The sequence below is a fragment of the Lewinella sp. IMCC34183 genome (assembly GCF_003390915.1).
In the GTDB taxonomy this organism is placed as follows: domain Bacteria; phylum Bacteroidota; class Bacteroidia; order Chitinophagales; family Saprospiraceae; genus Neolewinella.
On the sequence record NZ_QMEM01000003.1, the window covers coordinates 57672 to 115342 of the forward strand.

45 protein-coding genes (2 of these 45 cut by a window edge) are annotated in these 57671 nt (G+C 63.1%); 21 read left to right on the top strand and 24 right to left on the bottom strand.

The features are described 5' to 3' along the window. Positions 1–928 carry the 3' portion of a glycoside hydrolase family 15 protein gene (locus DQG19_RS07775; RefSeq protein WP_116125692.1) on the top strand. Its footprint begins 872 nt before the window's first position, so 928 of the gene's 1800 nt are visible here — the last part of the coding sequence; the start codon falls outside the window, past its left edge; it ends in the stop codon at positions 926–928. 385 nt (positions 929–1313) lie between these two features. Here DQG19_RS07775 and DQG19_RS07780 read toward each other — a convergent pair whose 3' ends face one another. The 3 genes from DQG19_RS07780 to lon all read right to left on the bottom strand — a co-directional run bounded on the left by DQG19_RS07780 (position 1314) and on the right by lon (position 6367). Continuing rightward, complete coding sequence (locus DQG19_RS07780) at positions 1314–3149, bottom strand: ABC transporter ATP-binding protein (RefSeq protein WP_116125693.1); 1836 nt, start codon at positions 3147–3149, stop codon at positions 1314–1316. Between the two features lie 72 nt (positions 3150–3221). After that, positions 3222–3869, bottom strand: a complete 648-nt coding sequence (locus DQG19_RS07785) for a carboxypeptidase-like regulatory domain-containing protein (protein WP_116125694.1) — start codon at positions 3867–3869, stop codon at positions 3222–3224. Between the two features lie 101 nt (positions 3870–3970). Beyond that, entirely contained in the window at positions 3971–6367 is a 2397-nt protein-coding gene (lon, locus tag DQG19_RS07790) for an endopeptidase La (protein ID WP_116125695.1), read from the bottom strand. A gap of 219 nt (positions 6368–6586) precedes the next feature. Here lon and DQG19_RS07795 point away from each other — a divergent pair, with 219 nt between their 5' ends. Next, the gene (locus DQG19_RS07795; RefSeq protein WP_116125696.1) at positions 6587–7354 is read left to right on the top strand and encodes an STAS/SEC14 domain-containing protein; all 768 of its coding nucleotides are present in this window, start codon (positions 6587–6589) and stop codon (positions 7352–7354) included. A gap of 65 nt (positions 7355–7419) precedes the next feature. On the opposite strand, the gene DQG19_RS07800 is transcribed toward DQG19_RS07795, so the two are convergent. Beyond that, positions 7420–8730, bottom strand: coding sequence for an NAD(P)/FAD-dependent oxidoreductase (locus DQG19_RS07800; RefSeq protein WP_116125697.1), 1311 nt, complete (start codon positions 8728–8730; stop codon positions 7420–7422). Positions 8731–8863: 133 nt separating this feature from the next. On the opposite strand from DQG19_RS07800, the gene DQG19_RS07805 reads away from it, so the two are divergent. After that, positions 8864–10279, top strand: a complete 1416-nt coding sequence (locus tag DQG19_RS07805) for a Gfo/Idh/MocA family protein (RefSeq protein ID WP_116125698.1) — start codon at positions 8864–8866, stop codon at positions 10277–10279. Between the two features lie 3 nt (positions 10280–10282). Here DQG19_RS07805 and aat read toward each other — a convergent pair whose 3' ends face one another. Genes aat through DQG19_RS07820 form a run of 3 tightly spaced genes read right to left on the bottom strand, consistent with a single transcriptional unit; the run spans position 10283 to position 11774 of the window. Beyond that, the gene (gene aat, locus DQG19_RS07810; RefSeq protein ID WP_116125699.1) at positions 10283–10975 is read right to left on the bottom strand and encodes a leucyl/phenylalanyl-tRNA--protein transferase; all 693 of its coding nucleotides are present in this window, start codon (positions 10973–10975) and stop codon (positions 10283–10285) included. A gap of 2 nt (positions 10976–10977) precedes the next feature. Further along, entirely contained in the window at positions 10978–11274 is a 297-nt protein-coding gene (locus DQG19_RS07815) for an ATP-dependent Clp protease adaptor ClpS (RefSeq protein ID WP_116125700.1), read from the bottom strand. A gap of 29 nt (positions 11275–11303) precedes the next feature. Then, positions 11304–11774, bottom strand: a complete 471-nt coding sequence (locus DQG19_RS07820; RefSeq protein ID WP_116125701.1) for a redoxin domain-containing protein — start codon at positions 11772–11774, stop codon at positions 11304–11306. A 254-nt stretch (positions 11775–12028) separates the two neighbouring features. Here DQG19_RS07820 and DQG19_RS07825 point away from each other — a divergent pair, with 254 nt between their 5' ends. Further along, positions 12029–13915 (top strand): ATP-binding protein, encoded by a 1887-nt coding sequence (locus DQG19_RS07825; RefSeq protein WP_198661684.1) that lies wholly within the window; start codon positions 12029–12031, stop codon positions 13913–13915. A gap of 9 nt (positions 13916–13924) precedes the next feature. Here the strand turns inward: DQG19_RS07825 and hscA are convergent, their stop codons facing one another. Then, positions 13925–15811: a Fe-S protein assembly chaperone HscA gene (gene hscA, locus DQG19_RS07830; RefSeq protein ID WP_116125703.1), complete on the bottom strand. Its 1887-nt coding sequence runs from the start codon at positions 15809–15811 to the stop codon at positions 13925–13927. Positions 15812–15928: 117 nt separating this feature from the next. On the opposite strand from hscA, the gene DQG19_RS07835 reads away from it, so the two are divergent. Further along, on the top strand, positions 15929–17167 hold the full coding sequence (locus DQG19_RS07835) for an ABC transporter permease (RefSeq protein WP_116125704.1): 1239 nt from the start codon (positions 15929–15931) through the stop codon (positions 17165–17167). A gap of 111 nt (positions 17168–17278) precedes the next feature. Then, entirely contained in the window at positions 17279–17890 is a 612-nt protein-coding gene (locus tag DQG19_RS07840) for an L-threonylcarbamoyladenylate synthase (protein WP_116125705.1), read from the top strand. Positions 17891–17894: 4 nt separating this feature from the next. Here DQG19_RS07840 and DQG19_RS07845 read toward each other — a convergent pair whose 3' ends face one another. Beyond that, positions 17895–18116, bottom strand: a complete 222-nt coding sequence (locus DQG19_RS07845; protein WP_116125706.1) for a hypothetical protein — start codon at positions 18114–18116, stop codon at positions 17895–17897. Positions 18117–18198: 82 nt separating this feature from the next. On the opposite strand from DQG19_RS07845, the gene DQG19_RS07850 reads away from it, so the two are divergent. Together DQG19_RS07850 and DQG19_RS07855 are read left to right on the top strand one after the other, a co-directional pair. Next, the gene (locus DQG19_RS07850) at positions 18199–19047 is read left to right on the top strand and encodes a hydroxymethylglutaryl-CoA lyase (protein ID WP_116125707.1); all 849 of its coding nucleotides are present in this window, start codon (positions 18199–18201) and stop codon (positions 19045–19047) included. Between the two features lie 80 nt (positions 19048–19127). After that, on the top strand, positions 19128–19739 hold the full coding sequence (locus tag DQG19_RS07855; RefSeq protein WP_116125708.1) for a DUF4294 domain-containing protein: 612 nt from the start codon (positions 19128–19130) through the stop codon (positions 19737–19739). An 88-nt stretch (positions 19740–19827) separates the two neighbouring features. Here DQG19_RS07855 and DQG19_RS07860 read toward each other — a convergent pair whose 3' ends face one another. Both DQG19_RS07860 and DQG19_RS07865 read right to left on the bottom strand, forming a co-directional pair. Then, positions 19828–20382, bottom strand: coding sequence for an FKBP-type peptidyl-prolyl cis-trans isomerase (locus DQG19_RS07860; RefSeq protein ID WP_157974387.1), 555 nt, complete (start codon positions 20380–20382; stop codon positions 19828–19830). Between the two features lie 17 nt (positions 20383–20399). Continuing rightward, entirely contained in the window at positions 20400–21122 is a 723-nt protein-coding gene (locus DQG19_RS07865) for a hypothetical protein (protein ID WP_116125710.1), read from the bottom strand. Positions 21123–21162: 40 nt separating this feature from the next. Between DQG19_RS07865 and DQG19_RS07870 the strand changes: the two genes are divergently transcribed. From DQG19_RS07870 to DQG19_RS07890, 5 genes are all read left to right on the top strand, one after another. Next, a complete protein-coding gene (locus DQG19_RS07870) occupies positions 21163–21822 on the top strand; it encodes a toxin-antitoxin system YwqK family antitoxin (protein ID WP_157974388.1) in 660 nt (219 codons plus the stop codon). A gap of 35 nt (positions 21823–21857) precedes the next feature. Further along, on the top strand, positions 21858–22895 hold the full coding sequence (gene porQ, locus DQG19_RS07875; RefSeq protein WP_116125712.1) for a type IX secretion system protein PorQ: 1038 nt from the start codon (positions 21858–21860) through the stop codon (positions 22893–22895). A gap of 64 nt (positions 22896–22959) precedes the next feature. Continuing rightward, entirely contained in the window at positions 22960–23958 is a 999-nt protein-coding gene (locus tag DQG19_RS07880) for a sugar nucleotidyltransferase (protein ID WP_116125713.1), read from the top strand. Between the two features lie 19 nt (positions 23959–23977). Continuing rightward, positions 23978–25243 (top strand): hemolysin family protein, encoded by a 1266-nt coding sequence (locus DQG19_RS07885; RefSeq protein WP_116125714.1) that lies wholly within the window; start codon positions 23978–23980, stop codon positions 25241–25243. A gap of 53 nt (positions 25244–25296) precedes the next feature. Further along, on the top strand, positions 25297–26451 hold the full coding sequence (locus tag DQG19_RS07890; protein WP_116125715.1) for a mechanosensitive ion channel family protein: 1155 nt from the start codon (positions 25297–25299) through the stop codon (positions 26449–26451). Here the strand turns inward: DQG19_RS07890 and DQG19_RS07895 are convergent. The 4 genes from DQG19_RS07895 to DQG19_RS07910 all read right to left on the bottom strand — a co-directional run bounded on the left by DQG19_RS07895 (position 26448) and on the right by DQG19_RS07910 (position 30918). Further along, entirely contained in the window at positions 26448–26942 is a 495-nt protein-coding gene (locus tag DQG19_RS07895; protein WP_116125716.1) for a hypothetical protein, read from the bottom strand. The two genes, DQG19_RS07890 and DQG19_RS07895, sit on opposite strands and share 4 nt — an antisense overlap. A gap of 105 nt (positions 26943–27047) precedes the next feature. Next, entirely contained in the window at positions 27048–27848 is an 801-nt protein-coding gene (locus DQG19_RS07900; protein WP_116125717.1) for an alpha/beta hydrolase, read from the bottom strand. 292 nt (positions 27849–28140) lie between these two features. Further along, positions 28141–28830 (bottom strand): hypothetical protein, encoded by a 690-nt coding sequence (locus DQG19_RS07905; RefSeq protein WP_116125718.1) that lies wholly within the window; start codon positions 28828–28830, stop codon positions 28141–28143. A 114-nt stretch (positions 28831–28944) separates the two neighbouring features. Further along, positions 28945–30918, bottom strand: coding sequence for a hypothetical protein (locus DQG19_RS07910; protein ID WP_198661685.1), 1974 nt, complete (start codon positions 30916–30918; stop codon positions 28945–28947). A gap of 1012 nt (positions 30919–31930) precedes the next feature. Between DQG19_RS07910 and DQG19_RS07915 the strand changes: the two genes are divergently transcribed. Beyond that, the gene (locus DQG19_RS07915; protein ID WP_116125720.1) at positions 31931–33439 is read left to right on the top strand and encodes a DASH family cryptochrome; all 1509 of its coding nucleotides are present in this window, start codon (positions 31931–31933) and stop codon (positions 33437–33439) included. On the opposite strand, the gene DQG19_RS07920 is transcribed toward DQG19_RS07915, so the two are convergent. Both DQG19_RS07920 and DQG19_RS07925 read right to left on the bottom strand, forming a co-directional pair. Then, a complete protein-coding gene (locus tag DQG19_RS07920) occupies positions 33436–34785 on the bottom strand; it encodes a hypothetical protein (RefSeq protein ID WP_157974389.1) in 1350 nt (449 codons plus the stop codon). The two genes, DQG19_RS07915 and DQG19_RS07920, sit on opposite strands and share 4 nt — an antisense overlap. 163 nt (positions 34786–34948) lie before the next feature. Then, positions 34949–36286 (bottom strand): hypothetical protein, encoded by a 1338-nt coding sequence (locus DQG19_RS07925; RefSeq protein WP_116125722.1) that lies wholly within the window; start codon positions 36284–36286, stop codon positions 34949–34951. Positions 36287–36491: 205 nt separating this feature from the next. Between DQG19_RS07925 and DQG19_RS07930 the strand changes: the two genes are divergently transcribed. Beyond that, positions 36492–38963 carry an FtsK/SpoIIIE family DNA translocase gene (locus DQG19_RS07930; RefSeq protein ID WP_116125723.1) on the top strand — a complete coding sequence of 824 codons (2472 nt, stop codon included), beginning with the start codon at positions 36492–36494 and terminating at the stop codon, positions 38961–38963. 18 nt (positions 38964–38981) lie between these two features. On the opposite strand, the gene DQG19_RS07935 is transcribed toward DQG19_RS07930, so the two are convergent. Genes DQG19_RS07935 through DQG19_RS07950 form a run of 4 tightly spaced genes read right to left on the bottom strand, consistent with a single transcriptional unit; the run spans position 38982 to position 41723 of the window. After that, positions 38982–39746, bottom strand: a complete 765-nt coding sequence (locus tag DQG19_RS07935) for a hypothetical protein (protein ID WP_116125724.1) — start codon at positions 39744–39746, stop codon at positions 38982–38984. An 11-nt stretch (positions 39747–39757) separates the two neighbouring features. Further along, positions 39758–40618, bottom strand: a complete 861-nt coding sequence (locus DQG19_RS07940) for a hypothetical protein (protein ID WP_157974390.1) — start codon at positions 40616–40618, stop codon at positions 39758–39760. After that, on the bottom strand, positions 40618–41163 hold the full coding sequence (locus tag DQG19_RS07945; RefSeq protein WP_116125726.1) for a hypothetical protein: 546 nt from the start codon (positions 41161–41163) through the stop codon (positions 40618–40620). The genes DQG19_RS07940 and DQG19_RS07945 overlap by 1 nt, the downstream gene beginning before the upstream one ends. After that, positions 41160–41723, bottom strand: coding sequence for an RNA polymerase sigma factor (locus DQG19_RS07950; protein ID WP_157974391.1), 564 nt, complete (start codon positions 41721–41723; stop codon positions 41160–41162). Before DQG19_RS07950 ends, DQG19_RS07945 begins: the two co-directional genes overlap by 4 nt. Before the next feature lie 325 nt (positions 41724–42048). Between DQG19_RS07950 and DQG19_RS07955 the strand changes: the two genes are divergently transcribed. Genes DQG19_RS07955 through DQG19_RS07965 form a run of 3 tightly spaced genes read left to right on the top strand, consistent with a single transcriptional unit; the run spans position 42049 to position 46830 of the window. Beyond that, positions 42049–44313, top strand: a complete 2265-nt coding sequence (locus tag DQG19_RS07955) for a T9SS type A sorting domain-containing protein (RefSeq protein WP_116125728.1) — start codon at positions 42049–42051, stop codon at positions 44311–44313. Between the two features lie 56 nt (positions 44314–44369). Beyond that, positions 44370–45020, top strand: coding sequence for a hypothetical protein (locus DQG19_RS07960; protein WP_157974392.1), 651 nt, complete (start codon positions 44370–44372; stop codon positions 45018–45020). A gap of 58 nt (positions 45021–45078) precedes the next feature. Continuing rightward, positions 45079–46830, top strand: a complete 1752-nt coding sequence (locus DQG19_RS07965) for a sulfatase (RefSeq protein WP_198661686.1) — start codon at positions 45079–45081, stop codon at positions 46828–46830. A gap of 180 nt (positions 46831–47010) precedes the next feature. On the opposite strand, the gene DQG19_RS07970 is transcribed toward DQG19_RS07965, so the two are convergent. After that, entirely contained in the window at positions 47011–48183 is a 1173-nt protein-coding gene (locus DQG19_RS07970; RefSeq protein WP_116125731.1) for a M16 family metallopeptidase, read from the bottom strand. Positions 48184–48519: 336 nt separating this feature from the next. Between DQG19_RS07970 and DQG19_RS07975 the strand changes: the two genes are divergently transcribed. After that, positions 48520–51774: a S41 family peptidase gene (locus DQG19_RS07975; RefSeq protein WP_116125732.1), complete on the top strand. Its 3255-nt coding sequence runs from the start codon at positions 48520–48522 to the stop codon at positions 51772–51774. A gap of 862 nt (positions 51775–52636) precedes the next feature. Here DQG19_RS07975 and dnaN read toward each other — a convergent pair. Beyond that, positions 52637–53755, bottom strand: a complete 1119-nt coding sequence (gene dnaN, locus DQG19_RS07980) for a DNA polymerase III subunit beta (protein ID WP_116125733.1) — start codon at positions 53753–53755, stop codon at positions 52637–52639. Between the two features lie 43 nt (positions 53756–53798). Beyond that, positions 53799–56423, bottom strand: coding sequence for a TonB-dependent receptor (locus tag DQG19_RS07985; RefSeq protein WP_116125734.1), 2625 nt, complete (start codon positions 56421–56423; stop codon positions 53799–53801). A gap of 72 nt (positions 56424–56495) precedes the next feature. Here DQG19_RS07985 and DQG19_RS07990 point away from each other — a divergent pair, with 72 nt between their 5' ends. Continuing rightward, positions 56496–57452 (top strand): NAD(P)-dependent oxidoreductase, encoded by a 957-nt coding sequence (locus DQG19_RS07990; protein WP_116125735.1) that lies wholly within the window; start codon positions 56496–56498, stop codon positions 57450–57452. Positions 57453–57470: 18 nt separating this feature from the next. Further along, a protein-coding gene (locus DQG19_RS07995) for a ComEA family DNA-binding protein (protein ID WP_157974393.1) crosses the window boundary here: on the top strand, positions 57471–57671 show its 5' portion. Its footprint extends 1839 nt past the window's final position; 201 of the gene's 2040 nt are visible here — the first part of the coding sequence; its start codon is at positions 57471–57473; its stop codon lies off the right edge, out of view.

Genomic DNA, 57671 nt, shown 5'->3' on the forward strand with positions numbered 1-57671 from the left:
CTACACTAAGGAGGCCGAGCAGTTTATGGACTGGATCCGCGACAAGTGCATGGACCACCTGCAGCTCATGTACGCGGTCGACGGGGAAACCGAACTGACGGAAACCGACCTGGACCACCTGGAAGGCTACCGCGGCAGCCGGCCGGTGCGCATCGGCAACGGTGCCCACGATCAGACGCAGATGGACATCTACGGCGAGCTGATCGACACCATCTACCTGTACAATAAGGCCGGGGGCAGCATCACTCACCGCTTCTGGCAATCCATCCGCACCCTGGTGGACTTCGTCGTCGAGAACTGGCAGCAAAAAGACCACGGCATCTGGGAGGTCCGCAGCGGCAAGCAGCGCTTCCTCCACTCGGCCGTCTGCTGCTGGGTGGCCATCGACCGCGCCATGAAGATCGCCGAGGACCGCAGCCTCCCCTGCCCCATGGGCGAATGGCGGAAGGTGCGCGACACGATCTACGAGGACATCTTCGAAAACTTCTGGAACGAGGAGCTGCAGTCGTACGTGCAGTACCAGGGCAGCAGTACGCTGGACGCCAGTGCGCTGCTGATGCCCCTGCTCCGCTTCGTAAGCAGCCAGGAGCCCCGCTGGCTCAGCACCTTTGCGGCCATCGAGGAGAAGCTCTCCGCCGACGTGCTCATCTTCCGCTACAAGCTGGAGCACGGCGCCGAAGACGGTCTGGACGGCGATGAGGGCGCCTTCGCGATCTGCTCCTTCTGGTACGTAGAGTGCCTGGCCCGCATCGGACAACTCGACAAGGCTACCGTCGTCTTCGAAAAGATGCTCGGGTACGCCAACCACCTCGGACTGATGAGCGAGGAGATCGGCATTCACGGCGAGCAACTGGGGAACTTCCCGCAGGCCTTTTCGCACCTGAGCCTGATTTCCGCTGCGTTTCAGATTGATAAGAAGAGGAGGTAGTTCTGTAGTTCTGTAGTTCTGTAGTTCTGTAGTTCTGTAGTTCTGTAGTTCTGTAGTTCTGTAGTTGGAATTTTGAAGCCCGTAGCAGGTTCACCCTTGACTAATAATCTACCAGCGAGCGCAGCGAGCGAGACTACAGAACCACCAGCGAGCGAGACTACAGAACTACCAGCGAGCGCAGCGAGCGAGACTACAGAACCACCAGCGAGCGAGACTACAGAACTACCAGCGAGCGAAGCGAGCGAGACTACAGAACTACCAGCGACCAAAGGGAGCGCAACTACAGAACTAAAGCGAGCGCAGCGAGCGACACTACAGAACTACAGAACTACCAGCGACCAAAGGGAGCGCAACTACAGAACTAAAGCGAGCGCAGCGAGCGACACTACCGATACCCAGCAGCCTGCAAATCAAACAACTCCGCGTAACGGCCGCCCAGGGCAATAAGTTCCTCGTGGCTGCCTTCTTCCACCAGCCCGCCGTACTCAAGGAAGAGGATGTGATCGGCCATGCGCACCGTGCTGAAGCGGTGGCTGATCAGCACGGCGGTCTTGCCGGCAATGAGCTCGGTGAAGCGCTGGAACACCTCGTACTCCGCGCGGGCGTCGAGGGCGCTGGTGGGCTCGTCGAGGATGAGCAGCTGGGCGTCGCGCATGTAGGCGCGGGCCAGGGCGATTTTCTGCCACTGTCCGCCGCTGAGGTCCACGGAGTTGGCGAAGCGGCGGCCGAGCAGCTGGTCGTAGCCATCGGGCAGGGCGGTCACCACGTCCTCGGCGAGGGACTTGCGCGCGCTGTCGAGGATGCGCGCCTCGTTCTCGCTTTCCTCCACGCGGCCGACCACGATGTTCTCGCGGGCGGTCATCTGGTAGCGGAAGAAGTCCTGGAAGATCACGCCCACGTTGTCGCGCAGGGTGGTGAGCTCGTAGTCGCGCAGGTCGCGGCCGTCCAGCAGGATGCGGCCTTCGGTGGGTTCGTAGAGGCGGGCCAGCAGCTTCACCAGCGTGGTCTTGCCGGCACCGTTCTCGCCCACCAGCGCCACCTTCTCGCCGGCGGGAAGCTTGAAGCTGAGGTTGCGGATGGCGTACTGCTCCGTATTCGGGTAGCGAAAGCTCACGTTCTCGAACTCCCACCCGATCCGCACCTCCCCGGGGAAGGGGATGGAACCTGCCCGGTCCGCGATGTTGGGGCGGATGGCGAAGAAGTCGAAGAGGTCCTGCAGGTACAGGGCGCTCTCCCCGATGGTGGCGAACCGCGACAGTACGGACTGTAGCCCCTGCTGCATCTGCCGGAACGCCCCCGACAGGAAGGTGAGGGACCCGACGGTGATCACGCCGTTGATGGTCTGAAAGATGATGAGTACGTAGGCCCCATAATAGGTCAGGGCGCTGATGGCGCTGAAGAACGCCCCCCAGCTGGCCCGCTTGATCGAGAGCTTGCGGTTGGCGTGGTAGTACTTGAGGGAAAGCACGCGGAAGCGCTCAGTGATGAAGTCGGCCAGGCCGAAGATCTTCACCTCCTTGGCCGTGGTGTCGCTGGCCCCGATGTAACGGAGGTAGTCCAACTCCCGCCGTTCGGGCGTCCAGCTGCGGGTCAGGCTGTAGACCTGCTGGTTGAAGTAGTTTTCCTGGATGAAGCTGGGGATCACCGCCACCACCAGCAGGAGGATCAGCCAGGGATTGAAAGCCGCCACGCTCACGCCGAGGAAGATCAGGGTCACCGTACTCTGGAACTGCGCGAGCAACTGGCTGATGAGGGTGGACCGGCTGGTGGTCTGCCGGCGCGCGCGCTCCATCTTGTCGTAGAATTCCGAGTCTTCGAAATGGTACAGGTCCAGGATGGCCGCGTGGCGCATCAGGTCCACGCTCGTCTGGTTGGTGTACAGGTCGGCCAGCAGGCTGTCGACGAGGTTAATACCGCGGCTTAGCAGGTCGGATACCAGGAAGAGCAACAACTCCAGCGCGACGAGCTCCCAGAGGTAGGTAGTGCTGCCGGAGACGTCGAGCAGGCGGATCACCTCATCGATGATCAGTTTGCCAACGTAAAGCTTGGCCGTAGGCAGCGCCGCCTGCAGGACGCGCAGGACAATGTTGGTCAGGGTAAGGGACGGACTGGTTTTCCAGATCAGCCGGAAGAAGGGCGGGAGGTTCCTGAGGGCGGAGAGCTGATCTCTCCAGGTGCGCGGCTCTTCGGCGGCCGCGCCGGTACGTCTTCCTGGTGGCATGGGGTACTAACACCCGCCCACCAAATCGGGTTGCCGGACATCGGATGTCTTGGACATCCGATGTCCGGCGCATCAGTCGTCCTGCCGCTTGAAGTCCCCCCGTTTCCAGCCGTCAAAGAATTGCTTCCAGGCTACCGGACTGAAAATGTTCATGGGCGGGCGCTGTCCGATGTAGTAGGTCTGCCGGGCCTGCTGCCGCAGGTAGTAGCTGCCGTTCTCGGCCCCGGAGCGCGGTACGGTCTCCTGCAGGCGTTCCAGCTTGTCGGCGGAGAGATTCTCCGAGGCGCGCGACTGCAGCTCGGGGGTCACGTCCATGGCCAGAAACTCCAGCTTGAAATGCTCACGGCTCGGCCACGGAAATACGACGGCCTCGGGCAGGTCGATCGCATTGTAGGTCATCAGTTGCACGAGGCTGTACTTATCGTCCTCCAGGTCGGGGTCGATCACGAACTCCACGTCGTCGTACCCGAGGGCGCTGAACAGGATGGTATCTCCCTTGTGAGCCACGATGCTGAAGAAGCCCTCCAGGTTGGCGTAGGTACCCCGCCCGTCGTCCTTGATGAGCACGGTGGCGTAGGGAATGGGCTGCAATTGGCTGGTGGTGCCGTCTAGTACCATACCCGAGAACTGTACGAGCGGCTCGCCGTACTGGTCCACTAACTGGGCGTGCGCCGCGGAGCCGACGCCGAAACAGAGTAGGAAAAGGAAGAGGTACTTCATAAGCGGGGAAAACGTGATCGCCTTAAGGACGCGCCGATCGCGTGCCGGGTTGGATGGTCCTGATTTGTTAACGAATTATTTGTCGCAGGGGTTGTCCTCCCCTACTCCACCGAACTCAGTGCCCGCTCCAGCACGTCGAGCATGTCTTCCACGTAGGTGACGGTCATGCCCTTCAGGTAACGGGACTCCACTTCACGGACGTGGCGTTCGTTGGACGCGCTCAATATTACCTCCTTCATGCCCGCCCGGCGGGCCGCCAGTAGTTTCTCCTTGATCCCGCCCACGGGCAGGACGCGCCCGCGCAGCGTGATCTCGCCCGACATCGCCAGGTAGGGCTTCACCGGCCGGCCGGTGTAGGCGCTGGCCATGGCCGTCAGCATGGTGACACCCGCGCTCGGCCCGTCCTTGGGCGTGGCGCCCTCGGGCACGTGTATGTGCAGGTCCTGCCCCTTAAGGGCCTCCTGGTCGATACCGATCTCGGCGGCCTTCGCCCGCAGGTACGAGCGGGCCGTGGTGGCGCTTTCCTTCATCACCGTACCCAGGTTACCGGTCTGCTGCAGCCCGCCCTTTCCCGGGCTCAGGCTGGCCTCCACGAAGAGGATCTCCCCGCCCACCTGCGTCCAGGCCAGCCCCACGGCAATGCCGGGCTGCTTACCTACGCGGTAGGGCTCGCGGTCGAACTTGCGGGGGCCCAGTACTTCCTCCAGTTGCTCCGGCCGCAGGGCCACCTGCTCGGCGTCCTCCATGGCGATCTCCTTGGCCGCGTAGCGCATCAGGCCGGCGATCTGCCGGTCCAGTGACCGGACGCCGCTCTCGCGGGTGTAACCATCTATGGTCTCCCGCAGCACGGCCATGGGCACCTTCACCTGCCGCGCCTTCAGGCCGTGGGCCTGCCGCTGCTTCGGCACGAGGTGACGCTTGGCGATCTCCAGCTTCTCCTCGGTGGAGTAGCCGCTGAGGGTGATGATCTCCATGCGGTCGCGCAGGGCCGGCTGGATCGACTGCAGGCTGTTGGCCGTAGCGATGAAGAGCACCTTGCTGAGGTCGACGTCGAGATCGAGGTAGTTGTCGTGGAAGGTGGAGTTCTGCTCCGGGTCGAGCACTTCCAGCAGGGCCGAGGAGGGGTCACCGCGGTGGCTCTGGCCGATCTTGTCCACCTCGTCGAGGATGAAGACCGGATTGGCGCTGCCCACCTTGCGGAGCGACTGTACGATCCGGCCCGGCATGGCGCCGATGTAGGTCTTGCGGTGGCCGCGGATCTCGCTCTCGTCGTGCAGCCCCCCGAGGCTGATGCGGACGAATTTGCGGCCCAGGGCGTTGGCGATACTCTTACCCAGGCTGGTCTTGCCCACGCCCGGCGGGCCCAGCAGCAGCAGGATGGGCGCGCTCATGTCGCCCTTCAGCTTCAGCACGGCCAAGTGACCGAGGATGCGGTCCTTCACTTTTTCCAGGCCGTAGTGGTCGTCGTCCAGGGTCTTGGCGACGTCCTTGAGGGCAAAATTGTCCTCGGTGTACTCCCGCCAGGGCAGGTCGAGCAGCATCTCCAGATAGGAGAGCTGCACGCTGAACTCGGCGACCTGCGGGTTCATGCGCTTCAGGCGGGTCAGCTCGCGCTGGAAGGTCGTGGCGACCTCCTCGGGCCACTGCTTCTTTTCCGCCCGCCCCTCCAGTTCGCCGATCTGCCGGTCGGTGGGGTTTTCCCCCAGCTCGTCCTGGATCGCCTTGATCTGCTGGTTGAGGAAGTACTGCCGCTGCTGTTGCTCGATATCGCCGCGCGTTTTGTTCTCGATCTGGTCGCGCAGCTCCAGGATATGCAATTCTCTACGCAGCTCGTTTAGCACGGCTTCGCCCTTGTCCGCCAGGTCGTCGATCTCCAGCAGGCGCTGCTTGGCCGCGGGCTCACCGTTGAGGTTGCTGGCGATGAAGTTCAGCAGCTGGCTCGGTCGCTCGATGTTGTCGAGCATCACGCGGGCCTCGGTCGGGATATTGGGGCTGAGTTCCACGGCCCGCACGGCCATGTCGCGGATGCTGTCGACGGTCGCCCGGAAGGTCAGTTCCTCGGTCGGCTGCCCGTATTCCAGCGGTACGATAGTGCCGGCCAGGTAGGGCGTCTCCTGGGTGACGGAGGTACGGCGGATCCGTTGCCCGCCCCGCAGTACGGCGGTGAGGCTGCCGTCGGGCATGCGCAGCATCTTAAGGATACGGGCCAGCGTTCCCACTTCGTAGAGGTCGTTGACCTCCGGCTCTTCGAGGTTGACGTCCCGCTGGGAGAATACGGCGATGAGCCGGTTGTCCTCCGAGGCCTTGTTGACGGCATTGATGGAGCGGTCCCGGCCGATATTGATCGGCGTGACGATGGTGGGGAAGAGCACGGCATTCTTGAGGGCGAGGATGGGGATGGGCCCCGGAACGTTGCCGTCCACGGGCTCCTCGTCGCCGTCCTCCAGGCCGAGGAACGGGAGCATCTCGGGGTCGTCTTCAATTCCTCGTTTGTCCATTCGTCGGGGGATTATTGGTCGGGGCACAGGCAGTCGGTTGGGGCTTTTCGCGACCGGTAAAGGTACGCAACCCACGGTCGACACCCCTGTGGCGGCGGCGGCGCGCGGGTGCAATGAAGGTGGAACGCCCTCATCGGTCAAATTACCGGACTGGTCGATATTCGCCCGTCCCGCACATCCTTTGGTGGAGCTGCGTAGTTATGGCTAGAAAACAATATCATGGTCACCATCTTCCCGCTTTCCCAGGACAACATGCTCGGTTTCACCCTCGACGGCGAGGTAGACGAGGAGGGAATGCGTAAGCTGCTCATGGCCGTGGAAGCCAAGGTGGTCACCCACGGGCAGTTACGCCTCCTGGGCAACATCAAGAACCTCAGCGGCATCGCCAGCTACCAGTCCTTCTGGAACGTCATCAAGACCAAGAAGGAACTGCTGGAAAAGATCGATCGCTACGCCATCCTCACCGACCACGCCTGGCTTTCCGCCGTCAGCAGCGGACTCGACTGGCTCACGCCCCGCCTCCAGGTCAAGACGTTCCGCCTCAACGAAGGCGAACGCGCCCACCAGTGGCTGCAGGAAAGTGGAGAGGAACGTACCGCCCACGCCCACTCCGACCCCGGCGAGAGTGCCGCACTGCGGGAGATCGACCTGGGCGACGACCGCCTGCTCGGACTTGCCATCGTCGGCCGCATCCGGGAAGCCGATCTCGACCGCATCAACTTCCTCATGGAAGAGAAGGCGCGCCACCACGGCAAGATCCGCCTGCTCCTCGAGATCGTCAACGGAGAAGGCGTGAAGTCCAGCAACTGGTGGGTAGACCTCAAGTCCAGCCTCAAGTTCTATAAGCACCTCGAGCGGGTAGCCATCATCGGCGACCAGTCCTGGCTCAAGACCAGCGTCAAGCTCAGCGACCTGCTCACCCCCGGCCTGGAAATGGCGGCCTTCTCTACCGCCGAGCGGAACCGGGCCATCGGGTGGTTGGGGTAGGAGTAAGTAGCATGTAGCGGGTAGCTTGTAGATGTCGTGCGCGACTACAAGCTACCTACTACAAGCTACCTACTCTCAGGCACCGACCGCGGCCGGATGATCAGCCGCAGGCTCTGGTTATAGTTGATGTAGTTGTAAAGCCAGTTCAGGAATACGACCACCTTGTTGCGGGTACCAAGAATGGCGAATAGGTGCACCAGCAACCACACCAGCCAGGCCATGATCCCGCCGAAGTGAAATTCCGGCTTCGGAATGTCGACCACGGCGCGGGCCCGTCCGATGGTGGCCATACTCCCCTTGTCGTGGTAGTGGAAAGGCTCCCATTCCTCGCCGCGCAGGTGACGGTACCGCAGATTCTTGGCGAGGTGCTCCCCCATCTGGATCGCTACCTGCGCCACCTGCGGATGCCCCTTCGGAAATTCGGGCTCCTCCATGTAGGCCACGTCGCCCAGGGCGTAGATATTCTCGGTGTCCTTGACGCGGCAGAAGCGGTCCACGGCCAGGCGGTTGCCGTAGGTGATCGCGCTTTCGGGCAGACCGGGGACCGGCACTCCCTTGATGCCGGCGGCCCAGATCACCTTCTGAGTGACAATGGTGCGCCCGTCGTCCAGGGTGACCAGTTTGCCGTCGAAGGCATTGACGCGGGTATTCAAAAGCACCTTCACGCCCAGCTCCTCGAGGTACTTGAGGGCCTTGGCGCTGCTGTCGGCGCTCATCCCCTTGAGTACTACGTCGCCGGACTGCACGAGGTAGATGTCAAATTCCTCCTCGACCTCCAGCTCCGGATAGTCCTTGGGCAATACGTGGGTCTTCATCTCGGCCAGCGAGCCGGCCAGTTCCACACCGGTGGCGCCGCCCCCGACGATGACGATGTCCACCAGTTCCTGCCGGTCGTCGTAGACGGGGGTGGTGAGGGCGTCTTCGTAGTCGTCGAGAATCGAATTGCGCAGGTAGAGGGCTTCGGAGACCGACTTCATCGGCAGGGTGCGCCGCTCCAGTTCCTCGTTGCCGTAGTAATTGGTATCGGCCCCGGTCGCGACGATCAGGTGGTCGTAGTTGCAGTGTCCCAGCGGCGTCTGGATCTGCCGCGCGACGGGGTCGACGTGGGTCACCTCCGCCATACGGATGAAGATATTTTTCTCCCCCTGAAACAGCTTACGGAAGGGAAATACGATACTGCTGGGCTCAAGCCCCGCCATGGCCACCTGATAGAAGAGCGGCTGAAACTGGTGGTAGTTGTTCCGGTCGATAAGGACGACCTGGAAGTCGGCCTTCACCAGTTTGCGGGCCAGCTGGAGGCCACCGAATCCGCCGCCCACAATGACGACGCGCTCGAGGGTACTTTCCGGGATGTTGATCTTGGTAGTAGGATCCATACCTGGCTGTAAGCGGGCGGACGCGCAAAGGTTCGCACCGCCGACCGGGCACGTCGCGGGACATCAGCTAAATCGATTTACAGCGACTGATTATTCCGGTCAGTGTGTATATTGGCGTATCAATTTCCCGACCATGCCCAAGCAGACTATCCCGACCAACCGTCGTCAATTCCTGCGGACCGCCGCTACGGCCGCCGCCGCCTTTACCATCGTTCCCCGCCACGTGCTGGGCGGAAAGGGCTATCAGGCCCCGTCCGATACCGTCAACATCGCCGCCATCGGCGCCGGCGGCAAGGCAACCGGTACGCTGCAACACCTCGAGAGTGAGAACATCATCGCGCTCTGCGACGTCGACGACAGCCGCGCCAAGGACAGCCGCGAACGCTTCCCGAAGGCTACTTACGATCGCGATTTCCGGGTGATGCTCGACAAGTACGGCAAGGATATCGACGCCGTCGTGGTCACCACTCCCGACCACATGCACGCTACCGCCGGCCTGGCTGCGATGAGCCTGGACAAGCACGTCTATATCGAGAAGCCCCTCACGCGGACCATCGCCGAGGCGCGCATGCTCACCAAGATGGCCAAGAACAAGCCGCAACTCGTCACCCAAATGGGCAACCAGGGCGCGAGCGGCGAAGGCATTCGCCGGACCCAGGAACTCTACGAGGCCGGCCTCATCGGCGACGTACATACCGTTTACGCCTGGACCAACCGCCCCGTCTGGCCCCAGGGCGGCAAAGTGCCCGAGGGCCGCGACCCGATCCCGGCCGATTTCGACTGGAACCTCTGGCTCGGCATCGCGGAAATGCGCCCCCACAACAGCGCCTACCACCCCTTCTCGTGGCGCGGCTACTGGGACTTCGGTACCGGTGCGCTCGGCGACATGGGCTGCCACATCGTGGATTCCCCCTTCTACATCCTGGAGCTGGGCTACCCGGTAAGCGCCGAGGCCAGCGTGGCGCAGGTATTCAGCCAGCCCTGGACCCCCGACTACCACCCTGAAACCTGTCCGCCGGCCTCAAAGATCCACGTCAAGTTCCCCCAGCGCGGCGAGAAGCCTCCGGTAGAACTGATCTGGACCGACGGGGGTATCCTGCCCGGCCGGCCCGAGGAGCTCGGCGTCGACGAGCCCATGGGCAACAGCGACGGCGGCTTCCTGATGGTCGGTACCAAAGGCAAGCTGATGGCCGATACTTACGGCAATAACCCCCGCCTGCTGCCGACCTCGCGCATGGAACAGATCAACGTAGCCAAAACCCTGCCGCGGGTCGAAACCTCCCACGAAATGGACTGGATCAACGGCATCAAGGAAGGCTACCAGCCGAGCAGCCACCTCGGCAAGGCCGGCCCCCTCACGGAGACCATCCTGATGGGCAACCTGGCCGTTCGCGGCTACGCCTACCGCTTCCCGAAAGTGGACGGTGAGGAGGGTGAGTACGAACTGCGGGGCCGTACCCGCCTGCTGTGGGACGGCGACGAGATGCGGGTGACCAACGTCGATGAGATGAACCGCTTCGTCAGCCCGACCAACGTTCGCGACTTCTAGTTGCTAGTCCGGCACGTCCCAGGTCCCCCGCTCCGTGGTTTCCCCGTCGATCTCCGCCAGGTGATCAATGAACGCGGAGCGGGAGATCGGGCGGCCACCCAGACTCTTCAGGTGGTTGGTTTCCTGCTGGCAGTCGATCAGCCGGTACCCCTGCTCCCGCAGGCGCCGTACCAGGCTGATGAAGCCGAATTTGCTGGCGTTTGGCCGCCGGAAAAACATACTCTCGCCGAAGAATACCCGCCCCAGGGCCAGGCCGTATAGCCCCCCCACCAGCTCGTCGCCCTCGTAGACCTCTACACTGTGAGCAATGCCCAGCTCGTGCAGACCGGTGTACCCGCGGATGAGTTCGTCCGTGATCCAGCTGCCTCGCTGCTCGGGCCGGTAGACGTTACGGCAGGCGCGCATCACCTCGGCGAAGCGGCGGTCGTAGGTCACGCGGTATTTTTCCTGATTGAAGTAGGGCCGCATGCTTTTGCTCACCTTCAGTTCGCCGGGGTAGAGCACGAAGCGTGGGTCGGGGTGCCACCACAGGATCGGCTCCCCCTCGGCAAACCAGGGAAAGTACCCGAGGCGGTAGGCGTTGAAGAGGCGCTCGGGGCCGAGGTCGCCGCCGAAGCAGGCGGGCCCCTCGCCGTTCACCAGGGCGGGATCGGGAAACAGTTCCGGGAAGCGGGGGTCGAGGCGGTAAAAGGGCATCCCTACCCTTTGCCCTCGATCACGGCACTCAGGCCGCGGTCGCAGAGTGCCTCCTTCTTCGGACGCAACTCATTGAAGGCGGCGGACTTCACGGTAGCCTTGCCCTTCAGGTGGATCATCAGGGCAAGCTGCTCCGACTGCTCCGAACTGTGGCCGAGAATCTCAACGAAGCTCTGCATTACCCAATCGAAAGTGTTGTGGTCGTCGTTGAAGACGATAAGGTCGGCCGGTTCTCCGGTGCCGATGTCAATGTCTTCTTCTAACAGGACGTCCTCCTGCCCGGATGCGTATATACTCATAACTACTGGCACTAAATACACCGAAAAAACTACTCCAGGTCGGCCAAAGTTGCCCGGATGGCCGAATAATCGGGTTGGTCGCCGGCCGAATCGAGCACCTCCGCGTACCGGATGACCCCCTCCGCGTCGAGCACGAAGGCGGCCCGCTTGCTGACGCCCTGCATGTCCATGACAAAGGTGTCGTACAGCGCTCCGTACTGCCGGCTGACCTCCTTGTTGAAGTCGCTCAGCAGCGGGAAGTTCAGGCCTTCCGCCGCCCGGAAGCGTTCCAGCGTAAAGACGCTGTCCACGCTTATCCCGACGACCCGGGCGTTAAGCGTCTGGTAGTCGGCCAGCGCGTCCCGCACCGTACACAACTCCTCGGTACACACGCTGGAAAAGGCCAGGGGGAAAAAGAGTACCACCAGGGCTTCGCCGCGGTAGTCTTCCAGGCTGATCTTCGCCTTGGTATCGGAATATAATTGAAAGAGGGGGGCCTTATCGCCAACTTTAAGGGTCATCGCCGTGGGTGTTTGGTAAGCAGCTAAGACACCCGCCTACCGGTATTGTTTACCTCCGGCCCGGCCGCACCGCACCCGCGCACCGCCGCCGTTGTACCTGACAGTGCACGACCATACCCGCACGCCACGGTCAATCGTACGGTCGCGGACGAACAAATGCCCCACGGCGAGATTCTTCTTCTAAGTCACACAGGCGGATGCCCCGCCCCGGCGCCCCCGGTCACCCGCGCGGTGATATTTTAATGTATGTCCGTATGAATCTGCTCGATGCTACCCTGAGCGAATCCACTTCGCAGAAAATTGAGGAGCATGCCCGGCAGTTCGTTGATATCGCGCCCGTAGGATATTTGGTCACCGACCCGCACGGCCGCCTCCTGATGGCCAACGACACCCTCCTGCGCTGGCTCGGGTACGCCCCCGACGCACCGCTGCCGGTGATGCGCCTTCCCGAACTGCTCAACCGCGGGGGCAAGTACTATTACGAAAACCACCTCAGCCCCCTGCTCAAGCTCCGCGATACCCTCCGGGAGATCGCACTCGACCTCTGCTGCAAGGACGGAAGTGAACTGCCCGTCCTGCTTTCGGCCTACCGCCATACCCACGATGCGGACAGCCTCCAGAGCTTCGTGGTAACCAACTATACCGAGCGCCGGCAGTACGAGCGGGAACTACAGAAGGCACGCCGGAAAGCCGAGGCCTCGGACCGCGCGAAATCGGAGTTTCTCTCCACGATCAGCCACGAAATCCTGACCCCCATGAACGCGATCCTCGGGACGGCGGACCTGATGGGCATGACCGCCCTCTCGTCCGAGCAGCAGCGGCTGCAGAACATCCTGGTGCAGTCGGGTGACCACCTGCTCTCGCTGTTCAAGAATATCCTTTCGGTGTCCAAATCCGGCCTGGGGACCCTGGAGGTGAGTCCGCACTCCTTCTCTCCGCGGCAGCTGGTCGGCTCGCTCGTCGATAGTTTCCGCTACGGGACGGCCGATCAGAACGTTACCTATACGGTGGCGATCGACGATGACCTGCCGCCCGCCCTGATCGGCGACCCGACGCTCATCAGCCAGGTACTGACCAACCTGCTGAGCAATGCTACCAAGTTCAGCCGGGGCGGCCACGTTACTATCCGTGTCGACTGCGTGGAGCGGGGGGAGGAATGCCACACGCGGTTTATGGTGGCCGATACGGGCATCGGGATCAGCAAGCAGGAGCAAAAGCGCCTCTTCCAGCCGTTCACCCAGGCCAGCAAGGACATTCACCGCCAGTACGGGGGGGCGGGCCTCGGGCTTACCGTGTGCCAGCGTATCCTAGAGCACCTCAACAGCCGCGTTGAGTTCGAGAGCGTGCCCGGCAAAGGTTCCCGCTTCTGGTTCGACCTGGCCCTGCCCCCGGGGGAGGCCGCCACGGACGGGGCGGCCGTCCTCGGGGAGCTGCCCGAGATCGACGTCGGCCGGGTACTCGTGGTCGAGGACAACGAAACCAACGCCTTCCTGGTCAGCCGGTATTTCCGGCGCTGGAAAGTGGGGTTCGACCTGGCGAGCAACGGGCAGATAGCCCTGGACATGGTCGACGCCAACTCCTATGACCTCATTCTGATGGACCTCAAGATGCCCGTCATGGACGGGTACACGGCCGCCCGCAAGATCCGCGAATTACCCGCGCCCAAGGGAGACGTCCCTATCATTGCGTTCTCGGCCAGTGCCCGGATGACGATGACCGACCGGATGCGCGAAGCTCACATTGACGATTTCACCCTTAAACCCTTCGACCCCCGCAAGCTCCACGCCTTGGTACGGAGGTTCCTTTCCCCACCACCTATGAATTTTACCGAACTGAGGGACGCGATGGACCACAACACGGAAGAACTCGAGTCTTTCTCGACCATTCTCCGCCGCGAATTGCGGACCGCGGCCGACGAACTGGAAGTTGCCTTCGTCCAGAAAGACGTGCAACGCATCGGCGACCTCAAACACAAACTCAAAACTTCCTTCCAGCTGCTGGAGGCCTACTCCGTCAAGAAGGACCTGCAACAGGCGGTAGACGACCTGCGCGCCGGTCGCCCCCTGGATGAGGGCATGCCCACCGTGATCGTGGAGGAACTACGGCAGATCGTGCGGCGGTTGGCCCGCGAACAGTGGTAGGCCCGGCGGTTATTCCTCCACCCCCTTGCCCTTCATCGCGGCGGCCACGTTGCGGTCGAGCGCCTCGTGGGCCAGCGGCGTGGTGAAGGTATTCAGCTCTTCCAGCCGGTGATTGATCTCGTCCTTGTCGTCGCCCTCCACGCTCTTGGCCAGGGCGTCGACGAAGCGTTCGATCTCGTGGACCTGCCCGCTGGTGAGCCAGCTTTCGTTCTGGCGGATGAATTTGCGGGCGCTCAGCAAAACGTTTTTGGCTTCGGTCCTGGCCTCGGCCAGCGCGCGGGCGGCCATGTCGGTTTCCGCGTTCTGCAGGCTGTCCATGAGCATCAGCGCCATTTCCTCGTCGCTGATGCCGTACTGTGACTTGATGGTCACGCTCTGTTCGGTGCCGCTGCGGTGCTCGGTAGCCTTGACGCGCAGGATGCCGTCGGCGTCGAGGTAGAAGTGGATCTCGATCTGGGGGATGCCGGCGGGCATAGGAGGAATGTTCTCCAGGGTGAATTCGCCGAGCTTGCGGTTGTCGGCTACCATGTCGCGCTCCCCCTGGTAGACCGCCACCTTGAGTTTGACCTGTCCGTCGACGCTGGTGGTGTACTTGCGGCCCACTTTGGTGGGTACTTTGGAGTTGCGGGGGATGATGGGGTCCATGAGGCCACCGACGGTTTCGATGCCGAGGCTCAGGGGCGTGATGTCGAGCAGGAGCACGTCCTGCTGGTTCCCGGCCAGCACGTCGGCCTGGATGGCGGCGCCAAGGGCCACCACCTGGTCGGGGTCGAGGCTGTCGTTGACCTGCTTCCCAAAGAAATCGCTCACTTGCTGCTTGATCAGGGGCACGCGGGTGGAGCCGCCGACCATGATGACGTGGTCGATGTCTTCCTTGCCCAGCCCGGCGTCTTTCAGGGCGCGGTCGCAGGATGCGAGGGTACGCTTGACGAGGGGGCGTACGCGGTTTTCGAATTCGCCGCGGGTCAGGTTAAGGACCTTGCCGTCGAAGTCCCCGGTGAACTGCTGGTCGGTCGAGAGGGCCTTCTTCGCGCGCTCGGCCAGCAGGCGGATGCCACCGCGCAACTCGGGGGTATCGAGTTCGAGGTCGTAGCCCGTGCGCCAGTGGTCGACGATGGCCTGGTCGAAGTCGTCGCCGCCCAGGAAGGTATCGCCGTTGGTGGACAGCACCTCGAAGATGCCCTGCTCGATGCGCAACAAGGACACGTCGAAGGTGCCGCCGCCGAGGTCGTAGACGGCGATGGTGCGGCCCTCGTCCTCGTCGGTAAGTCCGATACCGTAAGCCAGGCTGCTGGCGGTAGGCTCGTTGACGATGCGCAGGACATCGAGGCCGGCCAGCTTACCCGCGTCACGGGTGGCCTGCCGCTGGGCGTCGTTGAAGTAGGCGGGCACGGTGATCACGGCCCGGCTCACGGCGGTGCCGAGCTCCTGCTCTATGCGGGCCTTCAGGGTTTTCAGGATCTCGGCCGAGAGTTCGATGGGGCTGTAGTAGCGTTCGCGGCCATCCTCGCTGTGCACGGCCACTTTCACCAGCCGGTCCTCATCTTCGTCGATGATCCGGTAGCCGAAGCGGTCCTTAACGTCGGTCAGGTCGCGAAAACTCTTGCCCAGTAGCCGCTTTACGGAATAGATCGTCCGCTCAGGCTGGGTTTCCAGGTACCCCCGGGCGGCGTCGCCGACCACGGTGGTGCCGTCGCTATTGAAGTGTACGATACTGGGTACGAGGACGCTCTTGCCGTCGGGGCCGGCCACCGCGACGGCCTTGCCTTCCACGACGTGGGCCACCAGGCTGTTGGTGGTGCCGAGATCAATACCCACGATGGTCTCGCCAACGGACGAAACGGCCTCGTCTTCCTTCACTTTACCTGCCTGCAGGTCGATGCTATACTTTGCCATAGTGGGTATACACCTTCGGGCGTGACGGAGTTTGGTGGCGGGCCGGCGGGGGGATGTCCCGGTAAGCCCTAAATTGAGAATCCCCCCGGCTGAACGATTGAACCACAACCCGATCCCATGCTTACCGCCATCCGCCAGGCCTTCCAGGAGACCCTGAGCAACCTCCGTTCCAATTTCTTCCACAGTATTCTGTCGGTGCTGGGCATGATCGTCGGCGTGGCGGCCCTCGTGGCCATGCTCAGCCTGATTGATGGACTGGAGCTGCTGGCCCGCAAGCAGATTTCCGCCAATACTACGGTAGAGACGGTGGTCGTGCGGCAGCGGACCACGCAGCGCCTCGACGGACTGGAAGTACCCCTCGACACGGTGGCCGAGATTTCCCGCCCCACAATGGACAGCATGCTCGCGGCGCTCCCCTTCCCCGCAACGGGGCAGCTGTACGCCACCGACGATATTACGGTACCGCATCCCAGGACGGGCGAGCAGCTGGCACTACGCTATGCCGCCGTCTCCCTGCCCATTATCGAAGACATACCCGCCGTCAGCCACGGGCGTGACCTGAGGGCGGAGGACGAGGACGGCAGCCGGCCGGTCGCGATCGTCAATACCCTCCTGGCGTCCCGGCTGGTGGGGGAGGTCGGCCTGCTCCCCGCCGCGCTGGGACAACGCCTGCTGATCGCCGGGCAGGAGGTAGAGGTGGTCGGCATCCTGCCGGCGGAGGGCCAGGAATTCTACATGGAGGCGACCCTGCCGCTGACCGTACTTCAGCAGGCTGATCCCGCGCCTTCGTACAGTACGCAGGCAATCGTGCACTTCACGCGGGTAGAAGATGTGCGGCCCGGAGCGGATTTTATCGCCCAGTGGTTTGGCGAGCGGTACCCCGACATCGAGCGGCCCGTGAGTACCCAGGCCCAACTCAGTCAGGTAGAGGACCTGGAAGAGGGTTTCCTGCTTTTTCGGGTGGTGATGGGCCTGCTCATCGGCATCGCCGTAGTAGTGGGCGGCCTCGGCGTCATGAACGTCATGCTGATGTCGATCAACGAGCGCACCCCGGAGATCGGGATCCGCAAGGCCGTCGGGGCCTCGCGGCAGCGCATCATCGCCCAGTTCCTGTCGGAGAGCGTCGCCATATCTACCGTGGGCTGTCTGCTGGGACTGCTGCTGGGCGTGCTGCTTTCGGTACCCACCGCACGGATCATCGCATTCTACATGGACCAGGAATTTACTGCGGTATTCTCCCTCAATACCCTGGCCGTGGTACTCATCGTGGCCCTGCTCACCGGCATCGTGTTCGGCACCTACCCGGCGCGGCGGGCCGCGGGCCTCGACCCCGTCGCGGCCATTCAGCGTGTCTGATCGGCGGCGGGTACCGGCAAGATTTTACGGGCGGAGAGAACGGATGGCCCACCACCGGGTTTCATCTCCTGAATGCACTCGCTGTGTATATTGCTCCCAAAACCCGCACTTATGATAGTTAGCATCAATCCCGACAATCCCCAGCCCCGCCTCATCAAGCAGATGGTCGACATCCTCGAGGAGGGCGGCGTCATCATCTACCCCACCGACACCGTGTACGGCATCGGCTGCGACATCACCAACAAGAATGCGGTGGAGCGGGTAGCCCAGATCCGCGGGATCGATCCTAACAAGGCCATGTTCAGCTTCATCTGCCAGGATATCAGCCAGGTCACGGAGTACTCGGCCACGATCAACAACGACATCTTCCGGGTGATGAAGCACAACCTGCCCGGCCCCTTCACCTTCATCCTGAAGTCCAACAACCGGACCCCGAAGGTGCTCAAGAACCGCAAGGAAACCATCGGCGTACGCATCATCGACAACAACATCGTCGACGCCCTGGTCCGCGGTCTCGGCCGTCCCATCCTGACGGCCAGCGTGAAGCACGAGGACGACCTGATGGAGTACTACACCGACCCCCACGAGATCAACGAGGTCTACGGCAAGCGGGTGGACGCCGTCATCGACGGCGGTACGGGCGGCAACGAGGCCAGCACCATCATCGACTGCACCGGCGAGGAAGCGCTGCTCCAGCGGGAGGGCGTGGGCGTACTCAAGTAGCCCGCTAGATCTCCTCCCGCTCCCAGTCGGTACGGCCGACGAAGATCAGGATGAACCCGAGGATCACCATCAGCAGGCGTACCGCGAAGGAGATACCCGCCCCCAGTCCGTATAGCCAGGTAAGGAAAAAGATGTCCACCCCCACGTAATTCAACAGCAGCGAAACCAGCCCCAGAAAGAGCAGGACGAAGCCGATGGCGGTGATGGTAGTAGCGTGTTTAAGCATGGGGCACGTTTGGAAGGAAACCGTAGGGGGGGCGTGGGTGTTGTCGCAACAATAGCAATATCGCGCCGTAAAGTACCCCGCCTTGCCCGAAATCAAGCTCATCGAATGCCCCCGCGACGCCATGCAGGGCCGCCACGAATTCATCCCCACGGAGGTGAAAGCGGCTTACCTGCAGGGGTTGCTGGCGTGTGGTTTCGATACGCTTGACTTCGGCAGTTTCGTTTCGCCCAAGGCCATCCCCCAGATGCGCGACACGGCCGAGGTGGTCGAGCGCCTCGACCTGAGTGCTACGGACACCCGGCTGTTGGCCATCGTCGCCAACCGCCGCGGCGCCGTGGCCGCCCTCCGGCACCCGCAGATCGCCTACCTGGGCTACCCCTTCAGCGTCAGCGAGACCTTCCAGCTGCGCAATACGAACGCCACCCTGGCCGACAGCCTGGAGCGCGTCAAGCAGATCCAGGAGCTGACCGTGGCCGCCGGGCGCAAGCTGGTGGTCTACCTCAGCATGGGCTTCGGCAACCCCTACGGCGACCCCTGGAACGCCGAGGTGGTGGAGCAGTGGCTCGACCGCCTGGCGGAGCTCGGCATCGGCATCTTTCAGCTGTCGGACACCATCGGCGTCAGTTCCCCCGCGAGCATCTCCTACCTGTTCGCCAACCTCATCCCGCGCTACCCCCGGCTCGAGATCGGCGCGCACCTGCACACCACCCCCCTCACCTGGCGGGAAAAGGTGGAGGCGGCCGCCGAGGCGGGCTGCCGGCGCTTCGACGGCGCGATCCGCGGATTTGGCGGCTGCCCGATGGCGCGGGACGAGCTCACCGGCAATATGCCCACCGAGCACCTCGTTGATTACTTCGGAGGCCCGGCTACCGGGGTGGACGTCGATCGCTTCGCACGGTCGATTGACGCCTCGCTGGAGGTCTTCCGGTAAGGCAAACGGAAATTTTTATCTTTAGTGCCGCCCCACCCCGTTGGCCCCGCCGCGCGTCTTATCCCCGGAACTACTCCCCTATGCGTTTACTCACCTCCTGCTTGTTCGTCCTGCTGTCCGCCTGCGCCCTCGCCCAGACCGGCTACACCAAGGTCGACGGGAAATACTACCCCTACGCCCTGGACGACTGCGGCGACACCATCATCATCGCCCAGCTCGGCGAGATGTCCGTCAGCTCCCCCGAGTTTTTCGCCAACGACGAAGAATACAAGCTCTACCGCCGCTACCGCATCTACGCCCAGCGCGCCTACCCCTACGCCGTGGACGCCATCCGCATTTTCCGCGAGACCGAGTACATGACGCAGAATATGAGTAACCGCGACCGCCGCCGCTACATCAAGCGTCTCCAGAAGGAACTCGAGGACAAGTTCGAGGAGCCCCTCAAGAAGATGTCCAAGACCCAGGGTAAGGTGCTCATCGCCATGATCGAACGGGAAACCGGCCAGCCCATTTACGACCACATCAAGGACCTCCGCGGCGGCCTCACGGCCCGCTACTGGGCCACCCTGGCCGGCTTCTACGGTCACCGTCTCAAGCAGAAATACGAGGAAGGCGACGACCGCATCCTCGACGCCGTGCTCGACGACTTCGACGTGAGCTACGAGCTGCCCGAGCGGCAGGTGCGGCGGTAGCGGGTTGCGGGGTTGGTGAGTTACTGGATTGCTGAATTACTGCGTTCAACGCACCAACGCAGCCATTCACCAACGCACCAATACACCCCTACTCTTCCAAAATACGGATATCCTCGATCAGGAATTCCAGCGGCGTATCCGCCGGCACCAGGGTGTCGCCGTTCGGTGCGGCCAGGCCGTCGGGACCGTAGGCCAGGCTACTGGGGGTGAGGACACGCAGACGGGCGCCGGGCCGTACGCGCTGCAGCGCCAAGTTCCAGGCCGGAATGAGATCGCCCACGCGGAAACGCAGGGGATCGCCACGGCGGCGGCTGCTGTCAAATTCGGCGCCGTCGAGGAAGGTACCGGTGTAATGGACGGTCACGATATCGCCCGTGTCCAGCGGGTTGTACTCCCCTTCTTGCAGGACCTCGTAGAAATAGCCCTCGGGGGCCGCGTACACGTCATAGTTACGGTCGATCGCCCGGTTGATGATGGCGTTGCGCTGCCGGCCGGCCAGGTCGTCGGAGGGGCTCAGCTCGGTGATCAGCCGTTCCTCGATGGCGGAGCGCTCGGCCTCGTCGCGTGCGGGCTCGGCGGGGGTGGTATCGGCGGGGCCGCAGGTGCAGAGGAAAAGCGGTAAAAGCAAATAAAACAGGCGCATACGGGCGGGTTGGCGGGTCATTCGAGGTACAGTCGCTCGGCGAAGGAAAGGATTTCCAGCAAGTCGTCCCGCCGCGACGGGTCGAGGTCGCCGTCTTCCATGAACCTCCGCAGGGGGCCGCGGTGCCCGAGGTCCGCAGCCAGGCGGCGCGGCTGAAGACGCAGGGAAACGAACTCACCGTCCACGTAGGCGAAGTAGAGCGATTTGGCGTCGAAGCGGCGCAGGCGCATGGTACGGCCTACGTCCTGTATCACCTTCACGTCGTTGGTGACGTCGTAGATCATGGTGGCCGTGACAAAATCGCCCTGGTAGACCAGCTCGGCGTAATACGTGGGGAAGCGCGGGTTGATGCCGAAGGCGTACACGTGCCGCCCGCCGTTGCCGTCGTCGAGGTCGGCCCGCAGGAAGTTCTGCTGCGGCAGCTCCCGCAGCTGCCCGAAGATCACGTACTCGAACTGGTTGGTGAAGCCGTTGAAATTCAGGCTGTCGAGGGCGTAGCGGTTCAGGGCGTTGTCGAAGACGACGCCGGGCCGGAACTCCTCGTAGCGGTAGGGGGTGCCGCGTACCCCGTCGTACCGCGCGGTATAGACCACCCGGCTGAGGCGGCGCAGCCGGGCCAGCTCGGCGAGGCTGGCCTCCCCGGCCGGGCTCGCTTCCCCGACCGCGTCCGCCGCCTGGGCCGATAAGCTGAGGGAGCAGGCGCATACAAGAAGGGCGGCGAAAATCGTTCGGACGAACATGATCGAGGACTGGTGTATTCACGAAGTTAAACAAACCGACATGCTCACCCGTGCCCTGACTGCTCTGCTGCTGGCCACCCTGCTCTGCACCTGCGGCCCCGCCCTGGAAGACCGCGAGGAAACCGACGCGCTCGGCTTCCGTACCGAATACCAGGTATCGCCCGAAACCGGGGAACGGGAAGGCAGCGCCCGCCGCTACGGCCCCGACGGAAACCTGATCGCCGAGGAGACCTACGCCGGCGGGCAGCTCGACGGCGCGCGGACCGCCTACTACCCCGACGGCAAGGTGGAGCTCATCGAGACCTACGACAGCGGCCGCTTCGAAGGGCCCTACACCACCTACGACTCTACGGGCAACCTGCGCCTGCGGGGCGAGTACGTCGCCGGGGCCATGGCCAAGGCGTGGACGCGGTACTGGCCCAACGGCAGCGTGCGTGAGGTCGTGACCTTCGCGGACAACAAGGAGAACGGCCCCTTCCGCGAGTGGTACGCGAACGGGCAGCCCCGCGCCGCCGGCGCCTACGCCGACGGCCGCGAGCAGGGGACCCTGTGGCAGTACGACGAAACGGGCACGCTGACGACGGTCCGCGACTGCCAGGCCGGAATCTGCACCGCCCTCTGGCGCGCCGAGGAGGGCGGCACGCCCCCCTTCCCCCCGCCGAATATGACGCGCCCGGCCGACGCCGGGACCACGAACTAGCCGCGCGCGGCATCCTCCTTGCGTACCTTGTGTCCATGCGCGCTCTCGTCCTGCTCTTCCTCTCCTTCGTGACCCTGCCGGCGGCGGCGCAGGTGGGCGGCATCGCGGCCTACGAGTTTCTTAACCTGCCCAACTCCGCCAGCGTGGCGGCCCTCGGCGGCCACCACATCGCCGTCGTGGACGACGACCTCACGCTCGCCGCCCGCAACCCGAGCCTGCTGAACCCCGGCCTCGACGGGGCCCTGTCGCTCAGTCACGCCTTCCTGCCCGCGGGCATCAACAACAGCTACCTGTCGTACGCCCGCCACCGGGAAGACCTCCGGACCACCTTCGCCGGGGGGTTGCAGTACGTGGGCTACGGCGATCTGGTGCGGCGCGACCCCACCGGGCTGGCCACGGGCACCTTCCAGGCCTCCGACTTCGCCGTATCGGTGGGCGCGGCGCGGCAGATCGAGGAGCGGCTGACCATAGGACTGAACGTAAAGGTGATCGCCTCGCAGCTGGCCGGCTACAACAGCCTGGGACTCGGCTTCGACGCGGCGGTCCACTACCGCGATACCTCCGGGCGCTTCAACATTACGCTGCTGGCGCGCAATTTCGGCCGGCAGCTAACCCACTACGCCGACGCGCGCGAGCCGATGCCCTTCGAGCTGCAGGTCGGTATCAGCCGGCAATTGCGGTACCTGCCGTTCCGCTTTTCGCTTACCTACCGCTACCTCGACCGCTGGAACGTCCTCTACGACGACCCGGCGGCCCCGGACGACCTCTTCCTTCTTGACCCCGAGGGCAACGCCGCCGCCGGACGCGGGCCGGGGGCACTCTTTTTCGACAATCTGGCGCGGCATTTCGTGGTGGGGGGCGAGCTGCTGCTCGGCAGCCGGCGCAACCTGCGGCTTCGCGTGGGCTACAATCACGGGCTGCGCCGGGAATTGCGGCTCTCGGAATTCCGCTCCGCGGCGGGCTATAGCTTCGGTTTTGCCTGGTGTACGCGGCGCTTCAACCTGGCCTACGGACGCGGCACCTACCACTTGGGCGGGGGGGTCAACCAGCTGACGATCGGCACTACCCTGTGACCATCGGAACCTTTTCCCGTCGCTACCGTACTAGAGTAGTCTGGTACTGACTTACCTTTCCCCCATGAAAGCCATCATCCCCGTTGCCGGGGCGGGCATGCGTCTGCGACCCCTAACCTACACCCAGCCCAAGCCGCTCATCCCGGTGGCCGGGAAGCCCATCATCAGTTTCATCGTCGATCAGCTGATCGCGCTGGGGGTATCGGACTTCGTCTTCATTATCGGCTACCTCGGGGAAAAGATCCGGGAGTACATCGAGCGGGTATACCCGCAGCTCAACACCGTGTTCGTCAATCAGGAGGAACGGATGGGCTCGGCCCACGCCATCTGGCTGGCGCGCGACCACTACGCGGACGCCGACGAGATCATCATCTTCTTCGGTGACGCCATCATCGACGCCGACCTCAGCGAATTCGTGGAATCGGAGGTGAGCTGCATCGGCGTAAAGACCGTGGAGGACCCGCGGCAGTTCGGCGTGGTGGAGGAGACCCTGGACGGCAAGATCCGCGGCCTCATCGAGAAGCCCACCATCCCGCGCTCCAACCTCGCCATGGTGGGGTGCTACAAGGTGCGGGAGGTACAAAAATTCATTGAGGCCTGCGCCTACAACCTGGAGAACAAGATCCGCAGCATCGGGGAGTACCCGCTGACCGACGCCCTGGCGCGCATGCTGGAGTGGGGCGTGGAGCTGCGCACCATCCGGGTCGACAACTGGTTCGACTGCGGCCGCCGCGAGGTGCTGCTACAGACCAACGCCATCTTCCTCGACCGGCCGGGGTTTGCCACCGACGATCCACCCCCGTACGACAACAGCATCATCATCCACCCGGTACACATCGGAAAGGACTGCGAGATCAGCAACTCCATCGTGGGCCCGCACGTTACCGTCGGCGCGAACTCCAAGCTGGAGAACGCGATCGTGGCCGACAGCATCATCGGCGATTACGCCCGCATCTACGATATCGTCCTCCGCAAATCGGTCGTCGGCAACGACGCGGCCATTGGCGGCATGCGCCACAGCCTGAACATCGGTGACAATACCGAAATCGATTTCGGCGGGTAGATTTGCTTAACTTGAACCCATGAGTCTGGCGCTCGCCATCCTTGCCTGTTTACTCCTCTCCGCCCTCTTCAGTGGCTCCGAGATCGCCTACGTCTCCGCCAACAAGCTGCGCGTAGAGCTGAAGAAGAAGCGCAACAATACGCGCAGCCGCATCCTCGCGCAGTGGTTCGACCGGCCGGCGCAGTTCCTCAGCACCATGCTGGTGGGCAACAACATCGCCCTCGTCGCCTTCACCTCCCTGGTGACCGTGCCCCTCACCTACGTCATGAGCACCTACCTCGGCATCGAAGCCGATATCGTGGTGCTTCTGCTCAACACGCTGGTGATCACGATTACCGTCCTCATCTTCGGAGAGTACGTACCCAAGACCGTCTTCCGCCTGTATTCCGACAACGCCCTCTACTTCTGGGCCCTCCCCCTGCGCGCACTGCAGGCCCTCCTGTACATCCCGAGCGTGGTCATGACCACTACCAGCGACTGGCTGCTGCGCCTCTTCTTCAAGCGGCCGAGCGAAGAACTGGACACGGTGCTGACCCGGCTCGACCTCGAGAACTTCGTCAACCGCAGCCAGACGAGCGAGGAGCAGGAATCGGCGATCGATACCAAACTGTTCGGCAACGCCCTGAACCTGGCCGACGTGCGCATCCGCGACTGTATGGTGCCCCGCACCGAGATGGAGAGCATCGACGTGAGCGCCAGCGTACTGGAGTTGGAGCAGAAGTTCATGGATACCCACCTCAGCCGGCTCATCGTCATCGACGGCGACGCCGATAACGTCCTCGGCTACGTACACCACCAGCAACTGCTGGAGTACCCCGATACCGTGCGGCAGTGCATCCTGGAGATCACCTTCGTGCCGGAGGTGGCCCGCGTGGCCGACCTGCTCGACCGCGCCGTGAAGGACCAGTTGAGCATTGCCTGCGTGGTCGACGAGTTCGGCGGCATCGCAGGCGTGGTGACCATGGAAGACCTGCTGGAAGAAATCTTTGGTGAGATCGAGGACGAGTACGACGAAGACGACTACGTCGAGGTCGACGAGGGCAACGGCTACTACCGCTTCAGCGGCCGGCTGGAGATCAGCACCCTGAACGATAAGTACGGGATCGGCCTGCCGGAGGGGGATTATCAGACGCTCTCCGGCTTTATCGTCACCACGGCCGAGCGCGTCCCCGAACAGGACGAAAGCCTGGAGCTGGAGGGCTTCAACTTCCGGATGCTGGAGGTGAGCAACACCCGCATCGAAGTGGTGCACCTGCACGTACTCCCCCCGAAGGAGGGAGAGTGAGCGAACCCGGCTTGCGCTGTACCGTTACCCGGATTTGACCCAGCCCCAAGCCCATGAACGAAATAATTGAAATCGTCAACGCCACGCCACCCATTATCCGCATGGCCGTACGCTTCGGCGTAGCGGCCCTAGTGGCCGCCCTGATCACCCTGATCCTCTACGCCGTGCTGCGGCGGGCCAGCCGGCGTACCGAGAGTTTCACCCTGGAAGCGATCGTAGCCAATACCCGCAACGCCTTCTACTGGTTTCTGACCTTCGCCCTGACGCTGATCCTGTGGAACCAGCTGGAGTCCACCGTCTTTCCGGACGAGACTACCTCTCCCTGGTACCTGCACTGGGGCATCCGTGCCTGCCGCACCGTCCTGTACATTGCCGGGGCCCTACTGCTGATCCGGATCGTCAACGTGGCCGCCGATACGGTCCGCCACCGCTACAGCATCGACACCACCAACAACCTGCAGGAGCGCAAGATCCTGACGCAACTCCAGTACATCCAGCGGATCGTGGGCATCGTCATCTTTATCGTTACGGTGGCCTTTATCCTGCTGCAGTTCGACGCGGTGCGCAGTATCGGCACCGGCCTGCTGACGTCGGCGGGCGTAGGCGGTATCATCATCGGCTTCGCGGCCCAGAAGTCGATCGCGAACCTCCTGGCCGGCTTCCAGATCGCCTTTACCCAACCGATCCGGATCGACGATGCCCTCATCGTGGACGGCGAGTTCGGGCGCGTGGAGGAGATCACCCTAACCTACGTGACGCTGAAGGTGTGGGACCAGCGACGCCTGATCGTGCCGCTTAACAACTTCATCGACAATACCTTTCAGAACTGGACGCGCAGCAGCACCCAGCTCATCGGCAGTGTATTCATGTACGTCGATTACACCTTCCCGGTACAGAAACTCCGCGACGAGGCCCAGCGCTTCGTGGAAACCCAGGAGCTGTGGGACAAGGAGGTATTCGGCGTGGCCGTCACCGATAACAACGCCGACGTGATAACCATCCGCATCATCGCCAGCGGGGCCGATTCCGGACAGGTATTCAACCTGCGGTGCGCCATCCGCGAGCACCTCATCGGCTGGATCCAGGAAACCTACCCCGAGCACCTGCCGAAGACGCGCCTGGAAATGAGCCCGTCGGACCCCTCCAGCGAGCCCAGCCCGTCAGCCGAGGAACTCCCCGCACAGGAAGGCAACCGGGACCGGTCCTAGCGGCTCATCCGGCCCCGCACGACGGTGTGATTACAGGAGTCGTCGGTGGCTACCGCACCGGTCGGTTCGATGCATTCACAGCCCCCGCCGGGCTCGAACGCGCAGGCCGATTCACCGATCGGAGTACAGCTCTCACCAAAGAGCTCGTCCCGTTCCCGCAGGTAAATACCGTTGCGGGTCACGAAGGCCGGAAAGCGCATGATGGCGCGCCGGTAGCTCCGTTCGCCGGACAGCACGTTGCCCCGCGCGAACAGAAAGTAGGTGCGTTTGTCGTCGGCAACCTCGCTGGTCAGCTCGACGTCCGCTACGTTGACGGCACCGAACTGGTCCTGGAAGAGAATCTTGGCACTATTCTGGTCGATCACCAGGGTCGGGCCGTCCGGACCGAGCTCCCCGATGCGGATGGCGGCGTCCGATACGGCGGGGCCGGTCCGGCAGGCCGCCAGGAAAAAAGTGAGGATTACCAAGGAGAGGGCGTGGGATAATTTCATGCGGGCTTAATTGGACGGCCACCTGGCCGTGTTGCTAAATATAGCTCCCGAAATCTTAGCAGGCCCTCCCCGTGCACGCCACGGAACGGATGGCGCCGGTCCCTGTCAGTTGAGGTCGCCCCGGATATAATCCAGCGCCAGGATACTCGCCGGCCGCGCCATGCCCCCGTGGTCGAAGCCCTGCATCTCGTAGAGCCAGGTCTGCGGGTGACCGGCCAGCTTCAGCATGCGCCAGAAGTAGGCGTTCTCCTCGTAGCGGCCGTAAAGCTCCCGCTCCCGGTCACCGGTGATGATGAGCACCGGCGGGGCGTCGGGCCGCAGAAAGCTGATAGGGGCGTATTCGTCCACGATGACGTCGTCCCAGTTCAGCCCCCGTTCCTGCCGTACCGTGAAGTGGGTGATCGTGTGCCCGCTGAAGGGGATGAGCGCGGCCAGGCTGTCGGGGTGTTGTCCGTACTCGGCCAGGTAGGTGGTGTCCAGCCCCACCATGCTCGTGAGGTAGCCGCCCGCCGAATGCCCGCTGACGTAGATCCGCGAGGGGTCGCCGCCGTACTCAGCGATGTGCTCCATTATCCAGGCCACGGCCGCCGCCGCGTCGCGGATGTAGGTCGGGTTCTGCACCCGTGGGTGCAGCCGGTAGTTGGCGGTCGCCACCGCGATACCCTGCTCGCGCCACGCTTCCGGGATGAACTTCCCACCCCCGCTCAGTCCGCCCCCGTGGAAGAAGACTACGGTGGCGAAGCTGTCGCTGTCGGTTGGGTAGTACAGGTCCAGCACGCAGCGCTCCTGGATGTAGGCGTCGGCGCTGTCGGGACGGTAGTTCAGGTCGGTCAGGGTTTCGTAGCCCCCTTGGGCGCGGACGCAGGTGCAGAGCAGGCCAAGAATACAGAGTAAAGTGGTTCGCATGTCGATAGTTTGGCGGAAGATAACGTACCCTTCTTTCGCCGCGTGAAAGCAAGCCGGGCCCGCGGGGGGTAGGGTCGCGGGAGCCGGCAACTGCTACCTGAACGAGAGTACGGTACCCTGCTCCCGGCAAACTACCGCAGTGCTTCTCCCGACAGGGTCCATGTCCGGAGTCACGCCTTGGGAAACATGGGCATACAACCCGACGAGCGGATTGCAGCCATCGGGGCCGGCCCCGGCTACTGGCGCCAGTGGCCGGATTGTATCCCGGAGCAGACGAAGCGCGAGTCAGCCTTTATTTCCTGACCTTGAATATGTACCCCCCGGCCCGGTCAAACGCCTCGGTTCGGTTACTTAGCAAGTTATTGATGGTGCACATTTCTTCCCTGGTTTCGCATAAGATGTCCACGTTATTGTTGGCTCCCCCGTTTACCTGAATGAAGTCTTCATAGATCGCCTTGGGGCAGCCGTCTTTGAGTACAACCCGGTCCCTCAGGTTTTCTCCCGACAGGATGATGTCCTCGTCGGTAAAGCCGTTGAACTGCATGAAATACACCCCTGGATTTCGGAACGAAAATGAAAGCGTGGAAACGTATGCGGTATCACCCTGTAACTCCGGATTAAAATAAACCGTGCCCGGAGTAAAGTCAGTTCTGACGTTGCTTGCGTGTTGGAGTACCCTGATGTTATCGTAGGTATTATCCATGCGGAATTCTTCTTCGGAAACAGAGTCTAGTCTGAAGAAATAGAGCTCATAGCCGACATCAAACAGCTCCACCGTTTCTACTTGGTTATTGGATCGGTTGGTCAGGTTGACTGGTGCGTTGAACGTTAGCGTTACCGTGTCCGTCGTTCGGTACAAGGTATCGGCCGGAGATATTTCTACGTATACCTCGAGGTCGTACCGTATAGCTTTACAGGCCGAGTCCTCACAGGAGGCCGATACAAATAAAAGCAGTGAGATCAGTTTACTGATAGTACTCATCAAGTGCGGGGGGGTGCTAATCGTGAAATGAGGTATATGGCGCTCGCGTTGAGAGATTCATTAGCCTACGGTCAACGGGTGACCCCGGCGTTCGTGCATGGCAGGTTGGTGAAATCAATACTGGTTGAAAAGCTCATTGACGTTTGTTTGGGACACCCCACTGGGTAAATTCGCTAAACAAAGGTTTCGCAAATCACTCGGCGAACGTACGGTGCTGTTTAAGTTTCGGGCAAAAAAAGCATTGGTGTACCCGCCTCTGACGTTATCGATCAAGGTACCTGAGTTGCCACCATTTTCGTCAATTACTAACTCCCTTGCGGAAAGTCCGTCCGCTAAATCGAAGTATACTCCGACCGGGACGTGACGATTACTTTCGTTTCGTACCCTCTCGTGCCGGTTAGCCCAGCTGGTTCCTATATTATGCGTGGTTGTCGTTAAAGTGCTGGGATAAGATTGCTTAATCATCGTCAGCGCTATATGCTCCGCCCAGCTCTCCGCTACTTGGATATGTCCGGCTAAGTTACTGCTCGGATTACCGTGTCCAAACGCCCCGACTTCCGCGGCAATCACACCACTATAAAAGGCAACCGAGCTACCGGCGTAGTGAGAGGCATGTCCCAATTCATGATAAGCCACACGTTTCATAGCATCTGACTCCTTGAATTCACCACCCGTATTGACGTCACCCATAAAGGTGTTGAGCAGTGGGCTGGAAGCGGGCCAGGTGGATGTTCGGGTAGCCAGAAGAAGGTAATACCCAAGATCGTCGTTGATCGAGAAACCAGCTACGTTTGGGGCCCAAAATCCTACCCCCTGGTTGACTGCCGTTATAAAATTGGTTGACCCCATTTGGCGTAACATAGTCGCGAAACCATTTCTCCGCTTGAGACCGACCATGATATTCAGTCGGCTAGGCGGTCGCACAAACCCTTCCCGCTGAGCAAAATCGTGAAACTCGTGCAGGGCATTATTCACGGTAGCCGCGGCCCATCCATAGTGGGTAATGGTACCGGCATTGTTTCCGTCCCAACGGCCAAAGCGAGTAAGAATATTGTGAAAGGTTGGACCTCGCATTATGCCCAGAAAAGTAGAGGCCGTTCTGGCCTTTTGCCATAAACGCCAGGTATCGGCTCCCGCTACACGAAGTTTACCCCGGTTGGATACCTTATCCTTAAAGCGTATCCAAAACCACCCCTTGCCGGAGAACTCCCGGTCGATACGCCAGCACCCCAGGTCATCCGTATTGACGCGCCGCAGGGTGAACCAACTGTCCTTGGCAATCACCTCGACCCGACGCAGCGGCAAAAAGTCCCGAAACTGGGTGTCCTCCACCTTTACGGTGCCCCCCGGTTTGCGCTGGTTACGAAAAATCTGGCAGCCACACTCGTTGGGTATCAGGGTAGAGGTCCCCCCACCACCACCGCCGCCGTCACCGCAGTCCGGGGGAAGGATAACGGTATTGGGATCGTAATCACATTCGTTGCTAAAGTCAAGATTTTCCATGGTAGGATTCTCTCCATAGGCTTCCCTGAATTCCGCCTCGTTACCCGTAAGTTCAAATGCTTTCTGAATCACGAGCGGATCGGACTCCACGAGGTTGAGATTGGAAATCACCGTGTAGGGAACGTCGGGAAGGGTAACTCCGACGGCCACCGTGGTATACAAGTCTGGATAATCAGTGGTACCCGTCACGGCTTCGTAATAGTCACCATACTCAAACAGCTCCCGCGTCATGGGAAAATCCAGTAAAAAGAGATCCGACTCCTCCAGAATGGCGAGGTGCTCTACCGTACGGGGGGTGAACTTTATATATCTATCGGAGGTCGGAGCCGGGGCCGGGGCGGAAGTCGCTTTTGTTACAGCAGGTGGCTTGCCACCATAGACGGCTATCCTGGCCTGCTCCATCACTTCCACGGTAAATGGATTCTTACGTTCCGGACCTAATTTATGGGGCGTCGCCCCGAGCGTGCTTATCGGTCCATCCATTAAATTATTTATATCAAAGTAGACCGTATTGATTTCACTACTTTCCACGTCGATGTCGCCCAGGAAGATTTCATCTTTACACGTTGAGAAGAGTATGGCCATGAGAAGGACAGTCCCGTAGCGGGAAGGATGCATGTTCATATCAAATATTTTGGTAGGAGAAACGACTTGCGGTCGAAGCGCTTTGGTAAATCAAAATACAGTTATCGCCATCAAAGTCGATCTACTTTAACTAAAATCCTTACGTTAATTCCACTGCTTATTAAGCGCCCCTACATCATCTGGCAGTGCCGTTGGTTTGGAGGGTTTGGCACTTTTCAAGGGTTGTGCATTCCCTTTCTCAGAAGTCAAGCGACTACCCCTGACCGGTTTGCCAAATCCGTCACGGCTGACTTCGCAACATCAGGAATGCCTCAAGATTAATCTCTCCTCACCTAAGATCCAGCAAGCCTCCCGCTTACTCCTTCCCCAGCCCGCAACGGTTGGAAACACCATCACCACTTCCGCTGCGGCACAACGAAAACGAACTATACTTTACCGCATCGACCGTAGTCTAGTTTTCCCGATAAACCGGTTAGCCGGCGTAGGTCGATCGTCTATTCCGCAGGCGAAACAGGGAACGAATCGCTGCTGGCGGGCCGGCAGGTAAGGTGGTAAAGGACATAATAGTCCCTCCGGGCGCGGACGCGGGTGCCGAGCAGGCCGGAAACACAGGGCAGGATGGGCTGCACGTCCGTGTCGTTGGAGGACGGCTGTATACTTCCCGGCGGCGGAAGTTAGGGCAGTGCGCTGGGGGTAGATGGATTACCACGTGTTCTCCCGGCCTGCTTCGATAGGTCTCGCGGCAGCAAGGCGATCCGCTTCGTCGCAGCATTCTATAGATTCACACGGGGCTATCGTGCGTAGGCGTTGCTCGGGTTGCGTCAGACCTGCGGTCCGGCCGCCCTACTTGTTTGGGTGACGCTGCCGAAGGCCGTGCCCTGGCTTCCGTTGTGAACGCCTCCGCGTTCTCCGTGGTGAAACGTAGCTCTCCAGCAATGACACAACAATGGACGAATCCACGCAACCAAGCATCCGCCCCGGGGTTAGCTTACAAATAATACCCCCGGAAAAGATGAGCAAGCGCGCGGCAATAGTATGGTTCAGACGGGACCTTCGCCTGCACGACAACGAGGCGCTGAACGACGCGATGAAGCAGGGCGACGAGATCCTGCCCGTCTACATCTTCGACCCCCGCGAGTGGCGCGGTACCCTGCCGCTTACCGGCCTGTCGAAGATCGGTCCCCACCGGGCCAGGTTCATCCTGGAAAGTGTCGCCGACCTCCGCCGGAACTTGCGGGAACGGGGCGCTGACCTGATCGTCCGCACCGGCCACCCCGAGGACATACTGCCCGAGCTCTCCCGCCAGTGCCAGGCCAGCTGGGTCTTCTGCAACCGCGAACGCACCAAGGAGGAACTGGAGGTACAGAACGCCGTGGAGCAGTCGCTCTGGGCCATCGGCCGCGAAGTGTACTACTCCCGCGGCAAGCTGCTCTACTACACCTCCGACCTGCCCTTCCCCATCACCCAGACCCCGGACACCTTTACGCAGTTCCGCAAGGAAACCGAGCGGCTCACGCCCGTGCGCGACCCCCTGCCTACCCCCTCGCGTATCCCCCCGCCCGCGGGTACCGGCATCGAGCCCAGCGACTTGCCCACCCTCGCCGACTTCGGCATGGTAGCCCCTGAGCCGGAGGAGCGTTCGGCCATCGACTGGCACGGCGGTGAAACGGCCGGACTCGACCGGCTGGTCTATTACCTGTTCGACAGCCAGGCGGTTTCTACCTACAAGGAAACCCGTAACGGGCTCATCGGCAGCGACTACAGCACCAAGTTCTCCGCCTGGCTTGCCCAGGGTTGCCTCAGCCCCAAGCAGATATACGCCGAAGTCAAGGCCTACGAAGCCAAGAACGGGGCCAACGAAAGCACCTACTGGGTCATTTTCGAACTGCTCTGGCGCGACTTCTTCCGCCTGATGGGCAAGAAGCACGGCGACCTGATCTTCCGCAAGCGCGGCTTCCGCGACACAGAGGAGCTACCCGATTGGTCAAAGGACAGCGGCCTGCTCCAGCGCTGGATAGAGGGACAAACCGGTACGCCCTTCGTCGATGCCAGCATGCGCGAGATCGCCCGCACGGGCTTCATGAGCAACCGCAGCCGCCAGAACGTGGCGAGCTACCTGGTCAAGGACCTGAAGGTCGACTGGCGCATGGGCGCCGAGTACTTCGAGCATATGCTCGTGGACTACGACGTCACCAGCAACTGGTGCAACTGGCAATACGTAGCCGGCGTAGGCACCGACCCCCGCGAAGACCGCTACTTCAATATCCTGAGCCAGGCCGAACGCTACGACCCCAAGGGCGAATACGTGCGGCTGTGGTGCCCCGTGCTGTCTGAAGCCCCGGATGAATACGTCCACCACCCGGAAGAGATGAGCGATGCCGAACAGTCAGCCTGCGGCCTGCGCATCGGCGCCAACTACCCCAATCCGCTCGTCCGCAGCAGCCAGTACCGCAACAAGCCCTCGAGCACCCCGACCGGCGGACGGCGCGGGCGCGGGCGGCGCAGCCGGAAGACAGCCTAGTCCATCGCCCCGGCACCGGCCGACGTGATCCGGGTACGCGCCTCACGGGCGGCCTGCCCCTTCAGTCTGTCGACCTTGACGACACCGGAGGGTCTGACCGAAAGCTGATACAGTGCCGGCTGGTCAGTGATCCCCGCCCGAAAATCTTTACCATCCGACTTCCGCGGGCCTCCGGGTATGGTAAAGCTCAGGCTCTCTTCCGGATCGACCAGCAGGACCTCACCGGGGTGGAGAAATTGTCGTTCGCCGTTCCTGTGTACGATGATTGATTGTCCGCCCTCTGGCTCCGCAGAAACGAGCGTGGCTGGTTCTGACTTCCGCACCGCGACGGCAACCTCGTAGGGAATCAGCCCCCCCGTACGGAGATCGACTTCAAATAGCGTGTGGGCCTGCGCTGGTCGACTCACGGCGGAAGCTAATGCGCCACCCAGCAGACCGCCGACCGCACTGCCGATCACCACCTGCTTGGTGATTCGCTCCGGGTCGACTAGTCCCCCCTTCACAAATACGAGTGTCCGACCTTCCCGATCTTTCTTCAGTTCATGAAATTTGTTAGCCAGCTGCAGGTAACTGCGGCCGTCTACGTGGTATCCCCACACGGCCTTACGGTTGCGGACCCGCTGGTCTGCGCCGGCCTCGAGTGATACCTCCGAAAACGTCAGCCCCACCCGGTTTGCTTGCCAACGGGGAGGCCCGGCAATCAGGTGAACAGAGGTGTCCACCCGCCCTATGCGGTAATCGGCGTACGTGTGGTAAGCCCCGTCCGGTAGGCGGGAAGGGTCGGTTTCCCGGACGAAGCCCGCTGGGTTGGTTGGCAACTTTCCTTCGGAGAGCAGGGTATCGAAGCGGTCGAGTAATCGACCGATCGCTTCGGACAGGGCGCGGGAGTGACCGCCGGTAACGTCCATCCCTCCCTGGATCTCGGCCTCTTGGAGGGGCCCGAGCAGGAGGGGTTCTTCATCGCGCGTGAGTTCCAGACTGACCAGTAATTGTAGCCTGCGCCGCTCGGAAGTCATGGTTATTTCCTCGTCGATCCGCAAATCATGTACGATGAGCCGGGCGCGGGGCATCGCAGGATCCGCAACACCAAGCAGCAGGGCCTTTTTGAGTGTGTTGGTTAGTCCTCCCCGAAAGTGTAGCTCGCGGTGGGTGTTGACCAAGCCGGTGTATACGTTACCGTACCCCCCCGTACCGGCCCCGGTAGCGTCCACCGCTTCAACGGCAATGAAGGATCGGTCGTGTTGGAGGATCGGATGGTCATCGAGGTCCAGCAGCAAGTGCCTGGTTTTCTGACCGTAAAGCAGTAGCGGAAAGAGCGCTATGCTGAGTAGAGGTAAAAGCTTCATCGGGTGGGTGTACATTCTCAAGATTAATTTGAGAACGCCGTCCCTGCGGTCAGCTTGCCCCTTAACTCCGATCGCATCCACCCATTCCCGGCTCATTCGTCCCAGTACCCACTCTTGGACGGATGGGTTCCGCCGCCCTTCGTGCGGGGTGAGCGGCCCAAGCTTACCGCGCGGCCCGTAGCGTACCGCTCGCCGCGCTGCGGGCGGCCGCCTGGGCGCTTTCGTTGCTTCCGCGGATCAGCGCGATCTTTCCCCGGTCGGTGACCGAGCAGCTGTAAACTGCGGGTTGGCCCGGGGTCCCCCATATTTTTTTGGCCAGCGGCTTGCTGGCCCCGTCGGCGGATAATTCGAGTAGCCCGCCGTCGGTTACGGCAACGTAGTGTCCGGGGGGAATGACGAACTGCCGGTCACCCAGCCGGACCTGCAGAATCTGATGGTCGAACGTCGAGTTATTGAGGAGGTAGATGCTGTCGGAGACGGGGCCGGAGACGGTTCCCGCGCCCAGTATCGGCTCCAGCGCCCCGCTGTTGCCGTTGAGCTGGAAATACTCGGCGCTGCCGTAAACGTCACGGGGATGCATAAGAACCGCCCCCAACAGACCGAAGGCACTTACCACGGCGGCATTGCGGACGCCCTGTTTGGTCATTTCTTCGGGGTCCAGGATGCCGCCCGGGACGGCCACGAACACCTGTCCGTCCCCGTCCCGCTGCAGGGAGTAGAAGTTGCGCTGCAGAAACAGGTAATCGGTTCCCGCGTGGTGGTAGCCCCAGAGGGCGCGCACGTCGCGGCGCGAGATGGTATCGGGGCGGTCAAATTCGGCGGTGTAGAAGCTAAGATTTTCCTCCTGCCGGGTTGGTATCCGTTCGGTCAGGATCAGGTTGAAAGTGGTGTCGACCCGCCCGGCGCGGTAATCGGCTACGGAGTAGTAGGCGCCATCGGGGAGCGGGCCGTTGGCGGCAGTGGCTTCGGTTGCCGTATTGCCGTTCCGCAGGTCGGCGTCCAGTTGGTGAAGTACGTCGACAAGGGCCGCTGCCAGGGCCGTAGCGTGGCCCCCGGTGACATCGAGCCCCCCGTCAAACTGGGCAACTTGCCGGGGACCGTACCGCAGGACGTTGCCTTCGGCATCCGGCTGCTCCAGGATGGCCTCCAGTTGGAGGCGCCGGCGTTCGCTGGCGTTGAGGATCTCCTCGTCGATACGCAGAAAACGGAGGACCAGGGTAGCGGGGGGAAGGCTACGGTCCACGGTGTTACGGAGCAGCAGGGCGGTAAGGTTCTGCTCCGGACCGAAAAGGAATTCCAGGTCCCGCCCCTTGTTAAGTAGTCCGGTGTACACCCGGCCGTAGTAGCCGTCCGTGACGCCGGTTTCGTCCACTACGTTATCGACGCGGAAGCTTAGGCCCGAGAGGTCGACAAGCTGGTCCGAAAGGTCCAATTCGTACGTTTGGGCAAAGCCGGAGATCGCCAACAGGAGGCAAAGGAGCAGGGGGAAGGGATTGCGCATAAGTAAAGTTATGGCGCCTTAGCAGGTGCACAAGGGGGGCGGCGAAAAGGGATAACATATTGATTTAACTAAAATACCGGCCGTTGGCGCGCCGCGCCGTTGGTCACCGGATAATCCCCGCCGGGGAAGCACAAGAAGCGGGCTGCGTTCGGCGTTCCCGGCTTTTATCGTAATTTCGCCGCCCGGCCCACAAGCCACTTACTGTATGGCCAAAGCAAAGAAAAAGAGCGGACAACTGGGTCTCCGGATGGGACTCAGAGACGAGCGCATCCCGAAATTATTCGGGCTGTTGTTGCTCTTTGTTGCCGTTTACCTCACGGTCGCCTTCGTATCCTACCTCTTCACCTGGAAGATCGACCAGGACCGCGTCCTGCGCTTCAGCTGGAAACTGCTGAGCGAGGATGCCGCCTCGGTAGACAACTGGCTGGGCCGCCTCGGGGCTTTCCTGTCCAATTTCTTCATCTATTTCTGCTTCGGCCTGCCGAGCTTCATCCTGGTGTACTTCCTCGGGCGCCTCGGGCTGAACCGCCTGCGCCGGGCCCCGCTGAAGCCGATGGCGAACCTTTTCGTCAAGCTGATGCTCTTCACCATTGGCCTGGCCGTACTGCTGAGCTTCGCCTTCGGCGGACTGACCGACTTCCCCCTCGGCGGCGGCGTGGGCGACTACCTGGTCTCCCACCTCTCCGGCGTACTGGGCGGCTTCGGGGTCATCCTGCTGCTGCTGTTGCTGTTCGGCCTGTACCTCATCTTCGAGGCGCGCATCGACTTCAACGGCTCGCCCGGGCAGATCCGCAACGACGTGGTGGATCACTTCTCGGAGATGATCCGCTTCCGGGGCAAGCCCCGCCCGGCCGCCGGCCGGCCCGCGCCCCCCGCACCCGCGGCCGCGCCCGCCATCCGCGACCGCCCCGCTACCCCACCCTCGCTGGCGCCCGGCCAGCACGGCGACTTCGAAATCGAGAGTCCCCGGACCTTATCCGAGCAGGGGATGGAGCAGCTGCGCGGCAACCAGATGGAGATGCCCCTGGAAGAAGTGGGCGACGTGACCCTGGAAGCCCACGACCCCCTGGCGGTCGGCGGCGACAACCTGATCATGGCCGACGGCGACGGCGGTATCGACACCAGCCTGGCCGTCACGGAGGAGAACCAGGACCACACCGAGCCCTACGACCCCACCCTCGACCTGCCGAGCTACGAAAAGCCCCACCTGCAGCTGCTGGTGGAGGGCGACACCGGCAAGCACGAGGTCGACCGCGCCGAACTGGAGGCCAACAAGGACCAGATCATCGAGACGCTCCTCAACTACAAGATCGAGATCACCAAAATCCGCGCCACGATCGGGCCCACGGTGACGCTCTACGAGATCGTGCCCGCCCCCGGCGTACGCATCTCCAAGATCAAGAACCTGGAGGACGACATCGCCCTCTCCCTGGCCGCCCTCGGCATCCGGATCATCGCGCCGATCCCCGGCCGCGGCACCATCGGTATCGAGGTACCCAACAAGAATCCGCAGATGGTGAGTATGCGGGAGGTGCTGGAGAGCGAGAAGTTCCAGACCGCCAAGATGGACATCCCCCTGGCCCTGGGCAAGACCATCAAGAACGAGGTGCTCATCGCCGACCTGGCCAAGATGCCCCACCTGTTGGTGGCGGGCGCTACCGGACAGGGTAAATCGGTGGGTATCAACTCGATCATCATGTCGATCCTCTACAAGAAGCACCCCAGCCAGGTGAAGCTCGTGATGATCGACCCGAAGAAAGTCGAGCTCTTCCCCTACGCCAAGCTGGAGAGCCACTTCCTGGCCTTCCTGCCGGGACAGACGGAGCCGATCACCACGGAGACCACCAAGGTGATCCACATCCTCAACTCGCTCTGTATCGAGATGGACCAGCGCTACGACCTGCTGAAGAAAGCTGCGGCGCGCAACATCAAGGAGTACAACGAGAAGTTCGTGGCGCGGCGGCTCAACCCCGAGAAGGGCCACAAGTTCCTGCCCTTCATCGTGCTGGTGATCGACGAATTTGCCGACCTCATCATGACGGCCGGCAAGGAAGTAGAGATGCCGATCGCGCGCCTCGCGCAGTTGTCGCGGGCCGTGGGCATCCACTTGGTCATCGCTACCCAGCGCCCGTCGGTCAACATCATTACCGGCGTCATCAAGGCCAACTTCCCCGCGCGGATCGCCTACAAGGTGACGGCGAAGGTCGACTCTCGTACCATCCTCGACTCCGGCGGTGCCGACCAGCTGATCGGTCGCGGCGACATGCTCCTGAGCAACGGGGGCGACGTGGTCCGCCTGCAGGGTGCCTTCGTCGACACGCCCGAAGTGGAGGAGGTCATCAACTTCATCGGCAACCAGCGCGGCTACGTGGAGCCCTACCTCCTGCCCGAATACAATACCGACGAGGAAATGGCCGGCTCCGGCGCCCTCAGCTACGCCGACCTGGACGACATGTTCGAGGACGCCGCCCGCCTCATCATCTCCCAGCAGCACGGCTCCACCAGTATGGTACAGCGCCGCCTCAAACTCGGCTACAACCGCGCCGGCCGCATCATGGACCAGATGGAACAGCTCGGCATCGTGGGCCCTTCCCAGGGGAGCAAGCCCCGTGAAGTGCTTGTGTACGATGAGATGGAACTCACCCGCTTCATCGACGACCTGCGGAACCGCGGGTAGCGGTTTCGTTGGATCGTTCTAAAGTCGCCCCGCCAAACCGATTTCGAGCAGGTCTACCCGACCGAGCAGGGTCGCTCCGCTTGATTCGCCGTACCGCTTGCCCAGGGTACCGAGGGTGTAGGTTTCGCGCACGAAGAGCTGGAGGTACGGCGTAAGCTGGTAGCCCTGCTGCAACTGCACGTAGGCCTGGTAGCTGCGCAACGCACTTTCGCCCCCGTAGCCCCTGTCGGCCTGCCCGAGGCGCACGACGTCCCCGTCCCGCACGATGAACCTGTCCGTCCCCGGAGGAATGCGCTCGCCCTCGCGGCTTTGCTCGTACCATTCCAGGCGCGGCAGTTCCCGGCTCAGACGCAGGACGCCAAACCCCAGTCCCGCACGGTAGTTCGGAGTGAGCCAGCCCCTCAGGGCTTCACCTTCGAGGGACAGACCGACCGACACCGCCCGGTAACCGGGGACGTGGGCGCGGACACTAACCAGGGTGGAGGGATCGCCGGCAGTGGTGGGCGGCACTACCTTGTTAAAGGTTTGCACATTCACGAAGCCGCCCACCTGGTGGTATTTCCCCTCCAGGCGCACGGAGCTTACCCAGGGGATCCCGGTGCGGTACACCAGATTCAGGCCCAGGCCGGTAGATTGCCCCGTGTCGTCCGCACCTTCCACCTCAGGCTGGTGAATGGCGGCGCCGTAGCGCATTTCTACCTCCACGCCCAGCTGGGCCGTAGCCGGCGCGGGAACGACAAGGAGGGCCCACCACAGGGCAGAGGAGAGTAAGTACTTCGTCATGACGTTGGCGTTCAGCGGGGTTTGTAAATCATGCCCACGGTGAACCCGCGCTGCCAGACGGCAGCGGTCGGGTCGCCGTGAGTGAAGCGTGATTCGTCCGGCAGGGAGTAGTTGTGCTCCTCCGGCCGGTAGTCAGCGCTGTAGGTGACTTCTCGCACCACGAACCGGGCCGGGCTGACGCCGCGGCTGCCGGCCGTAAACCCACCCCTGACCCCGACGTAGGCCCCGGCGCGCAGCGCGAGACGCCGGTCCACCCAGAAGGTATAGGCCAGGTGGGCGCGTCCCCCCGTTTGCCAGACGGCCGTGTACTGCAGGGTCGCGGAATAGGGAAGGCCGAGCGGCGGCCGTACGAACTGGCTATCGGGCCGCACGTACACGGGCTCCACGTCGCCGAGGGAAACGACGTCGTGCAGCCGCAGCACGCCGAAGGTGCCGACGGCCCCCAGGCTGAGGTCGCCCCGTCCGATCCGCAGGTTGCCCTGGAGGCCGAGGCCGGCGTAGTAGCGGCGGTACTGCCGCTCGACCGGTGCGACCCGGCGGAAGATTAGGTCCACTTCCGGAAGCTGGCCACCTGCCGGCGCGATCGGCAGGTCGCCGAAGGATACCCGCCCCCGTTCCACTTCCGTGCCCAGCGTAGCCAGCATACTGAACGTTCGGCCCAGGCGTGCCTCCAGGTCCAGCGATACCCCGGGAGCCGGGTCGTCCCGGACAAACTCGGGCTTCGCGCCCGCCGGCCCGTAGCCGTTGGGGTGCCACACGTGAAAGCCGTAGCTCAGTTGCACCCGGGGCAGGGTATCCGGCGACTGGGCCGCGCTACTGCCCGCCAGCCCCAGCACACAGCAACACAGTTGAAAAAATCGGGGGTAAGGCATCACTGTCGAGTTCTGGTGGGTGGATAATAGCCGTTGGCCCCGGACTTGGCTTCGGCGGGTAGCGTCGCCCGCAGCCGGTCAAGCGGGGCGCGCAGGAGGGTGTCGGCGGCCGCACTGCCGATCCGGCCAAGAGCCGGAAGGCCGAGCGTCGGCACGACAATCGGCACGGGCCGCAGCGGTACCGGTGCCGGTGGCCCGGAAGTTTCGCGAACCGGCACCGTGCCCGGGATACGCTGCCGTTCGGCCAACGGCCAAAAGTGCAAGGCGGGTAAGGCGGCGGCCGGCGGCGGCGGCGCAGGTGCGGGGACTTCGGAGGAAACCGAAGCGACGGGAAAGGCCGAAAGCGTAACTGTGGGGGCTGGCCGGGCGGTCCACAACAGCCACCCCGCCACCAGGACCAGCAGGAGCGCGCGCGCTTTCCACCAGCTTCCACCGGAAGGCTGCGGGGGCAGCAATTTCTGCATCGCGTTCCAGTCGGCATCTCCGGCCGGCGGGGCGTAGTCGGCCATCCGCTCCCGCCAGCGGTCTTCGTAGGCGTAGTTCATAGTTCGTTCTCTTTGCCCGGGTGCACCGCCCGGTAGTAGCCCTGTAGCAGTTCCCGCGACTTCATCAGGCGCCAGCGGCTGGCGGTTTCGGCGATCTCGAGCTCGGCGGCGACCTCCGCGTGGGTGTATCCGTCGAATACGACCAGGCTGAACACGATCCGCAGGTGGTCGGGCAGCCGCTCCAGGAGTCGCAGAATATCCTCCGCGGCCAGCTTCTCCAGGGCCCCGTTGGGCACGCTGGCCGGCCAAACGAAGGACCTGTCCAGGAATCGCCGCTGCGCCCGGGATTCGTCGCGGATGTAAGTGAGGACCGTATTGCGGGTCACGGTGGTCAGCCAGCCCTCGAGTTTCCCCTCGTCGGTATAGTCGTCGAGCGACTGGAAAATGCGCAGCATGGCGCGGTTAAGCACCTCGACCGAGCGATCGCGGTTGCCCAGGTACCGCAGGCAGACCGGCAGCAGCAGGGGAAAGTACCGCCGGTAGAAGGCTTCCTGCCCCCTCGCTTCCCCCCGCCGGCAGGCGGCGATCAAGGCGTGGATATCGGGGGCGGCGGGGGGCAAGGTGGGTTCTATTGGTTCGTCACTGGGTAAAACTCCGACTGTGGCGGGTACGTGAGTGGATCCGTGCTAAAAATAGGTTCCGCCACGTAGGGTAGTCGCCCCTGCACCGCCTCACACCGCTGGTGCGGCCCCTGTTTGCCCGCCTGCTACGGGCTACGCGCAACCCAGGAAGCGCCGCTCCCCTAGTGCGCGCCAAGTTTATTGCCCGCCGGAGCAACTATTTCTGTTAAGGCGCAATGTTTGCGTTCGCACACGTTTTATACACAGCTAGTTCTTTCATACGTCTGAACCCGCATTTACGGGCAGGCAGCTTTTTATAAGACACATGACACAAACGATTACCCCCGCACTGGCGGGAGGGAGAATTGCCACTACCTGGCTGGTAGGGTGGTTATTCTTCTCCCTGCTTCCCCTCTCCTATCCGCTTTCCGCACAGACCTGCGATCCGAACGCCCCGACGTACTACCGTCAAAACGGATCCGGTAGCGCCGCCCTCGTCAGCCTGGAGGCAGAACTCTACACCGCGCGCAAGGCATCGCGAAAATCCGGCCACGCCGCCAACGTTACCTGGACGACCTACGCGGACCCCGCCGCCAGCAACGCCGCTTACATCAACATTCCCACGACTAACCAGGACGCCATGGATCCCGACGACCTCGGGGCCGATGTCTCCTACGACATCGCGTTCACCCAGACCGGTACCTACCATATGTGGATCCGGATCATCGCGCCCGACAACGACGCCCGGTCCTTCCATCTGCTGCTCGACGGTGCCGTGGTAATGGACGACCTGGAAACCAGCGATGGCTTCACCACCTGGCGGTGGGAGAAGATCGCCGCGACCGTACCGATCGGATCCGCGGGCACGCACCGCCTCACCATACGCCACCGCGAGGATGGCTTCCGCATGGACAAGATCGTCCTCTCCACCTTCTCCAACTACAATCCGACCGGTTATGGGCCGGACGCGACGGCAGTACGCACCTACGCACCTATCGCAGCGGTTGCGGACCCGATCACCTACCACGTCGACCACCATACCGGTCACGGATTTGCCGTCGTGGAAGCCGAGCACCCCTCGTCCAAGGTATACGGCATCGGCAACCTGGCCTGCCTCAACTGGACCGAAGCCATCCGCGCCGACGCCAGCAACGACAGCACTACCCAGGTGAACAGCACCGGTCGTATCGCTACCCCGGCAACCATCTGGGGCAGCCCGCGGATCGAGTACGCCATCGCTACCGACCGGACCGAAGACCTTTACCTGCACCTGCGTCACCGCGGAACCACCGGCAACAGCTCGGTACAGGTGAGCGTGAACGGCGGTACCCGCAAGTACTTCGACCTGGCCAACACTACCGACTACGTCTGGGAATCGATCGCCCTGGGAACCGTCAGCCCCCGCACCGACGGCACCTTCCTGCTCAGCCTGCTCATGCACGAGGACGGTACGCCGGTAGACAAGATCCTGGTCACCACCGACCCCGACTACACACCTACCGATAAGGGCCCCCTGGAAACCATCCTCAACAACGATGAACTGGTATACTTCCAGGAAGACAGCCCCGGCTTCCCGGTGGAGCTGCCGCTGGAAGCCCCCTCCCAGCGCCTGGGCGGTTTCTATGTATTCAGCGGCATGGGCTGGTCCAACGTGGAAGACGCCGGTGCCGAGGGCGGACAGTTTGCTACCGTCAACGATCCGCTGACCGGCTGGGTCGAGGCTACCGGTGCCCTCACCTCCCTGGCTCCCTCGCTGGAGTACGAGATCGAGTTCATCGAGAGCGGCCCCCACTACATCTACACCCAGCATAACGCGACCAGTGACCTGCGCAATTCCTACGCCTACTACCTCGATGGCACGAAGCTCGGAACGCACGAGGTGCCCGTCGAGGAGCCCGGCACCTGGAACTTTGCCCGTAATGCCCCGATGATCAATATCCCCTCCGCCGGGCGACACACCTTCGCGATGAACATGCAGGAAAGCGGCGGCCGCTTCGACCACGTGGTCATCAGCCAGCAGCCGTCGGGCAGTGCCCTCCAGCTCCCGGTGGAGCTGATCACCTTCACCGGCGATGCCCGTCCCGGGTACAACGAACTGACCTGGACGACCGCCCGCGAAGAGAATACCTACCTGCACGTACTGGAGCGCAGCCCCGATGGAGTGCACGACTGGACCACCGTCGGTAACGTACCCGCGGCCGGCGACAGCGACGATCTGCGGCAGTACGCTTCCCGTGATGCCCGTGTCGTACCCATGGCCTACTACCGCCTGAAGACCGTCGACTTGGACGGTTCCGAATCCCTCAGCGGGGTAATCTCGCTCAGTCGGCAAGCGGAATCCGTGCACCTGTCGGTGTACCCCAACCCGGCCACGGAACTTGCCGTGTTGCAGTTCGAGCACCCGGGTAACGCGGACGTACGCCTCGAGATCGTCAGCCTGTCCGGCAGAATCGTAGCCACCCAAAGCTATCCGACCACGGCGGGCGAGAACCGCGTCGAGCTGCCCCTGGAGCAGTTGAGCAGCGGCACCTACCTCGTCACGGCGGTCATAGCCGGCCAGCGTCATACCCGTCAGCTCGTGGTAAACTAAGTATGACCGGGTTCGGGGCGGCCCCGCCCGGATTCCAGTCCCCCAAATTTTACGCTATGCACCAACTTGTACGCTACCCCTATGCCATCCCGCAAGCGATCCTGTCGCTGCTGCTACTGATCGGAACGCCCGCGCCGCTGGCGGCACAATCCCCCCCGGACTCGCTCACCCTCACCGCCACGGTACTGGATTCCACCAACCTATTGAGTTGGACCGCGGCGGGCGATACGCTCACCGACCACTACCGCCTGGAATGGAGTACCTCCGAAGCGGCCGCCTGGTCTCCGCTGTCTCAAGCCCCGGCGGGCAGCGACCCCCGGGAAGAAATTACGTACCGCGTCCGCGATCGCCGGCCGGCCCCTCACGCGTGCTACCGGCTGATCCGGGTTGCCCGCGGGGGCGCCGAATACCCGGTGGCCAGCACCACGGTCATCCGCCGCGAATCCGCATCCCCCCTGACCGCGACCTACGCCCCGGAAGCCGGGGCCGTACGGGTGACCTTTCGGGTAGACACGGGCGGGACGGTACGGCTGCACGTCTACGGCTCCGACCAGGAGGTGCGGGTCAGCCGCACGGTACTGGCCCGGCGCGGCACCTCGCAGGCGACGCTTACGCTGCCCGAGCCCGTCGCCGGTGCCTACACGGTCGTGCTCGAGTTGCCGGACGGCACCCTGCACCGTGCCCCGTTGGCAATACACGCGCGCTAGGGCCCGGAGGCACGGGCCGGAACGGGAGACTATCTTGTCGGTACTAAAGCTTAGGTCCGTGCCCGATTCCCGCCCTCTCCGCACCCGCGTCTCCGCCCTCCTCCTCCTGCCGTTGGTCATCGCCCTGGTGGGCTGTGGACCCGGGCAACCACCCGCCACGCAAGGCACCCCCGCTCGCCCGAACGTGCTCTGGATCGTGTGTGAGGACCTGAGTCCCCTGCTGGCGGCCTTCGGCGACTCTACCATCCGGTCCCCTAACCTGAGCCGGCTGGCGGCCCGCGGATTGCGGTTCCCGAACACCTTCGCGGTGGCCGGGGTGTGCGCGCCAAGCCGCTTTGCCATCGCCACCGGGGTGTACCCGATCAGCGCCGGCGGCCACCACATGCGGACGCAGTACAACGTGGACCGACTGCGTGCCCTGGGCCTGCCCGGCGAGTACGGTGCCCTACCGGATCCGGAGGTGAAGATGATGTCGCAGCTGCTGCGCGAGCGGGGCTACTACTGCACCAACAATGCGAAGACCGACTACCAGTTCGAGGCGCCCAAGACCGCCTGGGACGAACAGGGACCGCAGGCGCACTGGCGGCACCGCCCCCCGGGGCAGCCCTTCTTCAGCATCTTCAACCTGGAGATCACCCACGAAAGCCAGGTCTGGTCGACGGGGCGGGACAAGCTGCGCTTCCGGGAGGGTTTCGAAACGGATACCTTCCCCATCGGCGATTACCGCGGCAACTTCCCGGACGGCGACCGGCCGGCGATCGAGCTGCCAGAAGACCTGGACGTGCCCCTGCCCCCCTACCTCGCCGATACCGAACCGACGCGGCAGGACGTCCGGCGGGTGTACGACAACATCCGCATCATGGACGAGCAGGTAGGCTTCCTGCTCGACCAGCTGGACGCCGACGGGCTGACCGACAGCACCATCGTGTACTTTTACAGCGACCACGGCGGGCCCCTGCCCCGGCAGAAACGGCTGCTCTACGACTCGGGCATCCGGGTGCCGATGATCGTGGCCTGGCCCGACGACCGACGCGCGGGCGAGATTGACAGCACGCTCTTTAGCTTCATCGATCTGGCCCCGACGGTGATGAGCCAGGTCGGAATCGACCCGCCCGACTGGCTGCAAGGGCAGGCCAACCTGGGGGACTACGCGGCGGCCCCGCGCGACTACGTCTTCGCCGCCTCCGACCGCCTGGACGAGGAATACGACCGCATCCGCGCGGCCCGCGACCGGCGCTTTAAATACCTGCGCAACTACTACCCCGAACGGCCCTACTACCTGCCCCTCGCCTACCGCGAGCAGATGGCCGCCATGCAGGAGTTGCTGAGGCTGCGCGACGCCGGGCAGCTCACCGACGTGCAGGCCCAGTGGTTCCGGGACCGCAAGCCGGTCGAGGAGCTCTTCGACACCCGCAACGACCCCTACGAACTCGAAAACCTGGCCGGCCGGCCGGAGTACAGCGACCAACTGGCTACCTTCCGCACCGCTACCGACGCCTGGCTGGCCCGCGTGGGCGACCTGGGGGCTATCCCGGAACTGGAAATGGTGCAGCAGTTCTGGAACGGCCAAAATGAAATGCCCGTCACCGGACGCCCCCAGCTGCGCCGCGACAGCATCGGCCGCTTCATCCTCGAAAGTAAGACCCCCGGCGCCCAGATCGCCTACCGCATCCTGCCGCAAGACAGCCACAAGCCGGGCTGGCGCGTCTACACCGAGCCCATCAATTTTGACCTGGACAGCGGCGACACCCTCCGGGCCGTGGCTCAACGGATCGGCTACCGAGAGAGCGGGGTTAGTGAGGGGTGGTAGGGTAGTACGGTGGTTCCGTAGTACTATAGGCCCGTGTTGCTGACGCGCCCGCCTACAGGCTACCTGCTACAGTACTAGTCGACTACTGTACTCGAAGCGACCGCAGGGAGCAAGACTACAAGACTACAGTACTACCCGACTAAAAGCGACCGTAGGGAGCAAGACTACAAGACTACCGTACTACAAAATCACTTCCCAGTCCAGTTCCGGCAGCAGGTACCGCTGGGCCAGGTCTTGAATTTCGGTGGCGGTGATGGTGCGGATGGTTTCGTCCAGGCGGTGCAGGTGGGCTGCGGCATCGTATTCCTTGATGATGGCCGAGCGGTAGCGGCTGCTGACGGCGAGCGGGCCGTCGAGGTCCATGATCAGTCCGCCGAGCAGGTAGGCGCGGACCATGTCGAGCTCGGAGGGGGGCACGAGCTCCTGGCGGAGTTTCTCCATTTCGGTGTTGATCTCGGCGCGGACGGCCTCCAGGTTTTCGTTGGCCACGTCGGCGGCGATGCCGAAGGTGCCGTCGAAGCGGTAGGTGTCCAGGTCGGAATCGATGCCGTAGGTGAAGCCCTTTTCCTCGCGGATATTGCGCATCAGCCGGCTGCCGTAGTAGCCGCCCAGGATGGTTTCCAGCACGCACAGGGCCGGATAGTCCGCATCGGTCACGCGGATGCCCCGGCGGCCCCGGCGGATCAGGGTCTGCTGCGCGCGGGGGCGGTGTACGCGGATCAACTCGGGCGAGGTGATCGGCTCGGGGTAGTCAGGGCTGGCTACCGGTGCACCCGCAGGCAGCTGTCCGAAGGTCGCTTCCAGTAGGCATTCCACCCGGTCGCTGAGCTGTCCGACCACCCGCAGCGTGGCGTTGCCCGCTCCGTAGTAGCGCGCGTAGTGGTCGCGTACGGCGGCTACGGTGAGCGCGTCGTAATCTTCCTTCGTACCCCCGTAGCCGTAGGGATGGTCCGCGCCGAAGGTAGCCTCCGACAGGTAGCGGTAGGCCAGGGTATCGGGGTCCTGCAGGTCTTCCCGCAGCTGCTGCCGGCTGCGCTTGCGGTAACGCTTGAGCTCGCGTTCGCTGAAGGCGGGCTCCGCGATCACCTCCGTCATCACGGGCAGCAGGCGGTCGGCGTGGCGCACGATGGTCGCCAGCGACAGGTTGGCGGTATCGTAGTCGTCGGGGGTCTCCAGGCTGGTACCGTACTGTTCGAAGAGGCTCTCCAGCGCGGCGGCCGGACGGTGGCGGGTGCCCTCCACGAGCAGGGCATTGGTGGTGCCGGCCAGGAAGCGCTGCGCCTCGTAGGGCCGCCCCGCGCGCCAGATCATTTCCAGGCTGAGGATCGGCGCCTGCTCCACGTGAATGGCCACGACGCGCAGGCCGTTACCCAGCGTCCATTCGCGGGCCGGGGGCAGGGGCGGTACCCGGGGCGGGTGGATGATGGGGGCGTTACGGTTCTTGATGGCGGCGGCGGTTTGGTGGGGTGAGTAAAGAACCGGCGAGGGCCGGCGCGGTTTAGGCCCCGCGGTAAGGTAGCATTACCGGCGCGGTCGCAGGTGCGGTGAAAGTTCCGGTACGCGACGTCTACGGGCTGCCGTCCCCCGACGCCGCAGCACCTGCGCCCGTCGAATAGGGCCTGCCGGTAACTGAAAGCACGGCCCGGCCCGGGCGTCGGAACCTATATTCACCGGACAATTCCCCGCACTATGCACCTGCGTTCCCGCCCCCTCGCCCTACTCTTCGTCTGCTGCTCCTGTATACTTTCCGCTCAGGGTACCCGGCTGCTCCGGCAGCCCGACCTGACCGACGACGGCATCGTATTCGTCTACGGCTCCGACATCTGGACCGCCGATACCGACGGCGGCAACGTGCGGCGCATCACCAGTACGCCCGCCGTGGAAACTAACCCGCGCTTCAGTCCCGACGGGCGGCACATCGCCTTCACCTCGGACCGTGACGGCAGCGAAGACGTCTACGTGGTAGACCGGGCAGGCGGCATCCCCACCCGGTTGACGTGGCACCCCGCGGACGATGCGGTACGGGGCTGGACGCCCGACGGAAGCCGCGTTCTGTTCGCCAGTACCCGGAAAACGGCCCCGGTCCCCTTCAACCGGCTGTGGACCATCGCGGCCGACGGCGGCCCGGCCGAGCAACTTACCGCCCAGTGGGGCTACGACGGCAGCTACTCGCCCGACGGCAGCCGGATCGCGCTGGACAAGATGACCCGCTGGGACAGCGAATGGCGCGCCTACCGCGGCGGCCAGAATACGCCGCTCATCCTGCTCGACCTCGCGACGGGAGAAGAGACGCTGCTGCCGAACGACAAGACGACAGACGTTCACCCCGTCTGGCTGGACGAGCGCGTCTACTTCCTGTCCGACCGCGATTACTCCATGGACGTCTACGCCTACGATCCGGCAACGAAGGCCGTAGAGCCGGTGACCCGCTTCGACGGCTCCGACGTCAAGTGGCTGGCCGGCCACGACGGCACCCTGATCCTGGAACGCGATGGCTACCTCCACCTGCTGGACACGCGCACGGGCGCGGTGACGCAACTCGCCATCGAAGTGATCGGCGATTTCCCCTGGGCGGAGCCCGAGTGGGAGGACGTCAGTAAGCGGGCTACCTCCGTTTCCCTCTCCCCCACCGGCAAGCGGGCCCTGATGGCCGCGCGGGGCGACGTCTTCACCGTGCCCACCGACAAGGGGGACTCGCGCAACCTCACCCACAGCTCGGGTGTCGCCGACCGGGCCCCGCTCTGGTCTCCAAAAGGTGACCGGATCGCCTGGTTCTCCGACGCCGGCGGGAGTGGTTACGCGCTGTACCTTATCGACCAGTCGGGGCGGGGGGATACCACCGTCGTGTCCATCGGCGAGTCGAAAATGGCCTGGAACCCGGCCTGGTCGCCCGACGGGCGTTACATCGCCTTCGTGGACGACGACGTCCGCATCCGGGTGCTCGACCTCGACGGGAAGAATGTGCGCACCGTAGACACCGGCGGCAGCAACCTCGACCGCGAGCGCACCGAGCCCGTCTGGTCGCCCGATAGTCGCTACCTGGCCTACGTGAAGAGCGGGACCAACAACTTCCGCCGGATCTGGACCTGGGACCGCGAGGGGGGAGCCACCCAACCGCTGACCGATCCCTTCGCGGATTCCTTTTCCCCGGCCTGGGACCGCGACGGCCAACACCTCTACCTGCTGGCCAGCACCGATCTGGCCCTCGGCGCGGGTTGGGCCAACACGAGCTCCATGCAGGCCGAACCAAACTACAAGGCCTACGTGATCGTGCTGCCCGACGACCTGGAAAGCCCCTTCCTACCGCAGAGCGATGAGGAAGAAGTGGCCGAGGAGGAAGATGCGGACGCCGAAGAGAAAGAGGAAACCCAGGAGGAAGAAGATACCGACACGCAGGTGACCATCGACTTCACGGACATCAGCCGCCGCACCATCGCCCTGCCGGTGGACGGCGCCAACTACTACGCGACCGCCGCCGGGCCCGCCGGGACCCTGTTCCTGGCCGAAGAGAAGCCCGGATCGTCCGGGGGGCCCACCCTGAAGAAGTTTAGCCTGGAAAAACGGGAGGCCAAGGACTTCGCGGAGAACGTGACCAACTTCGCAGTGTCCGCCGACGGAAAGAAGATCCTCTTCCAGTCGGGCGGACAGTGGACCCTGGCGGATACCGGCGGCGACAGTGGAAAGGGCGGCGACGCCATCAAACCCGAACTGACGATGAAGCTCGACCGGCTGGCCGAATGGCAGCAGATCTTCAACGAGGCGTACCGCTACGAGCGCGATTACTTCTACGACCCGGAATTACACGGTCGCAACTGGGACGAGGTAAAGGCCCGCTACGCACCGCTGGTACCGTACGTGCGCCACCGCGCCGACCTGACCTACCTGCTCGATCAGCTGGGTGGGGAGCTTTCCGTAGGCCACAGCTTCGTCTTTGGTGGAGATATGCCCGAAACGGAAGACTCCCGCGTGGGTCTCCTGGGTGCCGACCTGGTGCCCAGTAACGGACGCTGGCGCATTGCCCGCATCTACACCAGCGAAAGCTGGAACCCGGGCCTTTCCAGCCCCCTCGACCGGCCGGGCCTCAAGGTTTCGGCGGGTACCTACCTGGTGGGCATAAACGGCCGCGAGCTCACCGACGCCGACAACCCCTACCGTTGGCTCGACGGCAGCCGGGGCAAGCAAACGGTCCTGCACCTCAACGACCGGCCCGACTTTGCCGGAAATCGCGAAGTCATCGTAGAGCCCATCGGCAGCGAGAACGCCCTGCGGCAGCGCGCCTGGGTGGAGGACAACCGCCGCACGGTAGACAGCCTCTCCGATGGCCGCCTGGCCTACGTCTGGGTACCCAATACCGGCGGCTCCGGCTTCGTCAACTTCAACCGCTACTACTTTGCCCAGCAGGACCGGGCGGGCGCCGTCATCGACGAACGCTTCAACGGCGGCGGACTGCTCGATGACTACATGGTCGACCTGATGACCCGCGACCTGCGCGCCGCCCTCACCAACGAGGTTCCCGACGCCGTGCCCTTCCGGCTGCCGGCGGGCATCCTCGGCCCAAAGGCCCTGCTCATCAACGAGCGGGCGGGCTCCGGCGGTGACTTCTTCCCCTGGGTATTCCGGCAACAGAATGCCGGCCCGCTGATCGGTGCCACTACCTGGGGCGGACTGGTCAAGTCGTCGGTACACTACGCCTTCGTGGACGGCGGTGCCATGACCGCACCGGACAACGCGGTCTTCGACCCGGCCAACGACGTCTTCATCGCCGAGAACGCCGGCGTAGCCCCCGATATCGCGGTGCGGCAGGATGCCAAGTCCCTCCGCGCGGGTCGCGACCCCCAATTGGAGCGCGCCGTGGAAGAGGTCCTGCGGATGCTGGCCGAGGAGGAGCCGGTAGAGATTAGGAATCCGGCTTATCCTACTCCGGCTGTGGGTGGGCGCCGGTAGGCCCGGGTGGAGGGTCTCCGACCCGATGGAATTGCGAGCGCAGCGAGCGGTTACGTAAAGAGCAGTCGGGCGGGACGCCCTCAGCCCAAACCCAGCCCGATACAAATATGATCCCAGCAAGCGGCACACTGCGGAGCGATCGGCCGGGACGCCCTCAACCCGAACCCGGCTTGGTACAAACGCGAGCCCAGTAAGCGGCATACTGGTGAGCGATCGGGCGGGACGCCCTCAACCCGAACCCGGCTTGATACAAACGCGATCCCAGCAAGCGCACACTGGGGAGTGATCGGGCGGGACGCTCTCTACCCGAAGCCGGCTTGGTACAAACGCGATCCCAGCAAGCGGCACACTGCGGAGCGATCGGGCGGGACGCCCTCAACCCGAACCCGGCTTGGTACAAACGCGATCCCAGCAAGCGCACACTGGGGAGTGATCGGGCGGGACGCCCTCAACCCGAACCCGGCTTGGTACAAACGCGATCCCAGCAAGCCGCATACCGCGGAGCGATCGGGCGGGACGCCCTCAACCCGAAGCCGGCTTGGTACAAACGCGATCCCAGCAAGCGGCACACTGCGGAGCGATCGGGCGGGACGCCCTCAACCCGAACCCGGCCCGATGGCAATGCGAGCGCAGCAAGTGGCTACGTAAAGAGCAGTCGGGCGAGACGCCCTCAACCCGAACCCGGCCCGATGGCAATGCGAGCGCAGCAAGTGGCTACGTAAAGAGCAGTCGGGCGGGACGCCCTCTACCCGAAGGCGCGGTCCGAGCGTGCCTGCGTGGCTCGCACTGATGGAGGCCGCGGCCGCCGAGCGCAGCGAGAGCCCTGCGGGCAAACGCAACAACTCACTGACCCAACAACCCCCTAGTTACTAAGCATAACCGGCATCACCAGCATCATAATATCTTGCCCGCTCTCCTGATCGGTGGGCAGCAAGATACCGGCGCGCGTGGCGGTGGACATTTCCAGGCGGACCTCTTCGCCCTCGAGGACGCCGAGCATTTCGACGAGAAATTTGGCGTTGAAGCCGATGGTGAGGGGAGAGCCGTCGTAGGAGCAGCTGAGCTGCTCGGTGGCTTCGTTGCTGAAATCGAGGTCCTGGGCGCTGACGGTGAGGCTGCCGTCGGCGATGTTGAGGATGACCTGGTTGGTGGTCTTGTTGGCGTAGATGACGATCCGCTTCAGGCTGTTCTGGAAGTCGGCGCGGTTGACCAGCAGGACGTTGGGGTTATCGACGGGGATGACCGCATTGTAGTCGGGGTAGCGGGCGTCGATAAGGCGGCAGGCCAGCTTGGTGTCGCCGTACTCGAAGAAGGCGTTGGACTTGTCGAAGGTGACCGTTACGGCGATGTCGGACTGCGGCAGGGCACCCTTAAGCAGGTTGAGGGCCTTTTTGGGGATAATGAAACTGCTGGTCACTTCACCGCTGAGGTCATTGAGGCTGAACTTGACGAGCTTGTGCGCGTCGGTGGCGACCATGGTAAGCTTGGAGAAGTCGACTTGAAAGAACACCCCCGTCATGGCGGGTCGCAGTTCGTCGGTGGAGGTAGCGAAGAGCGTCTTGTTGATACCGTCGAGCAGGCTCATGGCGGTCACGCTGACCTCGTCGGCCTCGCTGGCTTCGGGGATGTTGGGATAGTCGCCCCCGGGCTCCCCGGCCAGCTTATACTTGCCGTAGGCGGAAGTGATCGAGATGCCGTAGTTGTCCTCGTTGACGTCGAAGGTGATCGGCTGCTGGGGCAGGGCCTTCAGCGTATCGATCAGGATCTTGGCGGGTACGGCCACTTCGCCGTCGCCTTCGGCGTTGACTTCGAGGCTGGTGACTACGCTGGTCTCCAGATCGGTGGCCGCGATTCTGAGGGTACTGCCCTCGATGGTGAACAGGAAATCTTCCAGAATCGGCAGTACCGGATTGGAGGCAATGGCCCCTCCGGCCAACTGAAGTTTTTTCTGCAGATCAGAACTGGAAACGGAAAATTTCATCGGTGGTAAGCTTTTGGCAAACTTACGTAATCTGTTCCCATAGTTAGCTCCCCCATGCACCTCCCGGTCGCCACCGCAGTCCGACCACGCCCCAGATGCCGTAGCTGGTGGCCGAGAGCAGGAGGGAATTCTCCTGGTCGGGCTTACCCACGTACCGTTCGGACCCGTGATCGGTAGCGTTGTTGAGGCGGAGGTAAGCACTGATATTCTTAAACAATTCGTAATCGGCGGCGAGGTCGAGGCTGATCACCGAATTTATCCAGATGGGCTGTCCGTTCTGCAGCAGGTCAAGGGTAGAACTGCGGTAGTTGCCGGCAATGACCAGGTTGAGGCGTTGGCGGGGGTTGCTGTAAACCAGGCTAAGGTTGGCCGAACGCCGGGGGGCCTGGGCCAGCGTGGCGTCCTCGGTGTCCTGCCCGACGAGCTTATAGGAATTGAAATTTAGGTTACCGTTCAGGTCCAGCCAGCGAAGTATGGGATTTAGGATGCCCAGGCTCTGATAGAAGCCGAGTTCCACGCCAAACAGGCGGGCGTCGGCGGTATTCATGAGGCTGTACCCGAGGGTGGGCTGCTCGTCGAGAAGGGCAAACTCGGCGGTGCGTACGGTGGGATTCTCGAGCAGCTTGGCGTATACCCCGATACTGAGCAAGGCGTCGTTGCGGCCGTACCGCTCGAAGGTGAGGTCGAAGTTGCGGCTATAGGTAGGGTCCACGTCGGGATTACCGATGGAGAAGACATCGAGCCGGGGCTGCCGGCGTTCGGCGAGGTCCCGGGTAGGCACCACGGTTGAGTAGGGTACGCGGGCGATGGCCTCGTAGTAGGCAAAGCGCAGCTGCCGGTCGCGGCGTATGCGGTAGGTTACGTTGAGGCTGGGAAACAGGTCGTTGTAGCTGGTGGAGTCCGCTTCCCCCGACCGTTGCAGGGTGTAGTCCAGGTCGGTATACTCGTAGCGGAGACCGGCGGAGGTGCTCAGTTTGGAGTTCCAGTTGTTGGTATACATCAGGTAGGCCGCGGCGATCTTTTCCCCGGCGGTGTAGTTGGGGCCCGCATCGAGCTCGGGGCGCTCCACGAGCAGCGGCTCCTCGGTCAGGTCGGCAAACCCGCCGGGATCGATGGGTTCCCCGTAGTCGCCGCTGCGCTCGCCGTAAAACTCCCGGTAAGTACGCTCCTTGATGCGGTAGCGGCCGCCGGCGCGGAGGAAGGACGTGCGGCTGTTGTCGATGTAGCGGGTCAGGTTGAATCCGCCGATCGCGATGTCCTCGTCGAGGTCGAGTAGCTGCTGCTGCGTAGACTGCCGCGGCAGCCCCCGGTCGGGGTAGCGGGTGTCGTCGGGCGTCAGGTTGAGGTACTCGTCCTCGGTAAACGGTTCGGGTGTCCCGAAGACCACGCTGTTGAAGGCGCGCTGCCGGTCGACCAGCTTTTCGCTCGTGCTGGCAAAGCTCAACGCGTACGTGAGTTGGGTCTTATCGAAGTTATTTTCTACTTCCAGGGCCACCATGTTAAGGCGGCGTTCCTCTCTCCACTGGCTGGCGATGCGGTTCTCGCGGCTGCTGCCGGCAGACCAGAAGTTTACCTCGCGGGTGGCGATCTCCTCATTTATGGCACTGTAGTTGTAACTCAGGCGAAGCCGGTTATAGATGCTGGGTCGCAGCTCCACCGCCCCGACCATACCGGTCTTGGTGGTGAGGCGGTCGGTGTCGATGGGTCGGACGCGGCTGATGGTACGCCCGGTGACGCCGTCCGCGCCGTAGTCGTAGCGCTGCATGCGGTTGCCGCGCGCGTGACGGAAGAAACTGCCGGCGGCCAGTCCGTACACCTGCTCGTCGCTCAGTTCGGAGTTGAAGACCGCCGCCGCCTGCTGAATGCCGGATCCCCGGGGGTTCCACCGGTCGAATCCGAAGTTGGAGCCCCCGCCGGCCTGGATCAGTATTTCCGCCTGCCGCTCCGGCTGCCGGATGCGAAAATCGACGGTGCCGCCGATGGCATCAGCGTCCATGTCGGCGCTGCGGGACTTGATCACCCGTACCTGCTCCACGAGGTTACTCTGGATGATATCGAGACTGCCGGCCCGGTCGGCCTCGGGCTGTACGGCGGGCAACCGTTGTCCGTTGAGGGAGATGGCGGTATACTGTTCCGGCAGGCCGCGCACCTGTACGAGTTCGCCCTCCCCGCGGTTGCGGGTGATGGTCACCCCGGGCATGCGCTGCACGGTTTCGGCCAGGGTAATGTCCGGGTACTTATTGAAGAGCTCGGCGTGGATGACGGTCTGCTGGGCAATGGCGGACTGCTGCAACCGCAGTGCCTGGGCCTGCCCGGACGCCCGGCGGCCGTAGACGATGACCTCTCCCATCTCGACGAAGGACTCTTCCATCCGGATGTCGAGCTCGATCTCCCGGTCCGTCACGGAGACCCGTAGGACGGTATCGAAGTTCTCGTAGCCGATATAGGAAGTGAGCACGCGAATGCGGCCCGGGGGGACCGACAGCCGGTAGTGACCGCTACCGTCGGTGACCGCCCCGATCACGGAGCCGATGACCTGTACCGAGCAGCCTATGAGGGTGTCGCCATCGGTGCCGGTTACCGTACCGAATACTTCCGCCTCCTGGGCGAAAAGGGAAGTCGAGCACAGTATGGCAACCAGGGCCAGGGTCAGGGAGAAGTGACGCATATGCAGTATAGCGACCCGGAGGATTCTTTTGTTTACGAGCGGATTTATAATTTGGCAGCCCAAGCCCCACCTATGTCCGCCCCCACAAAAATAGTTTTTCTCGACGCCACCTCGCTCGACGACCTTACCGCCTTCGACCGGTTTAGCTCCCTGGGCGACTTTACGTCCTACGACGGCACCGAGCCGGACGAGGTAGTCGAACGCGCCGCCGGTGCCCAGGTGATCATCACCAACAAGGTCAAAATCACCGGCGAAATGATCGGGGCGCTACCGGAGTTGAAACTCATCTGCGTAGCCGCCACCGGCGTCAATAACGTAGCTACCGACGCCGCCGATGCCCGCGGCATTCCGGTCCGTAACGTCGAAGGCTACAGCACCGACTCGGTGGCTCAGCTGACCCTGACGGCCTACTTCACGGTCTCCATGGACCTGCTGCACCTGAATAACGCCGTCTACAACGGCGACTACACCCAGGCGAAGGCCTTCACGATGTGGCGCCACCCCTACTACGAGCTGGCCGAAAAGCGCTTCGGCGTGATCGGCCTCGGTGCCATCGGTACGCGGGTCGCCAGCCTGGCCGCGGCCTACGGAGCGGAAGTGGTCTATCACAGCATCAGCGGGAGTGACCACGACGTCTCGTACGAACGGCTGGAGCTCGAGGAGCTACTCACCTCCTGCGACGTGATCACCCTACACTGCGCCCTGTCCGACGAGACCCGCGACCTGCTCGGCGCGGCCGAGCTGGAGCGGATGAAGGACTCCGCCTACCTGATCAATATGGCCCGTGGTGGTATCGTCAACGAAGCGGCCCTCGCCGAGGCCATCGACGCCGGTACGATCGCCGGAGCCGCGGTGGACACCTTTTCCACCGAGCCGCTGCCCGCCGACCATCCCTACCTGAAGGTGAAGAAGCGGGAGCACCTGCTGCTCACGCCCCACGTGGCCTGGGCCAGCGTGGAGGCGCGCACCCGCCTGATCGACGGGCTCATCGACAACATTGACCGGGGTTGGAAAAACGGGACGGAATAGCGCGTGAAACGGAGTAGTTTGAAGGCTGTCCTCGCGTATTGCTGGCTGATGCTGGGCTTCTGGTCCGGCACGCCGGCGGTGCTCGCCCAGACGGAAGCCACCGACCGCCTGATCGAGGACGTGGTGGCCCAGCAGGCCGAGGAGGGCGGGGCCTTCACCTATAACGCCGCCTTCAGCCTGCTGGACGCCTACCGCAACCGGCCCCTGAACCTCAACCGG

Bases quoted from the DNA above. Each gene is read 5' to 3' on its own strand.
- DQG19_RS07840 (WP_116125705.1), top strand. From the start codon at position 17,279: ATGATAGTTAGCATCAATCCCGACAATCCCCAGCCCCGCCTCATCAAG.
- DQG19_RS07890 (WP_116125715.1), top strand. From the start codon at position 25,297: ATGAACGAAATAATTGAAATCGTCAACGCCACGCCACCCATTATCCGC.
- DQG19_RS07800 (WP_116125697.1), bottom strand. From the start codon at position 8,730: ATGGATCCTACTACCAAGATCAACATCCCGGAAAGTACCCTCGAGCGC.
- DQG19_RS07820 (WP_116125701.1), bottom strand. From the start codon at position 11,774: ATGACCCTTAAAGTTGGCGATAAGGCCCCCCTCTTTCAATTATATTCC.
- DQG19_RS07935 (WP_116125724.1), bottom strand. From the start codon at position 39,746: ATGACGAAGTACTTACTCTCCTCTGCCCTGTGGTGGGCCCTCCTTGTC.
- DQG19_RS07985 (WP_116125734.1), bottom strand. From the start codon at position 56,423: ATGCGTCACTTCTCCCTGACCCTGGCCCTGGTTGCCATACTGTGCTCG.
- DQG19_RS07870 (WP_157974388.1), top strand. From the start codon at position 21,163: ATGCTCACCCGTGCCCTGACTGCTCTGCTGCTGGCCACCCTGCTCTGC.
- DQG19_RS07860 (WP_157974387.1), bottom strand. From the start codon at position 20,382: ATGCGCCTGTTTTATTTGCTTTTACCGCTTTTCCTCTGCACCTGCGGC.
- DQG19_RS07805 (WP_116125698.1), top strand. From the start codon at position 8,864: ATGCCCAAGCAGACTATCCCGACCAACCGTCGTCAATTCCTGCGGACC.
- DQG19_RS07865 (WP_116125710.1), bottom strand. From the start codon at position 21,122: ATGTTCGTCCGAACGATTTTCGCCGCCCTTCTTGTATGCGCCTGCTCC.
- lon (WP_116125695.1), bottom strand. From the start codon at position 6,367: ATGGACAAACGAGGAATTGAAGACGACCCCGAGATGCTCCCGTTCCTC.
- DQG19_RS07930 (WP_116125723.1), top strand. From the start codon at position 36,492: ATGGCCAAAGCAAAGAAAAAGAGCGGACAACTGGGTCTCCGGATGGGA.
- DQG19_RS07955 (WP_116125728.1), top strand. From the start codon at position 42,049: ATGACACAAACGATTACCCCCGCACTGGCGGGAGGGAGAATTGCCACT.
- DQG19_RS07945 (WP_116125726.1), bottom strand. From the start codon at position 41,163: ATGAACTACGCCTACGAAGACCGCTGGCGGGAGCGGATGGCCGACTAC.
- DQG19_RS07825 (WP_198661684.1), top strand. From the start codon at position 12,029: ATGAATCTGCTCGATGCTACCCTGAGCGAATCCACTTCGCAGAAAATT.
- DQG19_RS07940 (WP_157974390.1), bottom strand. From the start codon at position 40,618: ATGCCTTACCCCCGATTTTTTCAACTGTGTTGCTGTGTGCTGGGGCTG.
- DQG19_RS07880 (WP_116125713.1), top strand. From the start codon at position 22,960: ATGAAAGCCATCATCCCCGTTGCCGGGGCGGGCATGCGTCTGCGACCC.
- DQG19_RS07900 (WP_116125717.1), bottom strand. From the start codon at position 27,848: ATGCGAACCACTTTACTCTGTATTCTTGGCCTGCTCTGCACCTGCGTC.
- DQG19_RS07960 (WP_157974392.1), top strand. From the start codon at position 44,370: ATGCACCAACTTGTACGCTACCCCTATGCCATCCCGCAAGCGATCCTG.
- DQG19_RS07925 (WP_116125722.1), bottom strand. From the start codon at position 36,286: ATGCGCAATCCCTTCCCCCTGCTCCTTTGCCTCCTGTTGGCGATCTCC.
- DQG19_RS07910 (WP_198661685.1), bottom strand. From the start codon at position 30,918: ATGGCCATACTCTTCTCAACGTGTAAAGATGAAATCTTCCTGGGCGAC.
- DQG19_RS07780 (WP_116125693.1), bottom strand. From the start codon at position 3,149: ATGCCACCAGGAAGACGTACCGGCGCGGCCGCCGAAGAGCCGCGCACC.
- DQG19_RS07990 (WP_116125735.1), top strand. From the start codon at position 56,496: ATGTCCGCCCCCACAAAAATAGTTTTTCTCGACGCCACCTCGCTCGAC.
- DQG19_RS07785 (WP_116125694.1), bottom strand. From the start codon at position 3,869: ATGAAGTACCTCTTCCTTTTCCTACTCTGTTTCGGCGTCGGCTCCGCG.
- DQG19_RS07795 (WP_116125696.1), top strand. From the start codon at position 6,587: ATGGTCACCATCTTCCCGCTTTCCCAGGACAACATGCTCGGTTTCACC.
- dnaN (WP_116125733.1), bottom strand. From the start codon at position 53,755: ATGAAATTTTCCGTTTCCAGTTCTGATCTGCAGAAAAAACTTCAGTTG.
- DQG19_RS07815 (WP_116125700.1), bottom strand. From the start codon at position 11,274: ATGAGTATATACGCATCCGGGCAGGAGGACGTCCTGTTAGAAGAAGAC.
- aat (WP_116125699.1), bottom strand. From the start codon at position 10,975: ATGCCCTTTTACCGCCTCGACCCCCGCTTCCCGGAACTGTTTCCCGAT.
- DQG19_RS07845 (WP_116125706.1), bottom strand. From the start codon at position 18,116: ATGCTTAAACACGCTACTACCATCACCGCCATCGGCTTCGTCCTGCTC.
- DQG19_RS07835 (WP_116125704.1), top strand. From the start codon at position 15,929: ATGCTTACCGCCATCCGCCAGGCCTTCCAGGAGACCCTGAGCAACCTC.
- DQG19_RS07895 (WP_116125716.1), bottom strand. From the start codon at position 26,942: ATGAAATTATCCCACGCCCTCTCCTTGGTAATCCTCACTTTTTTCCTG.
- DQG19_RS07975 (WP_116125732.1), top strand. From the start codon at position 48,520: ATGCACCTGCGTTCCCGCCCCCTCGCCCTACTCTTCGTCTGCTGCTCC.
- DQG19_RS07855 (WP_116125708.1), top strand. From the start codon at position 19,128: ATGCGTTTACTCACCTCCTGCTTGTTCGTCCTGCTGTCCGCCTGCGCC.
- DQG19_RS07915 (WP_116125720.1), top strand. From the start codon at position 31,931: ATGAGCAAGCGCGCGGCAATAGTATGGTTCAGACGGGACCTTCGCCTG.
- DQG19_RS07920 (WP_157974389.1), bottom strand. From the start codon at position 34,785: ATGAAGCTTTTACCTCTACTCAGCATAGCGCTCTTTCCGCTACTGCTT.
- DQG19_RS07885 (WP_116125714.1), top strand. From the start codon at position 23,978: ATGAGTCTGGCGCTCGCCATCCTTGCCTGTTTACTCCTCTCCGCCCTC.
- porQ (WP_116125712.1), top strand. From the start codon at position 21,858: ATGCGCGCTCTCGTCCTGCTCTTCCTCTCCTTCGTGACCCTGCCGGCG.
- DQG19_RS07905 (WP_116125718.1), bottom strand. From the start codon at position 28,830: ATGAGTACTATCAGTAAACTGATCTCACTGCTTTTATTTGTATCGGCC.
- hscA (WP_116125703.1), bottom strand. From the start codon at position 15,811: ATGGCAAAGTATAGCATCGACCTGCAGGCAGGTAAAGTGAAGGAAGAC.